The 49,833-nt window shown below is 58.4% G+C and carries 54 protein-coding genes and 3 tRNA genes; 9 read left to right on the top strand and 48 right to left on the bottom strand.

The annotated features are described in order from the left end of the window. Positions 1-420: 420 nt before the first annotated feature. The 3 genes from FJ398_03505 (at position 421) to FJ398_03495 (ending at position 5,983) form a co-directional block, all read left to right on the top strand. On the top strand, positions 421-1,569 hold the full coding sequence (locus tag FJ398_03505; GenBank protein MBM3837023.1) for a TolC family protein: 1,149 nt from the start codon (positions 421-423) through the stop codon (positions 1,567-1,569). Positions 1,570-1,910: 341 nt separating this feature from the next. Next, a complete protein-coding gene (locus FJ398_03500) occupies positions 1,911-3,782 on the top strand; it encodes a phosphate/phosphite/phosphonate ABC transporter substrate-binding protein (protein MBM3837022.1) in 1,872 nt (623 codons plus the stop codon). A gap of 386 nt (positions 3,783-4,168) precedes the next feature. Next, positions 4,169-5,983 (top strand): HAMP domain-containing protein, encoded by a 1,815-nt coding sequence (locus FJ398_03495; protein ID MBM3837021.1) that lies wholly within the window; start codon positions 4,169-4,171, stop codon positions 5,981-5,983. 122 nt (positions 5,984-6,105) lie between these two features. On the opposite strand, the gene FJ398_03490 is transcribed toward FJ398_03495, so the two are convergent. The 47 genes from FJ398_03490 to FJ398_03260 form a co-directional block, all read right to left on the bottom strand. Beyond that, on the bottom strand, positions 6,106-8,268 hold the full coding sequence (locus FJ398_03490) for a c-type cytochrome (GenBank protein ID MBM3837020.1): 2,163 nt from the start codon (positions 8,266-8,268) through the stop codon (positions 6,106-6,108). Between the two features lie 255 nt (positions 8,269-8,523). After that, a complete protein-coding gene (locus tag FJ398_03485) occupies positions 8,524-9,852 on the bottom strand; it encodes a serine/threonine protein kinase (GenBank protein ID MBM3837019.1) in 1,329 nt (442 codons plus the stop codon). A 162-nt stretch (positions 9,853-10,014) separates the two neighbouring features. Further along, positions 10,015-10,518, bottom strand: coding sequence for a 50S ribosomal protein L17 (locus tag FJ398_03480; protein MBM3837018.1), 504 nt, complete (start codon positions 10,516-10,518; stop codon positions 10,015-10,017). 12 nt (positions 10,519-10,530) lie between these two features. Further along, the gene (locus tag FJ398_03475) at positions 10,531-11,544 is read right to left on the bottom strand and encodes a DNA-directed RNA polymerase subunit alpha (GenBank protein MBM3837017.1); all 1,014 of its coding nucleotides are present in this window, start codon (positions 11,542-11,544) and stop codon (positions 10,531-10,533) included. Between the two features lie 163 nt (positions 11,545-11,707). Beyond that, positions 11,708-12,316 (bottom strand): 30S ribosomal protein S4, encoded by a 609-nt coding sequence (gene rpsD, locus FJ398_03470; GenBank protein MBM3837016.1) that lies wholly within the window; start codon positions 12,314-12,316, stop codon positions 11,708-11,710. A gap of 110 nt (positions 12,317-12,426) precedes the next feature. Continuing rightward, the gene (gene rpsK, locus FJ398_03465) at positions 12,427-13,077 is read right to left on the bottom strand and encodes a 30S ribosomal protein S11 (GenBank protein ID MBM3837015.1); all 651 of its coding nucleotides are present in this window, start codon (positions 13,075-13,077) and stop codon (positions 12,427-12,429) included. Positions 13,078-13,128: 51 nt separating this feature from the next. Then, positions 13,129-13,524, bottom strand: coding sequence for a 30S ribosomal protein S13 (rpsM, locus tag FJ398_03460; protein ID MBM3837014.1), 396 nt, complete (start codon positions 13,522-13,524; stop codon positions 13,129-13,131). An 18-nt stretch (positions 13,525-13,542) separates the two neighbouring features. After that, complete coding sequence (rpmJ, locus tag FJ398_03455) at positions 13,543-13,656, bottom strand: 50S ribosomal protein L36 (protein MBM3837013.1); 114 nt, start codon at positions 13,654-13,656, stop codon at positions 13,543-13,545. Continuing rightward, positions 13,653-13,883: a translation initiation factor IF-1 gene (gene infA, locus FJ398_03450; protein ID MBM3837012.1), complete on the bottom strand. Its 231-nt coding sequence runs from the start codon at positions 13,881-13,883 to the stop codon at positions 13,653-13,655. The genes rpmJ and infA overlap by 4 nt, the downstream gene beginning before the upstream one ends. After that, the gene (gene map / locus FJ398_03445) at positions 13,844-14,620 is read right to left on the bottom strand and encodes a type I methionyl aminopeptidase (GenBank protein MBM3837011.1); all 777 of its coding nucleotides are present in this window, start codon (positions 14,618-14,620) and stop codon (positions 13,844-13,846) included. Before map ends, infA begins: the two co-directional genes overlap by 40 nt. Position 14,621: 1 nt before the next feature. Then, positions 14,622-16,007 (bottom strand): preprotein translocase subunit SecY, encoded by a 1,386-nt coding sequence (secY, locus tag FJ398_03440; GenBank protein MBM3837010.1) that lies wholly within the window; start codon positions 16,005-16,007, stop codon positions 14,622-14,624. Positions 16,008-16,026: 19 nt separating this feature from the next. Beyond that, positions 16,027-16,503, bottom strand: coding sequence for a 50S ribosomal protein L15 (locus tag FJ398_03435; protein MBM3837009.1), 477 nt, complete (start codon positions 16,501-16,503; stop codon positions 16,027-16,029). A 10-nt stretch (positions 16,504-16,513) separates the two neighbouring features. Then, positions 16,514-17,086 carry a 30S ribosomal protein S5 gene (locus tag FJ398_03430; protein ID MBM3837008.1) on the bottom strand — a complete coding sequence of 191 codons (573 nt, stop codon included), beginning with the start codon at positions 17,084-17,086 and terminating at the stop codon, positions 16,514-16,516. Between the two features lie 97 nt (positions 17,087-17,183). Continuing rightward, on the bottom strand, positions 17,184-17,549 hold the full coding sequence (locus FJ398_03425) for a 50S ribosomal protein L18 (GenBank protein ID MBM3837007.1): 366 nt from the start codon (positions 17,547-17,549) through the stop codon (positions 17,184-17,186). A gap of 52 nt (positions 17,550-17,601) precedes the next feature. Next, positions 17,602-18,138 carry a 50S ribosomal protein L6 gene (locus tag FJ398_03420; GenBank protein ID MBM3837006.1) on the bottom strand — a complete coding sequence of 179 codons (537 nt, stop codon included), beginning with the start codon at positions 18,136-18,138 and terminating at the stop codon, positions 17,602-17,604. A 16-nt stretch (positions 18,139-18,154) separates the two neighbouring features. Continuing rightward, positions 18,155-18,541 carry a 30S ribosomal protein S8 gene (rpsH, locus tag FJ398_03415; GenBank protein MBM3837005.1) on the bottom strand — a complete coding sequence of 129 codons (387 nt, stop codon included), beginning with the start codon at positions 18,539-18,541 and terminating at the stop codon, positions 18,155-18,157. A gap of 5 nt (positions 18,542-18,546) precedes the next feature. Then, a complete protein-coding gene (rpsN, locus tag FJ398_03410; GenBank protein ID MBM3837004.1) occupies positions 18,547-18,816 on the bottom strand; it encodes a 30S ribosomal protein S14 in 270 nt (89 codons plus the stop codon). Position 18,817: 1 nt separating this feature from the next. Then, the gene (rplE, locus tag FJ398_03405) at positions 18,818-19,363 is read right to left on the bottom strand and encodes a 50S ribosomal protein L5 (GenBank protein ID MBM3837003.1); all 546 of its coding nucleotides are present in this window, start codon (positions 19,361-19,363) and stop codon (positions 18,818-18,820) included. A 13-nt stretch (positions 19,364-19,376) separates the two neighbouring features. After that, on the bottom strand, positions 19,377-19,649 hold the full coding sequence (locus tag FJ398_03400; GenBank protein MBM3837002.1) for a 50S ribosomal protein L24: 273 nt from the start codon (positions 19,647-19,649) through the stop codon (positions 19,377-19,379). Positions 19,650-19,651: 2 nt separating this feature from the next. Next, on the bottom strand, positions 19,652-20,017 hold the full coding sequence (rplN, locus tag FJ398_03395) for a 50S ribosomal protein L14 (GenBank protein ID MBM3837001.1): 366 nt from the start codon (positions 20,015-20,017) through the stop codon (positions 19,652-19,654). 14 nt (positions 20,018-20,031) lie between these two features. Next, a complete protein-coding gene (rpsQ, locus tag FJ398_03390) occupies positions 20,032-20,322 on the bottom strand; it encodes a 30S ribosomal protein S17 (GenBank protein ID MBM3837000.1) in 291 nt (96 codons plus the stop codon). Between the two features lie 11 nt (positions 20,323-20,333). Then, positions 20,334-20,531, bottom strand: a complete 198-nt coding sequence (locus tag FJ398_03385; protein ID MBM3836999.1) for a 50S ribosomal protein L29 — start codon at positions 20,529-20,531, stop codon at positions 20,334-20,336. A gap of 13 nt (positions 20,532-20,544) precedes the next feature. After that, positions 20,545-20,964: a 50S ribosomal protein L16 gene (gene rplP / locus FJ398_03380; protein ID MBM3836998.1), complete on the bottom strand. Its 420-nt coding sequence runs from the start codon at positions 20,962-20,964 to the stop codon at positions 20,545-20,547. Positions 20,965-20,982: 18 nt separating this feature from the next. Next, positions 20,983-21,642: a 30S ribosomal protein S3 gene (gene rpsC, locus FJ398_03375; protein ID MBM3836997.1), complete on the bottom strand. Its 660-nt coding sequence runs from the start codon at positions 21,640-21,642 to the stop codon at positions 20,983-20,985. Between the two features lie 133 nt (positions 21,643-21,775). Next, positions 21,776-22,129, bottom strand: a complete 354-nt coding sequence (locus FJ398_03370; protein ID MBM3836996.1) for a 50S ribosomal protein L22 — start codon at positions 22,127-22,129, stop codon at positions 21,776-21,778. 7 nt (positions 22,130-22,136) lie between these two features. Further along, entirely contained in the window at positions 22,137-22,418 is a 282-nt protein-coding gene (rpsS, locus tag FJ398_03365) for a 30S ribosomal protein S19 (GenBank protein ID MBM3836995.1), read from the bottom strand. 12 nt (positions 22,419-22,430) lie between these two features. After that, positions 22,431-23,276 carry a 50S ribosomal protein L2 gene (gene rplB, locus FJ398_03360; GenBank protein MBM3836994.1) on the bottom strand — a complete coding sequence of 282 codons (846 nt, stop codon included), beginning with the start codon at positions 23,274-23,276 and terminating at the stop codon, positions 22,431-22,433. Between the two features lie 13 nt (positions 23,277-23,289). Next, positions 23,290-23,571, bottom strand: a complete 282-nt coding sequence (locus tag FJ398_03355) for a 50S ribosomal protein L23 (protein MBM3836993.1) — start codon at positions 23,569-23,571, stop codon at positions 23,290-23,292. Beyond that, a complete protein-coding gene (rplD, locus tag FJ398_03350) occupies positions 23,568-24,203 on the bottom strand; it encodes a 50S ribosomal protein L4 (protein MBM3836992.1) in 636 nt (211 codons plus the stop codon). The genes FJ398_03355 and rplD overlap by 4 nt, the downstream gene beginning before the upstream one ends. 11 nt (positions 24,204-24,214) lie before the next feature. Continuing rightward, complete coding sequence (locus FJ398_03345) at positions 24,215-24,868, bottom strand: 50S ribosomal protein L3 (protein MBM3836991.1); 654 nt, start codon at positions 24,866-24,868, stop codon at positions 24,215-24,217. A gap of 4 nt (positions 24,869-24,872) precedes the next feature. After that, the gene (rpsJ, locus tag FJ398_03340; protein MBM3836990.1) at positions 24,873-25,181 is read right to left on the bottom strand and encodes a 30S ribosomal protein S10; all 309 of its coding nucleotides are present in this window, start codon (positions 25,179-25,181) and stop codon (positions 24,873-24,875) included. 30 nt (positions 25,182-25,211) lie between these two features. Beyond that, positions 25,212-27,389 (bottom strand): elongation factor G, encoded by a 2,178-nt coding sequence (gene fusA / locus FJ398_03335; protein ID MBM3836989.1) that lies wholly within the window; start codon positions 27,387-27,389, stop codon positions 25,212-25,214. Positions 27,390-27,453: 64 nt separating this feature from the next. After that, the gene (gene rpsG, locus FJ398_03330; GenBank protein ID MBM3836988.1) at positions 27,454-27,927 is read right to left on the bottom strand and encodes a 30S ribosomal protein S7; all 474 of its coding nucleotides are present in this window, start codon (positions 27,925-27,927) and stop codon (positions 27,454-27,456) included. 9 nt (positions 27,928-27,936) lie between these two features. Continuing rightward, positions 27,937-28,350 carry a 30S ribosomal protein S12 gene (locus FJ398_03325; protein ID MBM3836987.1) on the bottom strand — a complete coding sequence of 138 codons (414 nt, stop codon included), beginning with the start codon at positions 28,348-28,350 and terminating at the stop codon, positions 27,937-27,939. A 147-nt stretch (positions 28,351-28,497) separates the two neighbouring features. Then, on the bottom strand, positions 28,498-32,631 hold the full coding sequence (rpoC, locus tag FJ398_03320) for a DNA-directed RNA polymerase subunit beta' (GenBank protein ID MBM3836986.1): 4,134 nt from the start codon (positions 32,629-32,631) through the stop codon (positions 28,498-28,500). A 41-nt stretch (positions 32,632-32,672) separates the two neighbouring features. Beyond that, positions 32,673-36,491 carry a DNA-directed RNA polymerase subunit beta gene (rpoB, locus tag FJ398_03315; protein ID MBM3836985.1) on the bottom strand — a complete coding sequence of 1,273 codons (3,819 nt, stop codon included), beginning with the start codon at positions 36,489-36,491 and terminating at the stop codon, positions 32,673-32,675. Positions 36,492-36,705: 214 nt separating this feature from the next. After that, entirely contained in the window at positions 36,706-37,098 is a 393-nt protein-coding gene (locus FJ398_03310) for a 50S ribosomal protein L7/L12 (protein ID MBM3836984.1), read from the bottom strand. 196 nt (positions 37,099-37,294) lie between these two features. Then, complete coding sequence (locus tag FJ398_03305) at positions 37,295-37,804, bottom strand: 50S ribosomal protein L10 (protein MBM3836983.1); 510 nt, start codon at positions 37,802-37,804, stop codon at positions 37,295-37,297. Positions 37,805-37,831: 27 nt separating this feature from the next. Then, the gene (locus FJ398_03300) at positions 37,832-38,530 is read right to left on the bottom strand and encodes a 50S ribosomal protein L1 (protein ID MBM3836982.1); all 699 of its coding nucleotides are present in this window, start codon (positions 38,528-38,530) and stop codon (positions 37,832-37,834) included. A 46-nt stretch (positions 38,531-38,576) separates the two neighbouring features. Beyond that, complete coding sequence (gene rplK, locus FJ398_03295) at positions 38,577-39,002, bottom strand: 50S ribosomal protein L11 (GenBank protein MBM3836981.1); 426 nt, start codon at positions 39,000-39,002, stop codon at positions 38,577-38,579. 3 nt (positions 39,003-39,005) lie between these two features. After that, entirely contained in the window at positions 39,006-39,554 is a 549-nt protein-coding gene (nusG, locus tag FJ398_03290; GenBank protein ID MBM3836980.1) for a transcription termination/antitermination factor NusG, read from the bottom strand. A 19-nt stretch (positions 39,555-39,573) separates the two neighbouring features. Further along, a complete protein-coding gene (secE, locus tag FJ398_03285) occupies positions 39,574-39,747 on the bottom strand; it encodes a preprotein translocase subunit SecE (protein MBM3836979.1) in 174 nt (57 codons plus the stop codon). 97 nt (positions 39,748-39,844) lie between these two features. Beyond that, a tRNA-Ser gene (locus FJ398_03280) sits at positions 39,845-39,934 on the bottom strand. Between the two features lie 11 nt (positions 39,935-39,945). Next, positions 39,946-40,021: transfer RNA gene (locus FJ398_03275), tRNA-Trp, on the bottom strand. A 65-nt stretch (positions 40,022-40,086) separates the two neighbouring features. Continuing rightward, positions 40,087-41,277 carry an elongation factor Tu gene (gene tuf, locus FJ398_03270; GenBank protein MBM3836978.1) on the bottom strand — a complete coding sequence of 397 codons (1,191 nt, stop codon included), beginning with the start codon at positions 41,275-41,277 and terminating at the stop codon, positions 40,087-40,089. 50 nt (positions 41,278-41,327) lie between these two features. Further along, positions 41,328-41,403: transfer RNA gene (locus FJ398_03265), tRNA-Thr, on the bottom strand. Between the two features lie 286 nt (positions 41,404-41,689). Next, positions 41,690-42,646 carry a ribonuclease HIII gene (locus FJ398_03260; GenBank protein MBM3836977.1) on the bottom strand — a complete coding sequence of 319 codons (957 nt, stop codon included), beginning with the start codon at positions 42,644-42,646 and terminating at the stop codon, positions 41,690-41,692. Between the two features lie 400 nt (positions 42,647-43,046). On the opposite strand from FJ398_03260, the gene mutY reads away from it, so the two are divergent. After that, positions 43,047-44,147: an A/G-specific adenine glycosylase gene (gene mutY / locus FJ398_03255; GenBank protein MBM3836976.1), complete on the top strand. Its 1,101-nt coding sequence runs from the start codon at positions 43,047-43,049 to the stop codon at positions 44,145-44,147. A gap of 11 nt (positions 44,148-44,158) precedes the next feature. Here the strand turns inward: mutY and FJ398_03250 are convergent, their stop codons facing one another. After that, positions 44,159-45,055, bottom strand: a complete 897-nt coding sequence (locus tag FJ398_03250) for a dihydrodipicolinate synthase family protein (GenBank protein ID MBM3836975.1) — start codon at positions 45,053-45,055, stop codon at positions 44,159-44,161. 118 nt (positions 45,056-45,173) lie between these two features. Between FJ398_03250 and FJ398_03245 the strand changes: the two genes are divergently transcribed. The 5 genes from FJ398_03245 to FJ398_03225 form a co-directional block, all read left to right on the top strand. Further along, complete coding sequence (locus FJ398_03245) at positions 45,174-45,959, top strand: sigma-70 family RNA polymerase sigma factor (GenBank protein MBM3836974.1); 786 nt, start codon at positions 45,174-45,176, stop codon at positions 45,957-45,959. Between the two features lie 84 nt (positions 45,960-46,043). Then, on the top strand, positions 46,044-46,304 hold the full coding sequence (locus FJ398_03240) for a hypothetical protein (protein ID MBM3836973.1): 261 nt from the start codon (positions 46,044-46,046) through the stop codon (positions 46,302-46,304). Beyond that, positions 46,301-47,887, top strand: coding sequence for a hypothetical protein (locus FJ398_03235; GenBank protein ID MBM3836972.1), 1,587 nt, complete (start codon positions 46,301-46,303; stop codon positions 47,885-47,887). The genes FJ398_03240 and FJ398_03235 overlap by 4 nt, the downstream gene beginning before the upstream one ends. Then, positions 47,767-48,255: a hypothetical protein gene (locus FJ398_03230; GenBank protein ID MBM3836971.1), complete on the top strand. Its 489-nt coding sequence runs from the start codon at positions 47,767-47,769 to the stop codon at positions 48,253-48,255. Before FJ398_03235 ends, FJ398_03230 begins: the two co-directional genes overlap by 121 nt. 176 nt (positions 48,256-48,431) lie before the next feature. Beyond that, positions 48,432-49,833 (top strand): amidohydrolase family protein (locus FJ398_03225; GenBank protein ID MBM3836970.1); only part of this gene is annotated, 1,402 nt, incomplete at its 3' end.

Below are 49,833 nucleotides of genomic sequence, written 5' to 3'. Positions count from 1 at the left end.
TTTGCCTGGGGCTGCGTTGCTCCTCGGTCACAGCCCCACTGGCGGGGGATGCTCGCTCGTCGCGCCTTGCCCCAGGCCAAATTGGGCGCAACGAACGTGAGCGTATTTACGAAACGGACCACTAAGGAATGGATCTCTGGAAGCAAGGCTCGGCGGGAGCCTCGCCCCACCGCGCCGGTTCGTGATTGAAAGGACGCCCGTTTAGACTTGAGGCAGGCGCTCGCTCTCGACATAGTGCGACTGGATGAGGCAACCCGGTTGCCCTCCGACAGCGTTGAGCCTTCTATCCTCCTGGGTGCGGCTTTGTGACCTTGAACAACGCGCGAGCAATATGCACATCGAATCCACGGCGCCCCAAGAGGCTTCCCTGAAGGACCCGCTATGATTCCTCCCGCACGCCCGACGACCTTGCCAACGAAAATGCTTCTTTCACTGGTTGCAGTTCTGTCCCTGCAAACGCACGCGGCCGAAAGCACCCAGGCTCCCGTCGTAGTGTCCAGCCAGGAGAAGACGCTGGATCAATGTCTTGCCGAAGCTCTGCAAAACAACCGGCGCCGCCCCGCGTCGCGTTTCGCCGTGGCGATGGCGGAGGCGCAGCATCGACAGGCGCTCGCGGCGCATTGGCCCCAGATCACGCTGCGGGCGGCGGTCGAACGATTGGACGAGCGCCCCAATTTCATTTTCCCCGCCCGGGCTTTCCCCGTCCCGGCGCAGAACTTCACCATTCCGTTCGGCGGCTCGCTGCCGATTACCATCCCCGGGATCGGGACGATCCCACTCAGCACGTTTCAAATCCCGGAACAGACCATAACGGTTCCCGCGCAAGAGGTGATTCTCCAGGATCGGGATTCCGCCTACGGCTCGCTGGGCGCGACGTGGCTGCTCTACGATGGAGGAATGCGGAAAGGCTACCGGGAGCAAGGCAAAGGCTTGGTGGATTTGCGGAAGGAGGAAGCGCGCCGCACGGATCTGGAAATCGCGGACAGCGTGAAACGATTCTACTACGGCTCCGTCCTTGCGGCCCAGGTGCACCATGTGGGCAAGGAAACGCTGGCGCGAATGGAGGCCACGCTCAATCTCACGGAAACGATGTACAAGGAAGGCAGCGGCCGCGTGAAGAAGACGGACTGGTTGGAGACCAAAGTCGTGGTGGAATCGCTGCGCTCCATGGTGGCCTTGCTCGAAAAGAATGAGGCCATGGCGCAGGCGGCGCTGGCCAATACGATCGGCTTGTCCTGGAACGCCGTCGTCAAACCGGCCGACAAGTTCCTCCTCAAAGAGGGCATTGCGCTCCAGATCAAGGACGCGTTCCTGAGCTTGAACACGGCGCAGAAAGGGCATGACGCGACGCGGGAAGCGATGAATGCCGCCATCGAGAGCCGCGACCTCAACACACGCGCCTACCAGAATGACCTGGTGGACACCGAGAAAGTCATTCGCGCGCAGATCATGGAAGCGTTGATGTCGGCCACCCACTACAAAACGCGTTACGATCACCTTGCCCTCCAATCCCAAATTACGCTGTTGGTCGGCACAGAACTCATCAAACGAATCGAGGGCCGGCGCTGAGGCATGTGAAACGCGGGACAATCCTAAACAGTCTATCCGTCACCTGAAATCCCTGCAGGCTCGGCAACTCTGGAAACCCGAAATCCGAAGCTCGAATACGAAACAAATTCCAATATGGAAAACGGGCAAATCCCCAAACGAGCGGCGGAGCGCTCCTGTTTCGAGTTTTCTCGATTTGCTTTCGCTTTGTTTCGGATTTCGGATTTCGGATTTTCGCGCGTGATTCTGCCTCGTTGGTTTTGAAGACAAAGCGATGCGATCGTCCTCGATTTCACGCGGTTTGCGAGAAAGAGAACGAAGGACGAGGGCGAGCACGAGCCGTCACAAGGTGTTTCCAAGGCATGTTCTTCGCCGCGGTCATGGCGGGAATGGCGGCGGAGGTGCCCAGGGAAAACACCGGCAACTTGCTTCGTTTTGGGTTGACCACGCGGATGTTCAGAGGCCTCAACGAGAACGACGGTCGCGCCGCCTTGAAAGTCTATATCGAATCGGTCGGAAAAGAACGGGGGATCGTTCTGAAATCCATAGATACTTTTGACAACGTTCTGGAGGTCGGAAAAGCATTGCGCAACGGCCAGTTGGATGCCGCCAGCGTGACCACGGAGGAGTATCTGCGAATCAGCGACGAGGTGGCCAGCGTGCATGTGTTCGACGAACCCGGTCGGTCCGATCCCGGAGAGGAGTTCCTGCTCCTGGTTCACCGGGGCAGCGCGGTCACGAACCTGGCCGGGTTGCGAGGGGGATTGCTGACGGAATACGACAATTTGCGCACCAGCCTGGCGCGGATGTGGCTCGACGTGCTGCTGCTGGAGCAGGGCCTGCCCAGCGCAGAAGGTCTGTTCGCCAAAGTGACCTTGGAACGGAAACTGTCCACGGTGGTGTTGCCCGTATTCTTCGGCAACGCCCAGGCTTGCCTGGTGACGCGGCGCGGCTTCGACACGATGGTGGAACTGAACCCGCAGGTCGGGAAAAACCTGCGCGTGCTCGCAGCGTCCCCCGCGTTTGTCGTCACCGTGTTGTGCTTTGGGTCGATGGCGAACCCGGCGGATAAAGCGACGACCCTGGAGGGCATTCAGCGGCTCCACGAGCAACCACGAGGCCAGCAGCTTCTCACGGTTTTTCAAGGCGGCGAGCGATTGATCGCGTACCCGGTATCGGTCCTGGATCGCGCGAGGAAGCTCCGATTGAATTACTTACGACGAACTGCTCAAGAAAAACGGGCCGAGCCGAGTGCGAAGCGCCGGAAAGGAAGGCAAATGATCGCGAGGTTGATGGTGATGCTGGCGCTCGTCGCCAGATGTTTCGGTTCCGCCGATGAAACGAACCGGCCCCCGTTCCGCTTCGCCTTCTCGGCGCGCATGTTCAGCGGCGTGAACGAAAACGACGCGCAAGCGGCCGTCCGGGGCTGGGCTCAAGGCCTCGCCAAAGAACGCAACATCAACCTGGACGGCCAGCCGATCATCCATCCGAGCCGCGCCGCCATTGTCGAAGCACTCCGCAGCAAGCAAGTGGATTGCGTTTCGCTCACGACCGATGACTATCTCGCATTGGAGCCGAACCTTCAGAACACGAACCTGCTCGTCTCCTCCATCGCTGGAAAAACCTCCGAGCAGTACCTGCTGTTGGTGCATGTCAAATCCGGCATCTCAAGTCCTGGCGAACTGAAAGGGCGAAGTCTTGTGATACTGGACCACGTCCGCGCGTCCCTGGCAGGCATCTGGCTGGAGGTTCTCCTGGCGCAGCAAGGCCTGGCTTTGCCGTCCCAACACTTCAGCCAGGTCCGGAGCGCCCCGAAGCTGACCGGGGTAGTGTTGCCGGTGTTTTTCCGGCAGCAGGACGCTTGCGTCGTCACCCGGAGCGGGTTCGACACGATGAGCGAACTTAACCCGCAACTGCGGGTGCAGTTGAAACCGCTGGCGGCTTCGATGGAATTAGTGCCGGCCTTCACCTTCTTGCGCCCCGATTATCGCGGCGCACCGCAGGATGAGATTGTGGCGGAAGTTCTCAAGATGCACCTAACCGCTTCGGGCAAGCAGATCCTGACGCTCTTCCAAGCCGACCGGATCGAACGATGTCCCGCGCAGGTATTGGACACGGCGCGCGGTCTGATCGCGGTCCATCGGGAACTCAACCCCGCTTCCGGTTTAGCGCCCCGTGCCGGGGCTCGCTCGACTCCAACGACGCTCCTTGACGGCGTATGGCGACCGGAATGACTCGTCCTTGGAAGCGCATGGGCATCGGCCTGAAAATTGCCTTGCTGGCGTGGTCCGTCACACTCCTGGCCCTGCTGATCTTCGTCGCGGCGATTATTCCTGAGCAGCAGCGCATTTTCATCGAAAACCTCAATTCCAAAGGCCGCGGCAGCGCAGTTTCGTTGCAGGACGTGGCCGCTAGCGCGCTCGTGACTCAGGATTTCAGCACAGTGGTGGATCACTGCCTGCAACTGCTCAAAGGTGATCCGGCCCTGCGCTACCTGGTATTGGTCCGCATGGACGGGTACTCCCTCATCAGCGACCACTCCGGCTGGCGCCAGGGCAATCTGGACACAACCTGGCGTCCAGCCGAGCGCCGTGAGCGGAGCGGAATCGAATTCAAGCCGATGTTCGGAATGCGCGTCTTCAATTACTCGATCCCTTTCAACTATTCCGGCATCGAGTGGGGCTGGATTCACATTGGCCTTTCCCTGGATTCGTACGAAGGCAGCATCGCGAAGGTCTATTTTCGCACCGCAGTTCTTGCGATGATCTGCGTGGCCATCAGCGCGGCCGCTTCCATCGGGTACGCCCGGCGCTTGGTTCGGCCCATTGGCAGCTTGCACGAAGTCGTTCGCGCGGTCGCCCGGGGCCACCTGTTCGCGCGAGCAGACGTTCGGAGCGGCGATGAAATCGAAAGCCTGGCCCACTCTTTCAACCGCATGACGGCCGCGCTGCAACACCGCGATCGAATTCTGGAAAGTGTCCGTTTCGCCGCCCAGACGCTGTTGAGCACGGACGACTGGCGCACCGTGATCCGCGACGTGCTGGCCAAACTGGGGCAGTCCGCAGAAGTCGGCAGCGCCTACCTCTTCGAAAACCATCCTGGACCGGACGGCGCACTGCACTTCAGCCAACGCTACGCATGGATCGCCCCCGGCTGCGGTCCCAGCCAGGCTCCGGCCCGGTGGCGGAACTTGAGCTGGCACGCCGCCGGATTGGACTCTTGGGCGGACATCTTCCAACGCGGCGAATTTGCGTCCGCGCACGTGCGCGAGTTGGGCGATGCGGAGCGCGCGGTCATCGATCCGCAGGTCAAGTCGCTCATGCTGATGCCCATCATGATCGGTGGCGCCTGGTGGGGGCTAATCGGGTACGATCAATGGAACCAGGAGCGGGAGTGGAATGATGCGGAGCGCGACAGCCTCAAGGCCGCCGCGGACATGCTGAGGGCCGCCATCGAACGGAAACGCACGCAGGACGCGCTGCTGGAAGCCAAGCAAACCCTGGAGCAGCGGGTGCGGGAGCGCACGTGCGAGTTGCAGGAGCAGATGTCCGCCAAAGAACGCGCTCACGCCGCATTGGCGGAAGCACAACAAAACCTGGTGGAAATCTCCCGCCGGGCGGGGATGGCAGAAGTGGCCACCGGCGTGCTCCACAACGTCGGCAACGTGCTCAATAGCGTGAACGTCTCCGTCACCCTCGTCCATCATCGCCTGCGCCGTTCCGGGGCGCGCGATTTGGAACAAGTGCTCGCACTCCTCCGCGAGCACGAGGCCGACCTGCCTCGCTTTCTGGCTTCCGATCCCCGAGGCCAATCTTTTCCGAACTTCCTTTCGCAGTTGACCGAACATCTTGCCAAGGAGAACGACTGGGTGCGCAACGAAGTGAAGTCCGTCATGCGCCACGTCGAGCACATCAAGGAAATCGTGGCCATGCAGCAGAGCTACGCCCAGGTTTCCGGCCTCCGCGAAAGGCTGGCGGTCTCCCAGTTGATGGAGGACGCCCTGCAGATCAACGCCGCCGCTTTCCAACGCCACGGCATCGAACTGGAGCGCCACTACGAGACGCTTCCCTCGCTCTTGCTCGAGCGGCACAAGGTGCTGCAAGTCCTCGTCAACATCTTGCGCAATGCCAAGGAAGCGCTCGTCGAGGGCGGAGCCGCGAGTAAGATCATCCGAATCCGCATTGCCAACTCCCCCGATCAGACGCTGCAAATCTCGATTGCGGACAACGGGATCGGGATTGCTCCGGAAAACCTGACTCGCATCTTTCAACACGGCTTCACCACGCGCAAGACCGGGCACGGATTCGGCCTGCACAGCGGGGCTCTCGCCGCGAAGGAAATGGGAGGCAGCCTGAGCGTGCAGAGCGATGGACTCGGCCGAGGCGCCACGTTCGTGCTGGAGCTGCCCATCGCGGGACAGTGTGAAAGCGCATAGACGCCCTCGGGCATAAGGGTATCGAGGTATCGAGGTATCGGGGTGTCGGGGTGTCGGGGTGTCGGAGTAATCTGAGCGGTCCACTCCGTTACCCCGACACTCCGACACTCCGACACGCCGTATCAATGCCGGTGTTCGGATGATTCCGTCTTGCCGCCGGATTCCAGAAACGCCAGGAGATCGAGGATCTGATCTTTTGAACTCTGGTTGAGCAGGCCCATCGGCATCAGGGACGATGCCTGGGGTTTTCGCTCTTTGATGTCCGCCTTGCGCAAAGTCTGGATCAAAGCATCGGACGCTCCGGTTTGAACCGTCACACTGGCCGTGTCTTCCTTCACGATCAGGCCGATCACGCTGTCGCCGTTTTTCAATTCGAACTCGAAATTGCGATAGCGGTCGTTGATGACTTTGGAAGGCTCGATCAGTTCGCCCAGCACGCCAGCGCGGTCGCCTTTCCAGCGTTGAAACACCTCGGTCAAATCCGGTCCGAATGCGTATCCGTGGGTTCCAAGCTTGTGGCACTGAGCGCAGGCCAGCGCGGTGAACAATTGCTTTCCTTGCGCCAGATTTCGTCCGGATCGCGGTTTCTCGAGGTCGGGCGCCAGGTCGCTGACTTTCCATTCCGTCGTTTGCGGCGCGACCGGTTCGGTGTGAGTGGCCAGGTATTCCTCCAGGTCTTTCACGACTTTCAGGATGCCGACCATGCGCCGCCAGTGGCCTGGAAACGTGCAAACGTAGGAGTAGTCAGCGGGTTGCTGCGGCGCAGTGAAACTGAGCTTTTCCTTTTCGCCTGTCAGCAAGAGGCGCGTGGCGTGCAGAACCTTGGACGACGCAGGGAGGTAGAGCCGCCCTTGCGCGTCTGGCAGCGGCGGCATCGTTTCGCTGGCGAGGCCGATTTCCTCGACGGCGCCAGGCAGGACGACTACCAGGTTGTGGGGCATCGTGTCGTCATTCTCAAACAGGATTTCCACTGGCTTGCCCGCTTCGACCACGATCAACTGCTTATCGTAAAGCATCTGTTCGTGGAGCGTGCGAATGACGATCACTCGCACGCCGAGGCTGCGCAGCACCTTGTTCATGGCCTTCCCCTGCTCTGCCGGAAGCAGCGACGCGAGATCCGTCGCGAACTGCACGGCGTTGATGAACTCCGGCTGAGTCCGTTCCGGGGGCGGCACGTTTCCCAGGTGCTGGAGCACTCTTTCGGCGAGCGCCGGGACTGTGTCCGCGGGCCAAAGCTTCTTGGGAATGCGCGGAAGGCTGGCCAGCGCGGCTTTCACTTCGACTCCGGCTTGGATCATCGCGGCGAGTCTCTTGAAGATCTCCGCTTCACGTCCCGGAATCGCAGCCACCGCCGCGATGGCGGCGCGACGCAGTTCAGGTTGATCAGTCGTATCCAAGAGCGGCGTGATCTTCGGGCCGGCCTGAGCGCGAAGCGCCGCGTCGCGGACCAGCGCGGCAGCCTGGACAACATCCGTCAGTTTCGCTCTGCCGGCCTCCGCGCTTTTCCAGAGAGGCTCCAAGGATTTGTCGCCCGTGATGACTCCGGCGAACGCGATCTGCCGCGTTGGCGCGCCCTGCGCTTGAGTTGAGAGGTTTTCCAGGGCCGACCGCTTGGAAGAGATCTCCTCGGGCGATCGAGACAGCAACAAAACGGATAATTCCCGCAGGACCGGTTCGGACTCTTCGCCCTTCTTGTCCAGTTCGCCCAACGCCGAGATCAACTCGGTCACGGTGTCTGTGTTTCGCGCTTTGGCCAGTCCATCCAAGGCTTCCAACCGGTACTTCCTGTCCAGGTTTTTGCGTTGCAGCAGCGCGACATAGACGAACTCACTGCGGGGCGCTTCGATCAAGTCCTGGTTCGACAGGCGACCGAGGACGTAAGCGGCGGCGACCGGGTTCTTCGGGAGATAAAACGGTTTCTTGGCTGTGGAATCGTCTGGGGGTTGCTGCGCGTAGGAGGAAATCGGCACGGCCAGCGCAAGCACTAATACGAGTCTCGTGGCCAGTTTCCGGGTCGCTTCAATCGCGGCTTGCGGCCAGGAATCCCGGTCAACCCTCCATGGACCTTCGGGTAGGGCGAGCCGATTCGGACGTGTTCCGAGCACGTGGAGCGGCTCGCCGGGACGGACTCGCCCTACCGGTTCGGAAACCGTGGAAACTTCCCATGAATGTGCGCCGGTTTGTAATCCCGCCTTTAGGCGGCTCCGGCGCACCGGACCGGCTAATCCGACTTTCTCTACCGTCGAACTGCGCATGAGGAGATCAGCACTAGTGATGTGTCTCACAAATGGCTGGAGTTATGTTGCGCCCAAAACGGCCTGGGGCAAGGCGCGACGAGGGAGCATAGCCCCAGTGCTCTGCGACCCAGGAGCACGCAGCCCCAGACCGTTCTCGGCGCAACCCTTCGGGCCACAGGTCTTTTGGCCTCCTGCTTCGTTGCTCACGCCTTACAGACCCACGAGAGGTATGCGCGTCGCTCGCGCCTCGCGGGAGGCCAAAATCCCTTGCGGCATAACTCCAGCCATTTGTGAGACACATCACTAGCGAACCGCCGCCGCATCGCGAATGCAGTAAAGGTGTCGGGCCGTCCGAATGATGAGGCTGTCGGCGGCGATAGCCGGTGTGGCCATGCACATTTCATCGAGGCTGTTTTTTCGGAGCAGTTTGTAGTCTGGCCCTGCCTGGAAAACGAACGCGTCACCGTCTTCGCTCAGGCAAAAGATGCGGCCATTGTAGGCCCAAGGCGAGGCGGTGAAGCCGGAGGTTCCTGTGGTGTTGATGCGCTGTTTGCCGAACAACTCCCGGCCCGTCCGTGCGTCGTGGCAGGCGAGGAAACCGAAATCGAACAGCACGTAGAAATAATCGTTGTAAAGGAGTGGTGATGGATTATACGGCGCCGCCACGGGCTGGAACCAGGCGATGAACTCGTTGCTGGTCTCTCCCGGTTTGAGAGAGATATCTCCGGAAGCGCCGGGCCGAATAGCGAACACAGGCCGCGTCTTGTCCCCCACGTAGCCGGAGCAGACGTAGAGGAGCCCGAACTTAGAAAACGGCGTTGGAATCACGATGGAGGACATGCCGCCCAACTCCCACAGGAGTTGTCCCTCCAAATCATAGGACCGAACCCGGGTGCGTCCCGGCGTGACGATCTCGGTTCGTTTCTCGTTCTCCCAGATATAAGGAGTCGCCCAGTTGCTCTTCTCGTCGCGAGGGACGCGCCAGACTTCCTTTCCGGTCCGCTTGTCCAGCGCGAGCAGGAACGATTGCTCTTCGTTGTCGTTCACGAGGTAGAGCCTGTCGCCGTGCAACACCGGCGACGCGGCCGTCCCCCAGCCATTGCGGACTTTGCGGGCCGGGAGCTTGTGCGACCACAGTTCGTTCCCGGCGTAGTCCAGACAGAAGACGCCGACATTGCCGAAGCAGGCATACACGCGCTCGCCGTCCGTGACCGGCGTTTCCGACGCGTAGGTGTTCTTGACGTGAATAGAACTGGGCGGCGCGCTTTCATGAACCTGCTTTTCCCAAAGTATCTTGCCCGTGCGGCTGTCCACACAATACACCATCCAATGATGAAGATCCTTCGAGGGGGTGGGCCGTTCCCCGCCGAAATAGAGTCCTTTCTTGGGTGTTTCGACTTCGCCATCCTTGATCACCGAGGTCAGAAAGATCCGGTCGTTCCAGACGATGGGTGAGGACCACCCATAGCCCGGAATTTCGGTTTTCCACGCCACGTTCTGATCCTTGCTCCATGTCTCGGGAAGGTTTTTCCCTTCGGCGACGCCCATTGCTCCAGGACCGCGAAACTGCGGCCAGCGCGCTTCGCCCGCCGTGACCGAGGCCAAGAGCAGGAACGGAAGAAGTATTTTCATGAGAAGCTTCCTATCGCGGAACCCAAGAGATATCAATCCTTGGCGCGTCATTTGGCACCCCACGCACTAATGCCGTCCCTGCAAGCCGGAACGCCGCCGCCCCAAGACGCGCCTGAATTCACCGAGGCAAGAGCAGTCAACAAGCCGACAACTGACGGATGGTTATCTCTGTTCAGGAGTTGCGGGTGCCTCGGTGGAAGCGGGAGCCTGCGAAGCCGCTGCGGCCTCGGGTTTCGGGGCTTCTGTCGGCGCCGCCGCTGGCAACTCGACCCATTCCAGGATGGCAAGTTCCGCAGCGTCACCCTGGCGGCGATTCAGCTTCACGATGCGCGTGTAACCGCCATTACGATTCTTGAACGCCGGGGCGATCTCATCGAACAGAATATGGACGATGTCGTTCTTGCGGGCTTTGGCGCGCAGCGCTTTGCTCGGGAGAGCCCGCCGCGGGTTGTATTTCAACCGCGCCGCAGCCAGCCGCCGGGCATGAATGGACCCGGTTTTCCCCAGCGTCACCATCTTCTCGGCCACGGGCCGGGCGGCCTTGGCTTTTGCCAGCGTGGTGGTGACCCGTTTGTGGAGGATGAGGCTGCTAACCAGATTGGCGAGCATCGCGTTTCGATGCTCGCCGGTGCGGCCCAGTTTGGCCGTTCTCTTGAGATGTCGCATGGGGATTCCTCTCTAGGCCGTCTTGGGTTCTTCCTTGGGCGCTTCGAGCAGGGACGGGTCGATGTTCATTCCCAACGCCAGTCCCAGGGCCGCGAGTTTCTCTTTGATTTCGTTCAGAGATTTCTTGCCGAAGTTGCGATACTTGAGCATCTCCGCCTCGGTCTTCATGGCGAGCTGGCCGACGGTGGTGATGTTCGCGTTGTTCAAGCAGTTGGCCGCGCGCACGCTGAGTTCGATTTCATTGACGCTCATGTTGAGCACCTTGCGCTGGCGGGCTTTCTCGTCGTCCTGCTTATCCGGCTCTTGCTCGAATTCGACGGCATTCTTGTCGTAGCCCACGAAAACGTCCAGGTGATGCTGTAGAATCGCTGAAGCCTGGGTAAGCGCATCGTCCGGAGAAACACGTCCGTCGGTCCAGATCTCCAGAACCAGCCGGTCATAATCCGTACGCTGGCCGACGCGCGCGCTCTCGACGGAATAGCGGACGCGGGTAACCGGCGAAAATAGCGAATCGATTGCGATCACGCCGATGGGCTGATCGGGTTTCTTGTTCTCGTCCCCCGGGCAAAAGCCGCGCCCGACCTTGACCTCCATCTCCATCTCGAACTTCTTCTTTTTGTCGAGGGTGCAGATGATCTGCTTGGGATTCACCAGTTCCAGATTCTGGGTCAACTTGATGTCCCCGGCGAGGACGGGCCCCTCCTTCTGCACGGAGATCATCACAGTCTGCGGCTCACGGCTGCGGGCCTTGAACAACACTTTTTTCAGATTCAGAATGACGTCGGTGACATCCTCCACCACGCCGTCAATGGTGGTGAATTCGTGCATGGCGCCATCGAGCTTGATGGAGGTAATGGCCGCGCCTTCCAACGAGGACAGCAGGACCCGCCGGAGCGAGTTCCCGACGGTGTGGCCGTAACCGGTTTCAAACGGTTCGGCAATGAACTTGGCGTAGGTTTCAGTGGCGGTTGTGTCTTCTTTGACCAACCGTTTGGGCATTTCAAAACGACCGAGTCGTACTGGCATAGTCTTCTTTCAACAATTTTGATCTGACGGCCCCGGCTGTTTATTCCCGCGACCGAAGCCGTCCGTATAATTGTTTTGGGTTAATGGATCGGTGGATTTCTGGATCAATGGAGCTTGTCCAAATAACCCGGTCATCCAAACATCCAATAATCCGCTTTGTTGTTTAGCGGGAATAAAATTCTACCACTGCCTGCTCGTTGGCAATCGGCTGGATTTCATCGCGGGTTGGAACCCGCAGAACCGTTCCTTTGAAAGCGTCGCGATTCAAGGTAAGCCAGTCTGGCACGGCGCGGCTGGTGGCCGATTCGAGGTTGCGCGTGCCCATCTGGCGGGAAACGCTGGAGTCCTTCACTTCCACGGTGTCATTCACTTTCAGGCCGCAAGACGGAACGTTCACTTTCCGGCCATTGACCTTGATATGGCCGTGCGTGACCATCTGGCGGGCCGCGGCACGGGTATTGGCGAAGCCCAGGTGATAAACCACATTGTCGAGGCGCAGTTCGAGAATCTGAAGCATGGTTTCACCCGTGACGCCGCGCCGCTTGAGGGCCTTCTGGTAAACGCGCCTGAACTGACGTTCCATCAGACCATAATAGTATCGGAGCTTCTGTTTCTCGATCAGCCCCAGCGCGTAATCGGTGCTCTTGCGCCGGCTCCTGGGGCCATGCACGCCGGGACCATAGTTTTTCCGTTCGAGGTACTTTGAAGCGCCGTAGATCGGAATGCCAAATCGCCGGCTGATTCGAACGCGAGGACCAGTATATCGAGCCATAGGTTAATTGCGGAATGCGGAGTGCGGAGTGCGGAGTTGCGCCCAAACCTTCGGCGCTTCCTTTGGGAACTCGAAACTTGAAACTTGAAACTTGAAACTCATATCAAACCTCAAACGCGGCGCTTCTTGCGGGGCCGGCAGCCGTTGTGCGGGACGGGAGTCACATCCTTGATGCTGCTGATCTCCAGGCCAATTGCCTGAAGCGCTCGGATCGCCGATTCCCGGCCTGAACCCGGACCTCGGACGCGGATTTCAACTTCTTTCATGCCGTGTGACATGGCCTGGCGGGCAGCGTCCTGCGCGACTTGCTGAGCGGCAAACGCCGTGCTCTTGCGCGAACCTTTGAATCCAACCTTCCCGGAACTAGACCAGCCAATGACGTTGCCGTGCATGTCCGTGATCGACACCAGGGTATTGTTGAAGGTGGCCAGGATATTCGCGACGCCGACCGAGATGTTCTTGGCGCCTTTGGCCTTGATGATTTTCTTTGCGGCCTGGTCGTCCCCGAGGAGTTCCGCGGCCGTTGGAGCGACGCCCGCAGTGGGAACTGCTGGAGCAGCCGGAGCAGCGCCTCCAGCGGGTTTCTCCGCGGGCTTGGCGGCGTCCGCGCCTTCTGCCGCCAACGCTTTCTTTGCCGGCTTCGGAGGCTTGGCTTCGTCAGCTAGTCCTTTGGGAGCCGCCTGTTCTCGGGCCGCGGCAGGAGGGGCGGGTTTGCTCTCCTTTTTGGGAGCCGGTTTTTTCGGTTTAGGTTCGTCAGCCATGCGGAATCCGTTGCAGGAGTTGGGGGTTTGTGATTAGCGCGCGATTTGAGCCTAGTGGATGCCAGCTTTTGCTTGCGGGTTTCGTTGAACGCCGACGGTCTTCCGCGGGCCTTTTCGTGTGCGCGCATTGGTTTGCGTGCGCTGCCCGCGAACGGGCAGACTCCGAAGATGCCGGACGCCTCGATAGCATTTGATGCTCTGGAGCCGCTTGAGGTTCAACCCGATCTCCCGCCGCAGATCGCCTTCGATGACGTATTTGCCATCCTGAATGGCGTGAACGATCTGCGACAATTGCTGTTCCGTCAGATCTTTGGCGCGGATGCCCGGATTGATCTTGGCTTTGTCCAGAATCCACTTCGAGTTGGCCGGGCCGATGCCGTAAATGAAGCGAAGCGCGATATCAATCCGCTTCTGACCGGGAATGTCCACACCAAGTACGCGTGCCATAATTCAATTCAATCCAGGTTAACCTTGCCGCTGCTTGTGACGCGAGTTGCTGCAAATGACGCGGATCACGCCTTTGCGGCGCACAATCTTGCAGTGCTCGCACAGTTTTTTCACAGACGCTCGAACTTTCATAAATCGACTCTCGTTTCTTTAGACGCGATGCAGCCCCGGGACAAGTCGTAAGCCGACATCTGCACCGTGACCACGTCACCCGGCGCAAATCGGACGAATTCCAGCCGGAGCTTCCCGGACACATAAGCGAGCAGGCGATGGCCATTGGCCAACTCCACTCGGTACCGGCTGTTCGGCAATACTTCCACTACCTTGCCTTCGGCTTCAATAGGTGCTTCGCTGGCCACGTTAAAATCTCCGGCTCAGACTCGGTGATCAGAACCGTGTGTTCAAAATGGGCGGAAGGCTGGCCGTCCTTCGTGACCACCGTCCAGCCGTCGCGCAGAATCTGCACCGCCGGACCGCCCGCATTCACCATCGGCTCAATCGCCAACGTCATGCCCGGACGCAATCTTGGCGACGGTTTGCCATCTACGTAATTCGGCACCTGCGGATCTTCGTGCATTGAGCGGCCCACGCCATGCCCTACAAATTCACGCACGATGCTGAACCCATTGCGTTCCACGTAGGTCTGGATCGCACGCGAGATATCCGACACTTGCTTCCCGGCCCGCGCTTGTGCGATCCCTTCATACAGCGCCTTTTCCGTCACATCAATCAGTTTCTGGGCCAGTACGTCGCATCCGCCCACGGCGACCGTTCGCGCCGTATCACCAATGTAGCCCTTGAAAAGAACACCGACATCAATCCCGACAATATCGCCAAAATGAACGCGCCGGTCACTCGCCAATCCATGCACAACTTCCTCATTCACAGAGAGGCAGACGTAGCATGGATATTTTCGATATCCCAAAAAGGCGCTCTTGGCGCCGTGGCTCTTTATGCTGCCAGCCGCGTACTGATCAATCTCTTTAGTCGTGACACCCGGTGTGATCCACGCACAAATCTCGTCGAGCACCGTGCTGGCCACTGCCCCGGCCGCACGCATTGCCTCGATATCCCGATCATTTTTCAGAATGATCACGTCAAAAACGGCCTCGGATCCGTCCCTTCTTCAGGAATCCGTCATAGTGCCGCATCAACAAGTGAGACTCCATCTGCCTCATCGTATCCAGCATCACACCTACGGTGATCAACATACTGGTGCCACCGAAGAACTGCGAGACCCGGTAGTTGATCCCAAAGAGATCGGCCATGAGCATCGGGATGACCGCAATGACGGTGAGAAAGACTGCTCCCGCCAGAGTGATCCGGCTCATGGTTCGGTGCAAAAAATCGCTGGTGGCCGGGCCGGGCCGAACGCCGGGGATGTATCCGCCGTATTTCTTCAGATCGTCAGAAATCTGCAATTCATTGAACTGGGTCGCGACCCAGAAGTAGGAGAAAAACAGGATCATCGCCGTGTACAGGCAATAATAGAGCAACTCGCCGCGGGTCAAATCATTCCCAATATCCTTGAAGAACTGGATGTGGGAGATATCCCCCAGCTTCGAAAGGGCCATCGCCGGGAAGACCAAAACAGCCTGAGCAAAAATGATGGGCATCACCCCGGCATAATTCACGCGCAAGGGCATGAAGGAGCTGCCCCCCGCGTACACCTTGCGTCCCACGGCCCGTTGGGCGTATTGCACGGGGATTTTTCGCTGGGCCTGTGTTACGGCAACGACGGCAGCCACCACGGCGGCTAAGAGCAGAACGAGCGCAATCGCATGGAACACGTTGTATTTCCGGTCTCCCAGCCCTGCAGCCTCCGGGAAGAACATGTAGTAAAGCTGCTGCCCCGCGATCGGCAGATCCGCCACAATGCCGATCGTGATGATCAACGAGACCCCGTTCCCTATCCCTCGCTCTGTGATTTGCTCCCCCATCCACATGAGCAACAACGTCCCCGTCGTGAGCGCCAGAATTGTCTGAATCCGGTACCACCAGATATTGTCCACCACGACAAGTTTCCCTTCGAATCCCGGGAAAATCTGGCCTGGGTTTTCCCACCCTATGGCCATAAGCGTGCCGTGGCCCAGGCACAATAAGACCGTCAGGTAGCGCGAATACTGGATGATTTTCGCCCGACCGCCCTCTTCGCGCGCCAATTTGCTCAGGGTTGGCACCACGGCCGTCAAAAGCTGGATGATAATCGTCGCCGTGATGTAGGGCATGATGCCGAGCGCGCCGATGGCGCAGTTCTGCAAGGCGCCGCCCGTGAAAAGGCTGTACATCTGGAGCAGGGAATTGCCCTCCATCTGACCCGGCTTCTGCAGGTAATCCCTCAGTTCGGTCGCATTGAGGCCCGGAGTCGGAACCCACGCGATGATGCGGCAAATCGCCAAAACCAGGAGGGTAAAAACAATCCGGGACTTCAGCTCCGGAATCTTGAAACAATTGGCGAACGTATTCCAGATCGTTTTGAACATGCGAATTCCTCAGCGAAACTTACGCGCTCTTGGCTGGAGCGGCCGTGGTGGAACCCACCGTTTCGCAGACGCCGCCGGCTTTCTCGATCTTGGCGCGCGCCGAGCCGCTGAAGGCATGCGCACAGACCGTCAGTTTCCGGGTCAATTCACCCCCGCCCAGAATCTTGATCCCGTCCGCGCGCCCGCTGGCCAGCCCGGCGGAACGCAGAACCGCCTCGTCCACTCTGCCCCCATCCTCGAACCGGTTCAGAGCCTCCAGATTGACCGGGATGTAACGCACCGTGTGGCGGGCGTTGTTAAAACCGCGCTTTGGCATCCTCCGGATGAGCGGCATCTGGCCGCCTTCAAACCCGATCCGGATGGAGCTTCCGGAGCGGGCCGTCTGGCCTTTCCCGCCACGCCCGCTGGATTTTCCGTGCCCGCTGGATTCACCCTGCCCGAGACGCTTCCGGCGGTGCTTGGCGCCCGGACGAGGTTTGAGATCGTGTAATCGCATAAAGAGAAGTTCAGGCGGAGACGTTACCTGGAGCCGGCGGTGGCGGTGGCGGTTCGCTCTGGGCCGCCACTCTCAGCGACAGACCACGGCTGCGGAAAATCTCGTCGCGCAATCGCAAGGTGCGGAGCGCCTCGAGTGTGGCTTTGGCCACGTTCGCGGCATTCTTGGAACCCAGCGACTTGCTCAAGATGTCCTTCACTCCGGCCGACTCGACGACGGCACGAACCGTTTTCCCCGCGATAATTCCAGTCCCAGGCGACGCAGGCCGCAACAACACGCGCGCGCCTCCGAACGTGGAAATAACCTCGTGCGGGATCGTCGCGTTGCGCAAGGAGACCTTCAACATCCGCTGCCGCGCCTCCTCGCCGCCTTTGCGGATGGCATCGGCCACCTCGCCCGCTTTCCCCAGGCCAAGGCCAACGCGTCCTTGTTTGTCCCCGACGACCACCAGCGCGCTGAAGCTGAAGCGGCGTCCGCCTTTGACGACTTTGGAGGAGCGATTGATGAAGACGACTTTCTCGCTGAGCTCGGTCGAATCTTTTCCTTCAACCTGCTGTTCCGTGCCTTCCGCTCCGCCGCGCATTCGCCGGCCGCCGCGGCCGGGTCCGCGTCCGCCGCCGCGGCCGGGTTCCGAATTACTTCTGGGTTGTTCCGCCACGATAGTGATCTCCTGGTTCGATTTAGAATTTCAAGCCGGCTTCCCGGGCCGCATCGGCGAGCGCCTTGACTTTTCCGTGATAGCGCGCTCCGCGGCGGTCAAAGACGACGGCCTGGATGCCTTTGTTCTTGGCCGCTTCGGCTGCGGCTTGCCCGATCCGCTTTGCGCTCGTGACGTTGGCTTTGAGCTTCTCCCGGTCCGGAATGGATTTGTCCAGTGTCGAGGTGGAAGCCAGCGTCTTGCCGGCGGTATCGTCGATAAACTGCACGTAAATGTTCTTGCCTGTGAAACAGACGCTCATTCGGGGCCGCGCGCTCGTGCCGGCGACCTTCTTGCGGATGCGCCAGCGCCGCAGTTGCCTGAGCTGATTTTTCTTTTCGGTTCTCATGTCGGTTGCGCCACGGATTTTGCCGTGACGCGCAATTCATGCCGCGAGGCAATTATTGAACGGTCTTGCCCTCCTTGCGTTTGACCTTCTCGCCCAGATAGCGAACGCCTTTGCCCTTATACGGCTCGGGGGGATAAAACCCGCGCAATTCCGCCGCGACACGGCCCACAACTTCCTTGTTGGGCCCTTCGATCGTCAGTTTCGTGTTTTCCTCGACGGTGACTTTGATCTGATCCGGGATGGGATAGTTGATCGGGTGGGAATAGCCCAGGATCAAATTGACGTTCTTGCCTTGCACGGCCGCTTTGAAACCCACGCCTTGAATTTCCAGCTTCTTAACGAAGCCGTCCGTGACACCCTTGACCATGTTGTTGACGATGGCTCGGCTCAATCCGTGCAGCGCCTTGGCCTGGGCGTCGTCGCCGTCCCGGCTCAACACAAGCTTGTCGCCGTTCAGCGCGATGGAGGTTCGCCGGGGCAACTCGAAGTCCAATTTGCCCTTGGGGCCTTCAACAAAGACCTTGCGGGCTTTGATTTCGACTTTGACCTTCGGAGGAACCTGGACCGGTATTTTTCCAATTCTGGACATATGATTCTTTCCGCGCCTACCAAACAAAACAGAGCAACTCGCCGCCCACGTTCTGTTTTTGGGCCTCGGATCCCGTCATCACCCCTTTGGAGGTGGAAATGATCGCCGTGCCCATTCCGCCAAGCACGCGCGGGATTTCATCCGCCCCGACATAGCGGCGCAATCCGGGCGTGCTGACGCGCCGCAGGCCGGCGATGACGCTTTGCCGTCCCTGATACTTCAGTTTGAGTTTCAGTTTCTTCGCGGTCTTGCCTTCGACGCTGCAATCGGCGATGTAGCCCTCGCGCTTCAAGAGCTGGGCAATGCTCTCTTTCAGTTTGGAATGCGCCATCACGACGTCCGGCATCAGCGCCTGGTGAGCGTTGCGCAAACGTGTGAGCAAGTCAGAAATGGGATCGGTCATAACGGTTACCAGCTTGCTTTGACGACGCCCGGGATCAGTCCGCTCAGCGCCGATTCGCGAAACACCAGGCGCGAGCAGGCGAACTTGCGCAAATAGCCATGGCGGCGGCCGGAAATCTTGCAACGGTTGACCGCGCGCACGGGGCTCGCGTTCCGCGGCAACTTGGCCAGTCCCGCGTAATCGCGTTTGGCTTTCAACTCGGCGCGCAGCGCGGCGTACTTGGCCGCCACCTGGCGCTTTTTCTTGTCGCGTTCAATCCATGCTTTCTTGGCCATATTATCGTCCTTCGGCAAACGGCATGCCCATCATCTTCAACAGATCCAGGGCTTCCGCGTCGGTTTTCGCTGTCGTCACAATCGTAATGTCCATGCCTTGCTGGCGCTTGATCTTGTCCAGATCGATCTCCGGAAAAATGGTCTGGTCGGCAATGCCCATCGAGTAATTGCCCCGTCCGTCAAACGAGCGCGTGGAAAGGCCGCGGAAATCGCGGATGCGAGGCAGCGCCGCCGCCACCAGGCGATCCAGGAATTCATACATCGCTTCCCGGCGCAAGGTGACGTGACACCCGATCGGCTGGCCCTGCCGCAGTTTGAAATTGGCAACGCTCTTTCGCGATTTGCTGACGACCGCTTTGCGTCCGGTGATCAATCCGAGATCCTTCGCCGCGTCGTCGATCGCCACCTTCTCCAGCGAGGCGCTGACGCCCATGTTCAAAACGATTTTCTCGATCTTCGGAACTTCGTGGACGTTCCTGTAATTGCGCTTTTCCTTCAGCGCTTGCCGAACCTTCTCGACGTATGCCTGATAGAGCCTGGGTTTCATTGCGCTTCAACGGTTAGCTGGCCTGGGGCGCTCCGCGTCTGGCGGCACGCGCGTCAAATCGCGACGCCAGCACGACATTCGAAAGATGAATCGTGCCTTCGCGCTCGATAATCGCGCCCTGCGGATTCTGCCGGTTCTTGCGGACGTGTTTCTTGATCATTTTCACGCCCTCAACGATGACCCGCTGCGACGTCGGAAACACCGAGATGATCTTGCCGCGCTTGCCCCGTTCCGTGCCGGCAATCACAACCACTTCGTCGCCTTTCTTCACGTGTGCTTTGGCCATACCTAAATCACCTCCGGAGCCAGCGAAATAATCTTCATGAATTTCTTGTCGCGGAGTTCGCGGGCGACCGGTCCGAAAATGCGCGTCCCGCGCGGGTTGTTTTCCTTGTCGATGATCACGATCGCATTCGTATCGAAGCGAAGGTAGGAACCATCGTTTCGGCGGATAGGCCGCCGGGTCCGGACCACCACCGCGTCCACGACTTCGCCCTTCTTTACGGTCCCGTCCGGCGTCGCCTCTTTGATATGGGCCTTGATGATGTCGCCCACGCGGGCGTAGCGCTGGTTGCGGCCCAGCACGCCGATCGCCGCCGCCCGCTTGGCTCCGGTGTTATCGGCGACATCCAATATGGAACGAACTTGCAACATAAGATCTCCGATGGCTAATGCACCGCGGGCGCTTCGGCGCTCCGGGACACCACTTCAACCAACCGCCAGCATTTCAATTTGGAGAGCGGCCGCGTTTCTTCGATTCGGACACGGTCGCCTACTTTCGCTTCGCCCTTTTCGTCGTGCGCGTAAAACTTCCGGTAGCGTGTCACGACCTTTTTGAATTTGGGATGCTGAAAGCGGCGTTCGACCCGCACGACGATGGTCTTGGCCATTTTGCTGGGAATGACTTCGCCGAGCCGCTGTTTGCGATGGCCTCGGTTAATCGTAGAATTCTCGGACATAAAAACGGAAATCAAGCGGCTTTCTTGCGCAGAACCGTGAGTTGGGTCTCAATCCGGGCGATATCGCGGCGCAGAATCCTGAGCCGTCCGGTCTTCTCCAGTTGGCTGGTCGCCTGCTGCAACCGCAGATTGAACAACTCCTGCCGCAAGTCGCGGCTTTTGGCCTGCAACTCGGCGAACGTTAAATCTCTGATCTCAGAACTCTTCATAAAGCCGGTCGAATCAACTCATGTGGTGGCGCGAAACAAACTTGGTGCGGATGGGCAGCTTGTCCGCGGCCAGGCGCATGGCTTCGCGCGCCAGCGCTTCCGGAACGCCGTCCACCTCAAACAAGACGTTGGCCGGGCGAACGACTGCCACCCAGGATTCCACGGGGCCTTTACCCTTGCCCATGCGCGTTTCGAGCGGTTTTTTGGTGAACGATTTGTCGGGAAAAATGCGAATCCAGATCTTGCCGCGCCGCTTCATAAAGCGGGTCAGGGCCACGCGCGCCGCTTCGATTTGCTTGGTATCGAGCCAGCAGCGCTCCAGCGCCTTCAATCCGTACTCGCCGAACGCGACCGTGGCGCCGCGGTAAGCCAATCCCGCACGGTTCCCGCGGTGCATTTTCCGATACTTCACTCTGGCCGGCATCAATGGCATAGCAATTCCTCTCGATAACTAAACAGAAGCGGCTGCCGGCAGCGCTTTTTCCGGTTTGGTCTCGCCCTTGCAAATCCAGCACTTGATACCGAGCTTGCCGTACAGCGTGTGGGCTTCGGCAAATCCGTATTCAATATTCGCGCGCAAGGTGTGCAGCGGCACGCTGCCCTCGTGGTACGATTCGACGCGCGCCAGTTCCGCGCCGCCCAACCGGCCAGCGCAACGGACCTTGATGCCGACGGCGCCGAAGTCCATGGCCGTTTGCACCGCCTTCTTCATGGCGCGCCGGAAAGAAATGCGGCGCTCGAGTTGCAAGGCGATGTTTTCCGCGACGAGCTGCGCATCGAGTTCGGGCGTCTTGATCTCTTGAATGTCCACGTAAACCTCTTTGCCGGTCATCCGGCTGAGCTCCTCCTTGAGCTTGTCGATCTCCGCGCCTTTCCGGCCGATAACCACTCCGGGGCGGGCTGTGAAAATCGTGATGCGGCACCGCGTCGCGGCGCGTTCGATCTGAATCTTTGGCACGGACGCCGATTCGAGCTTCTTCTTCAGGATGTCGCGAATCTTCCGGTCCTCGGACAACAATTTGCCAAAGTCTCGTTTCTCGGCGAACCACTTGGAGCGCCAATCTTTGTTGACGGCAACGCGCAGGCCGACCGGATTTGTCTTTTGTCCCATACGTCAGAACTGGAGTAATGGAGCGATGGAGTCATGGAGTGGCGGGAAAAAGCGCAGTCGGAGCGTCGCGATCGAACGCTCAAGCACTCCAACACTCCAACACTCCAACACTCGAACCCTTTGGCTTTTCATATTAGTCATCCGAGAGAACGATCTTGATGTGGCAGTTCCGCTTCAGGATCGGCCCGGCCGAGCCTCGCGCCTTGGGGATAAACCGCTTCATGGTTGTGGCCGTCTGAGCCAGCGCTTCCTTCACAACCAGATTCGCCGTGTCCAGGCTGTTGTACTCCGTCTTGTGAGTTTTCAAGTCCTCCGCATTGGCCAGTGCGGATTTCAGCGTTTTGGACACGAGCCGCGCGGATTTCCTGGGAACGACGGCCAGAACGGCGACCGCTTGCTGGGCGGGCAGGCCTTGAATCTGGCGAACGACCTCGCGCATCTTTTGCGCGGACATCCGGACATTCCGGGTGATGGCTTGAACTTCCATAAACGAATTACTTGGCTTCGGCCTTGGCGGTGTGCGCGCCGTGTTTCTTGAAGGTGCGCGTCAACGAGAACTCGCCCAGTCGATGCCCGACCATGTTCTCGGTGACAAAGACCGGATTGAACACTTTGCCGTTATGCACGTTGAACGTGTGGCCGACGAATTCCGGGGTGATCATGGAGCGCCGCGACCACGTCTTGATCGGCTTCTTCGTGTTCGTCGCGTTTAACTTCGAGATTTTTTCCAACAAATGTCCGTCCACGAACGGACCTTTCTTAATGGATCGTCCCATAGGCCGCTGCGATTACTTCTGTTTCACCGGCCGCCCGTCACGGCGCACCACGATGAAACGGTTCGAATGTTTGAATTGCTTTCGAGTCTTGTAACCCTTGGTGATCACGCCCCACGGCGTCACCGGGTGCCCGCCGCCCGAAGTCTTGCCCGCTCCTCCGCCCATCGGGTGATCGACCGGATTCTTGGCCACGCCGCGGCTCAGGGGGCGAATGCCGCGGTGCCGGCTTCTCCCGGCTTTTCCGAGGACCACGTTCTCATGCTCCGCATTCCCGACCTGTCCAATCGTGGCTGTGCAGTCGAGGTTGAACCTTCGGATTTCTCCAGAAGGCAAACGCACCTGGGCATATTCCTCGTCGCGAGACATCAGGATCGCTGAAGCGCCCGCGGTCCGGACCATCTGGCCGCCGCGTCCCGGCGTGATTTCGAGGTTATGAATCGGCAAACCGATCGGGATGGTTTTGAGGGGAAGCGCATTGCCAACTTCAGGTGGAGCGGAGGAACCGCTCATCAAAGTGGCGCCAACCTTCAAACCGTCCGGGGCGATGATGTAGCGCTTTTCTCCATCCTTGTATTCGAGCAACGCCAGCCGCGCCGTGCGGATCGGGTCGTACTCGATGGCGACTACTTTGGCTTCGACTCCGCGCTTGTTGCGTTTGAAATCCACTTCGCGGATTTTCTGTTTGTGACCCTGGCCCCGCCCCCGGCTGGTTACACGGCCGTAGGAATTCCGCCCGCCGGTCTTCTTGCGGATGAACACCAGGCTTTTTTCCGGCTTTGACTTGGTGATCTCAGCAAACGACGCGATCGTGATATAACGCGTCGATGGCGTGAGCGGGCGAAAGGTTTTGACTGGCATAAGGAAAATCCGGTTACGTCAGGGTGATCTTGTCTCCCTTCTTCAGAGTCAGAATGGCTTTCTTCCAGTCCGGCGCTTTGCCTGCCTGCATCGTGCGCTGCCGCCGGAGTTTGCCGGAGACATTCATCGTGCGCACGTCGAGGACCTTCACTTTGAAAAGCTCTTCAACCGCCCGCCGAATCTGGACCTTGTTGGCGCGCCGGTCCGCCACCACCGTGTAGTGGTTGAATTTCTCGCTCTGGAGCGAACCCTTCTCGGTGACGCGCACCGTTTTGATAACCTCAAAAGTATTCATGCCTGCTGGTCCTTCTGAAGACGCTGTTCCACCTTTTCAAAAGCGTCCCGCGTGAACACCAATTTGGCGAACCGCAGAACCTGGTAGGTGTTCAAATCCTCGCTCGTGGTCACCTCGACATCCGGCACATTGCGCGAGGCCAGCAACAGATTCCGATCTGCCTCCGGAGCCACGATCAATGTCGTTCCTTCCAACTGAAGCGCAGACCGCACGCCCAGGAATTCTTTGGTCTTCGGTGAATTCAATTTGAGGTCGCTCAGGATGACGACATCGCCGGCCTTCAGCCGCTCGCTCAGCGCCTTCTGAAAGGCGAGGCGCCGCGTCGCTTTGGTCACTTTGACGCGCCAATCCCGCGGCTTGGGGCCGAAGACCACTCCGCCGCCACGCCAGAGAGGCGATGCGAATGAGCCGGCCCGTGCGCGCCCGGTGCCCTTCTGACGCCACGGCTTCTTGCCGGATCCAGCGACCTCGCCCATGGTCTTCGTGCAGGCCGTGCCGCTTCGTTGCGCCGCCAGATAAGCCACAACCACGTCGTGGACCGCCTGGGTTCCTTTGCCATCCTGGATGACAGGAAACTTCACTTCCAACTCACCCTGCGGATTGCCTTGTGTATCTTTGACAGCGAGTTTCATGGAACTTCAAATTACTTTGCAGGCGCCGCGGCCTTCTTGGGCAGTTTCTTGGATTCTCGAATGACCACGTAGTCGCCTTTTGCTCCAGGAACGGCGCCTTTGATCAAGAGAATGTTCTCGCTTTCGCGCACCTGGACGACCTGGAGGTTCTGGACAGTGCGGCGCGCGTGGCCCATGTGTCCCGGCATGCGCATCCCGCGGCGAACGGTTCCGGGAAACAAGCGTTGCCCAATCGCGCCCGAACGCCGATGCCAGCCCTTCGCGCCGTGTGTGGAATCACCGCCGCGAAAATGATGGCGCTTGACCACGCCTTCAAACCCGCGGCCTTTGGTCACGCCTATCGCATCGACGAAGTCGCCCTGCGCGAAAATGCCGGGGCCAATCACGTCGCCGGGCTTCACGCTCAGAGAAAAATTCCGGAACTCGCGGATGCGCTTGACGGGAGTGGTTTTGAACTTTTGAAAATGGCCGTTGAGCGGCTTGGCAGTGCGATGTTCCTTCTGATCGTCGAATCCCAGTTGAACCGCGCTGTAGCCATCCGTCTCCACGGTTTTGCACTGCAGGACGCGGTTTGGCCCGGCCAGAATGACCGTGACCGGAATGACATTTCCGGCCGCATCGTAAACCTGCGTCTGCCCTAGTTTCTTTCCGAGCAATCCGATCATAGCCTTAGATCTTAATCGTGATGTCAACGCCGGCCGGGAGATTCAGTTTTTTGAGTTCGTCCACGGTTTTCGCTGTGGGATCGATGATATCCAACAAGCGCTTGTGGGTGCGCTGCTCGAAAGTCTCTTGCGACTTCTTGTCGGCGTGAGGGGAACGCTGAACCGTGAATCGTTCGATCCGCGTCGGAAGGGGAATCGGTCCTGCGACTCGGGCTCCGGTTCGTTTGACCGTCTCCACGATATCGTGTGCAGACTGGTCAATGACCCGATGGTCATAGGCTTTCAGTCGGATACGAATGCGTTGGCCTGCCATAACAAAGAACAGTAAGTTTGCGCAGCGCGTTTATGTGCGTGCCGGTTTTGGTTTTGCCAAGTCTAAAATGCTCGCGGCGATTCCCGAAGGCACCTGCTCGAATCGGAGCGGTTCCATCGAATAATTCGCGCGCCCTTTGGACAGTGATCGAATGGCGGTCGCGTAGCCAAACATTTCGGCGAGCGGCACTTCCGCGTAAAGCACGACCGCGCCGCTTTTGACTTCGATCGTCTGAATCTTGCCCCGCCGCCGATTCAGGTCGCCCAGGAGATCGCCTTGATATTCCTCCGGCGTGGTCACTTCGACTTTCATGATCGGTTCCAGAAGGACGGGGTTGGCCTTCTTCGCCGCATCTTTGAACGCAAAAATCCCGGCCATCTTGAACGCCAGTTCGCTGGAGTCCACCTCGTGGAACGTGCCTTCGATAATGCTGACCTTCACGTCCACGATGGGATAGTTCGCCAGGACTCCGCCCTGAATCGCTTCCTCTAAACCGTCGATCACCGCCGGGATGTACTCCTTCGGGATCGTTCCGCCGACCACCTTGTTTTCAATCTCAACGCCCTTGCCGGCTTCGTTCGGCTCGACCGTGATGATAGCGTGCCCGTATTGGCCGCGGCCGCCCGATTGGCGGATGAATTTGCCTTCGCCCTCGGCGGGCCTGGTGATCGTCTCGCGGTAGGCGATCTGCGGAGCGCCGGCCGTCGCATCGACCTTGAACTCGCGCAGGAGCCGGTCGCGGATGATCTCCAGGTGCAACTCGCCCATGCCGGCAATGATTAACTGGCTCGTTTCCTCGTCGGTAAAACAGCGGAATGTCGGATCTTCTTCCGCCAGCCGCTGCAACCCTTCGCTCAGTTTGTCGCGATCTGCCTTGGTCTTCGGTTCCACCGCCATCGAGATCACAGGTTCGGGGAAGGTCGGCGGCTCCAACAGAATCGAGAAATCCTCGTCGCTGAGTGTATCGCCCGTTGTGATGTTCTTGAGGCCCACGAGGGCCGCGATATCTCCGGCGTAAACCGTGTCCACTTCGATCCGTTTGTCCGCTTGAATCATCATCACGCGGCTTACGCGGTCGCGCCTGCGCGTGCGTGGATTGTAAATCATGTCGCCCTTTCTCAGCGTGCCGCTGTACACGCGGAAGAAGACGAGTTTGCCGACGTAGGGATCACTCCAGAGTTTGAAGGCCAGCGAGCAAAACTTCCCGCTGTCATCGGGGGTCACTTCGATCCGGGTTTGGGCATCGTCCGCGTCTTGTCCCACGGCCGGCGGGATGTCCAAGGGCGACGGAAGGTAATCGATCACCGCATCAACCAGCGGTTGGACGGCCTTCTTTTTGAACGCGGAGCCGCACATCACGGGCACGAGCTCAATCTTGCAGGTCAAACGCCGGATCGCTTGCTTCAAAACAAACGAATCGATCGGCTTGTCCTCAATGACCAATTCGGCGATTTCGTCATCTTTGTTCGCCACGCCGTCGATCAGTTCCGCCAGAGCAAATCGAGCCCGGTCTTTGTCTTCTTCGGGAATGTCCGTGACCTGGTACTTGAGGCCCATTTCGTCGGATGGATCATAAATGATCGCTTTCTGGCTCACGACGTCGATGATCCCCCGGAAGGATTCTTCTTTACCGATGGGGATGGCGATGGGGTAGGCGTAAGCTCCGAGTTTCTTGCGCATCTCGGACACGGCGTTTTCAAAGTTGGCGCCCGTCCGATCCATCTTGTTCACGAAGGCGATTCGAGGAACCCGGTATTTGGTGGCCTGCCGCCAGACGGTCTCCGACTGCGGCTGCACTCCGGCCACGCCGCAGAACACGGCCACGGCTCCGTCCAGCACGCGCATGGAGCGCTCGACTTCCGCGGTGAAATCAACGTGGCCCGGGGTATCGATGATGTTGATGCGATGGGGAATTCCCACGAAACTCTTGTGCAGCCCGTCCTCTTTCTGCGTCCAATAACATGTCGTGGCCGCCGAGGTAATGGTGATGCCGCGCTCGCGCTCCTGCTCCATCCAGTCTGTGACGGTGTTGCCGTCATCCACGTCACCCATCTTGTGGATGAGGCCGGTATAAAACAGAATTCTCTCCGTCGTCGTGGTTTTCCCAGCGTCGATGTGCGCCGCGATGCCAATGTTGCGCGTGCGCTCCATCGAATACTTTCGATTCGGCGAGTTCACCGATTTCGTTTTTTCCATTACAACTTCCATCTGTCAGAGAATAAAAATGCCCCGATTGATTCCAGCCGTCGGGGCAATTCCAGCAACTAAAGTGCTACCAGCGAAAATGGGCGAAGGCCTTGTTCGCCTGGGCCATCTTATGAACTTCATCGCGCTTGCGGATGGCGTTGCCTTGGCCTTGATAGGCGTCCATGATTTCCGCCGCCAGGGCGTCTTTCATCGGAACGCCCTTCCGCGCATCGGCCAGGTCCACCAGCCACCGAAACGCCAGGGCCAACTGCCGGTCCGGTGCGACTTCCACCGGAACCTGGTAAGTGGCGCCGCCGACGCGACGAGCCTTGACTTCCAGCCTGGGCTTTGCGTTGTCCACCGCTCGCTGCAAGATCTCCAAAGCGTTCGTGTTTGGGTTCTTTTCCACGATCCGATCGAACGTGCCGTAAACGATGCGCTGCGCCAGGCTCTTTTTGCCGCGTTGCATCACCACGTTCACCAAACGAGACACCAGCGTGCTGTGGTATTTGGGATCTTCCACCGCGGGTCTCTTGATTGCTCGACGCCTTCTGGACATATAAGAAAATTAACTCGCGGCTGCGGGTGCGGCGGCTGCCGCAGGCTTGCCCGCTTTGGGCCGTTTCACGCCGTACTTCGACCGGCTGACGCGCCGCTTTTCCACTCCGGCTGCGTCCAGCGTGCCGCGCACAATGTGGTAGCGCACGCCCGGCAGATCCTTTACGCGCCCGCCGCGCACGAGCACGATCGAGTGCTCCTGGAGATTGTGGCCTTCATCCGGAATGTAAGCGATCACTTCGTAGCCGTTGGTCAGGCGGACCTTGGCGACCTTGCGCATCGCTGAGTTGGGTTTCTTCGGCGTCCGAGTCATGACCTGAACACACACGCCGCGGCGGTAGGGCGCGCCTTCCAAGGCAGGTGACTTGGACTTATACTTCAACTTGTTTCGTCCTTTTCGGACGAGTTGATTGATCGTCGGCATCGAGATTTGCTAAATCGTTCCAGATTTGGCCGGTTTTTGGGCCATTTTTCCCAGACCCTTGGGAAAACGGAGCGCGAATATTAACAAAGGACTTCTTCGTTGCAACAAGTATTTGAGATTTTTTTGATCCCGTTGCCCGCGTCCGGTTTAGCTCGCAATGGCTTCGTCCGGCGCCGGAGCGGGTTCTTCCTCTACCGGCAACTCTTCGACCAACGGCTTGAGCTGGACCTTTCGGTGATAAGTGAAACCCGTTCCAGCCGGAATAATGTGCCCCATGATCACGTTTTCCTTGAAGCCGCGGAGGCGATCAACTTTACCCATGGTCGCGGCCTCGGTGAGCACGCGCGTTGTGTCCTGGAAGGAAGCCGCGCTCAGGAAACTGTCGGTCTCCAGCGAGGCTTTGGTGATACCGAGCAGGACCGGTTGGGCCTCGGCGGGCTTGCCACCCATTTTTTCCACGCGCGAGTTTTCGTTTTCAAAGTGGAGCTTGTCCACTTGCTCGCCCCACAAGAAGGTCGTGTCACCCGGCTCAGTAATTCGGACCTTGCGCAGCATTTGCCGCACGATGATCTCGATGTGCTTGTCGTTAATGGTCACGCCTTGCAACCGGTACACTTCCTGAACTTCGTTCACCAGATGCTCCTGCAATTCCTGCGGACCGCACACATCCAGAATCTCGTGCGGAACCACCGGGCCTTCGGTCAACTGCTGTCCTTTCTTCACGAAGTCGCCTTTGAACACGATGACATGTTTGCCGATGGGAATGAGATGCTCTTCTTCGAGGCCCGTCTGAGTGTCCTTGATCAGGATCGTGCGTTTGCCGCGCACGCTCGGACCGAAATCCACAATTCCGTCGATCTTGGAAATCTCAGCCGCATCTTTCGGACGCCGCGCTTCGAAGAGCTCGGCCACACGCGGCAAACCGCCTGTGATGTCTTTGGTTTTTGAAGTTTTGCGCGGCGTCTTGGCCATGAGCGTTCCGGCCACAATCTTGACGCCTTCGTTGACCACGATGTGAGCGCCCGAAGGAATCGGATAGTTTGCCACGCCTTCGCCCTTGTCGTCGCTGATGATGATTTGCGGATGCAAATCTTCCTTGTGTTCGATAATGACTTTGGCCTCCTGGCCGGTGGTTTCATCCACTTCCTGTTTCATCGTCACGCCCTCGATGATGTCGTGGAATTGCACGCGGCCCGCTCTCTCGGAAAGAATCGGCACGTTGTACGGATCCCACTGCACGAACGTTTCGCCGCGTTTGACGGGGCCGCCGTTCGGCACGGAGATCACGGCGCCAATGACAACGTTGTGTGTTTCGAGTTCGCGGCCGTCTTCCGCCAAAACGGAGATGGAACCGTTCTTGTTCAGAACGATGTTGCTGCCGTCATCCAGCTCGACGAGCCGCAGGTCGTTGTAGCGCACCAGACCGTCGTGCTTGGCTTTGATCTGAGGTTGCTTGAACACCTGGGACGCCGTGCCGCCGATGTGGAACGTCCGCATCGTGAGTTGCGTGCCCGGTTCACCGATCGATTGCGCGGCGATGATTCCCACGGCCTCGCCGAGCTTGACTAATCCGCCCGTGGCCAAGTTGCGCCCGTAGCACGCGACACAAAGGCCGTGCTTGCTCTCACAAGTCAGCACCGAACGGATGCGCACCTTTTCCACCCCCGACACTTCGGTCCGCTTGGCTTTAACTTCGTCGATCTCCTCATTGGCGCTGATCAGTTTCTTCTTCGAGTCCCGCAGATCGAAAATGTCATCGGCGCTGAACCGGCCCAAGATGCGTTCGCTGAGTTTGACGACTTCGTCCTCGCCCTCGTAGATCGCCTGCACCCAGATGCCATTGGTCGTGCCGCAGTCGTCTTCCCGAATGATCACATCCTGCGCGACGTCCACGAGCTTCCGGGTCATGTAACCTGAATCCGCGGTCTTCAGCGCGGTATCCGCCAAACCCTTTCGTGCGCCGTGCGTGGAAATGAAATACTCCAGCACCGTCAGGCCTTCGCGGAAGTTCGAAAGGATCGGTTTTTCGATGATGTCGCCGGAAGGCTTGGCCATCAGCCCGCGCACACCGGCAAGCTGGCGAACTTGCTGGCGGTTTCCGCGCGCGCCCGAATCCACCATCAGCCAGACGGGATTGTACTCGCGCTTGCCATGGTTGTGCTCCAAGGTCCGCAGCATCACGTTCGCGATCTGGTCCGTGCAATGCGTCCAGATGTCGATGACTTTGTTGTAGCGTTCGCCGGGAGTGATCAGGCCCTTGCGGTACTGTTTCTCGACGTCGCTGATTTGTTTCTGAGCGGACTCGATCTCCTGCGTTTTCTCCTTGGGAATGATCATATCGTCGATGCCGATGGAGACGCCGGCGCGCGTGGCCTCGTAGAAGCCCAACTCTTTCAGGCGATCGAGCGTGGCGACAGTTTTCTCGTGCCCGCAGTTCTTGTAGCAATTCCAGATCAACTCCCCGAGTTGGGACTTGCCGATGACTTTGTTCGGGAATCCGAGTTCAGGCGGCCAGATTTCGCTGAAAATGACGCGACCGACCGTCGTTTCGACGACCTTCTTCTCGGCATCGCCGTAGATCGTCTTTCGTCCAAAATCGGGATTGGCCAACTGAATTTTCTCATGAGTGCGGACCGCTCCGTCCATGAGCGCGAAGACGACTTCGTCCTTCGATCCAAAAAGCTTCGGACGACTCGACGCACCGGACATACCCAGCGCGCGCGGATTGGCTGTCAAATAATAGCAACCAAGCGTGATGTCCTGCGTCGGTGTCATGATCGGTTTGCCGCTGGAGGGACTGAATATGTTATTCGGCGCCATCATCAGCAGCCGCGCTTCCATCTGCGCTTCGACCGAGAGCGGCACGTGGACGGCCATTTGATCGCCGTCGAAGTCAGCATTGTACGCGGTGCAAACCAGCGGATGGATGCGAATGGCTTCGCCTTCGATCAACGCCGGCTCGAACGCTTGAATCGACAAACGGTGCAGCGTCGGCGCGCGGTTCAACAGGACCGGGTGGCCCTTGGTGACTTCTTCCAAAATGTCCCAGACCTCCGGGGATTGGCGTTCGATCATCTTCTTGGCGGAACGGACCGTGTGCACGTAATTGAGCTCCTTGAGGCGCCGGATAATGAACGGTTCGAACAACACCAACGCCATCTTCTTGGGCAGGCCGCACTGGTTGAGGCGCAACTCCGGCCCGATGACAATGACTGATCGGCCCGAGTAATCGACGCGCTTCCCAAGCAGGTTTTGGCGAAAACGCCCGCTCTTGCCCTTGAGCATGTCGCTGAGCGATTTGAGCGGACGGTTGCCCGCGCCGGTGACGGCGCGTCCGTGCCGACCGTTGTCAAACAGCGCATCCACGGCTTCTTGGAGCATGCGCTTTTCGTTGCGAATGATGACTTCCGGCGTCTTGAGTTGGAGGAGGTTCTTCAGCCGGTTATTCCGGTTGATGACGCGGCGGTACAAATCGTTGAGATCCGACGTCGCGAAACGCCCGCCTTCCAGCGGCACGAGCGGACGCAGGTCGGGCGGAATCACCGGGAGCACGGTCAGGATCATCCATTCCGGGCGGCTCCTGGAATTGAGGAAGCCTTGAAAGAGTTTGATCCGTTTGGCGAGCTTCTTCCGAATCTGCTTGCTCTTGGTCTCGGTCATTGCGATCTGCAACTGGTCGATCTGCTTCGCCAGATCGACCTTCGTGAGTGCCTCGCGCACGGCCTCGGCGCCCATCTTCGCGACGAACGCGTCAGCCCCGTAGGTCTCTTTGGCTTCGCGAAACTCCAACTCGCTCAGCAACTGGTGTTGTTTCAGCGGAGTCGAACCGGGGTCGATGACCAGGTAATCCTCGTAGTAAATGACCCGCTCCAGATTTCGGGCCGTCATGTCGAGCATCAACCCGATCCGCGACGGCATGCACTTGAAGAACCAGATGTGCGAGACAGGAACAGCCAGTTCAATATGGCCCATGCGTTCGCGGCGCACTCGCGAAAGGGTGACTTCGACACCGCAACGGTCGCAGACGACGCCGCGATGTTTGATGCGTTTATACTTGCCGCAGGAACATTCCCAATCCTTCACCGGCCCGAAGATGCGCTCGCAAAACAAACCGCCTTTCTCCGGTTTGAAGGTGCGGTAGTTGATCGTCTCCGGGTTCTTCACTTCTCCCTTCGACCAGGATCGAATCGCCTCCGGCGAGGCCACCGAGATCGCGACGTAATCAACCAAATTGACCTTATCCAGGCCGAGCAATTCACGGGCTGTTTCTTTCGTGTTCATGGTTGTTAAAAAGCGGTTGAATCGATGTTATTCGGCCGAACTTAGCCGAGCGCGGTCAGTGTTGCGGGCTGCGCCGGCTGATCGAGCGGATTGGAGTAACCCACTTTGACATCCAGCCCCAGAGATTGCATTTCTTTGACCAACACGTTGAACGACTCCGGCACCCCGGCTTCGAGCGCATTGTCGCCTTTCACAATGCTTTCATAGATGCGGGTTCGGCCTTGCACGTCGTCCGATTTCACCGTCAGCAACTCCTGCAAGGTGTACGCGGCGCCGTAGGCTTCCATGGCCCAGACTTCCATTTCGCCAAATCGCTGCCCGCCGTACTGAGCTTTGCCGCCAAGCGGTTGCTGCGTGACCAGCGAATAGGGGCCGACAGCGCGGGCATGAATCTTGTCCGCCACCAGGTGCCCCAACTTCATCATGTAGATGTAGCCCACCACGATTTCCTGATCGAACGGTTCGCCCGTGCGGCCGTCGTAGAGCAAAGTCTTGCCGTGGTCCGGCAGGCTCGCTTGCTTGAGATAGCCGCGAATTTCCTTTTCCTTGATCCCATCGAAAACAGGCGTGGCGAATTTCAAGCCGAGCAGTCGGGCCGCCCAGCCCAGGTGTGTTTCGAGCACCTGTCCGACATTCATGCGCGAAGGAACGCCGAGCGGATTCAAAACGATATCGACCGGCGTGCCGTCCGCGAGGAACGGCATGTCTTCCTCCGGAACGATCTTGGCTACGACGCCTTTGTTGCCGTGGCGTCCGGCCATCTTGTCCCCCACCGAAAGCTTGCGCTTGGAGGCGATATAGACCTTGACCGATTTGATGATGCCGGGATCGACACCGTCACCCGCTTCGACGCGCTCCATCTCTTCGTCGTGCTGCATCTGCAAATCGTCGAATCGCTTTTTGAAGCTGCCGATGATCTCGTTGATCTTGTTGCGAATCGGCGACGGGTCGATCTCGATGCGATCATACACGCTGGCCAGCTTGCGCAAGAGCGTCTTGGTTATCTTGCGGTTGGCCGGAATGATAATCTCGCCGGTCTCCGAATTGACGACATCCAGCGGAATCTTTTCCCCCAGGAGGATATTGCTGAGCGCTTCCGTCAGTTGCTCGCGCAATTCATCCATCTTGGCCTTGAACTCTTCGTCAACCTGTTTCGCGTGTTTCTTGGCCTCCGTGGGAGTCACCCGGTTGCTTCGGTCCACGTCTTTTTTGGAGGAAACCTTGACATCCATCACGATGCCGTAAGTCCCAGAAGGAACTTTCAGAGACGTGTCCTTCACGTCTGCGGCCTTCTCACCGAAAATAGCCCGCAGTAATCGCTCTTCCGGCGCCAGTTCGGTCTCGCTCTTCGGCGTGATCTTTCCGACCAGGATGTCTCCGGGTTTCACTTCCGCGCCAATCCGAATCACGCCGTCCGGGCCGAGATTCTTCAGGGCTTCTTCTCCGAGATTCGGGATGTCTCGTGTGATTTCTTCCGGACCCAGTTTGGTATCCCGAGCGCCGACTTCAAACTCATCGATGTGTATGGAAGTGAAAACATCGTCCTTGACGATCCGTTCGCTGATCAGGATCGCGTCCTCGAAATTGTAGCCATTCCATGGCATGAACGCGCAAAGCACGTTGCGTCCGAGCGCGAGATCTCCGCCGAACGTGCAGGGCCCGTCGGCGATCACCTGGGTTTTCTTGACCGCATCGCCTTTCGTCACGAGCACCTTCTGGTTAATGCAGGTCGCCGCGTTTGAGCGCATGAACTTGCGCACGCTGTAAACGTAGATGCCTTCGGCCGGGTCGTGCTTAATCCGCTTCTTGCCTTCAGGCAGTTTCCCATCCGCGGTGATGATAATCTGGTTTGCGGTCACGGAGGCGACCTTGCCCGCCTCGTCAGAAACGATGACCGCCCGAGAATCGCGAGCGACGCGCTCTTCCAGGCCCGTGGCCACCAGCGGCGCTTCGGTAACCAACAGCGGCACCGCCTGGCGTTGCATGTTGGAACCCATCAACGCGCGGTTCGCGTCGTCGTGCTCAAGGAACGGAATCAGGCCCGCGGCGACGGACACCAATTGTTTGGGAGAAACGTCCATGTAATCGACGCGATTGGGATCGACGTCGATGAAATCGCCTTTGCACCGGCACATGACCTTGTCGGTCTGGAAGCGGCCTTTATCGTCGATGACGGCGTTGGCTTGAGCGACGATGAATTGCTCTTCGCGATCTGCCGTGAGGTAATCGACATGGTTGGTGACCCGGCCCTTCTCGACCTTGCGGTAAGGTGTCTCGATGAAACCAAACTCGTTGACGCGGGCAAATGTTGCCAGCGACGCGATCAGACCGATGTTCGGGCCTTCCGGCGTCTCAATCGGGCAAATCCGTCCGTAATGCGAGGGATGCACGTCACGGACTTCGAATCCCGCACGGTCCCGGGAAAGTCCGCCAGGCCCCAACGCTGAGAGCCGCCGTTTATGCGTCAACTCCGCCAGCGGATTGATCTGATCCATGAACTGGGAAAGCTGGCTGCGGCCAAAGAAATCGCGGACCACGGCAGAAAGCGCCTTGGGATTGATCAGCTTCTGCGGCGTCATGGTGTCCATGCCCTGGTCAAACAACGTCATTCGCTCCTTGACCAGCCGTTCTGTCCGGGCGAGACCCACGCGGCACTGGTTGGCGAGCAATTCGCCGACCGTCCGGATTCGGCGGCTGCCGAGGTGATCGATATCATCCAGCGTGCCCTCCCCCTTCTTCAGGCGAAGCAAATACTTGGTGGCAGCGACCAAATCCTCTTTGGTGAGGATGCGCGTGTCTTCCGGGGCCTTCAAGCCCAGCTTCTGCATGATCTTGTACCGCCCGACTCGGCCGAGATCGTAGCGCTTGGGATCAAAGAAGAGCCGCTTGATCAAAGCCCGCGCGTTCGCTGCCGTCGGCGGATCGCCCGGGCGCAGTCTCCGATAAATATCCTTGAGAGCTTCCTCTTCATTCTTGGTGGGATCTTTCTTGAGACATTTGATGATGATGCCGTCATCCACTGAGGTATCGACTACCTTGATTTTCGAGATCCCCAACTCCGCGATCTGCTTGAGCACCGCTTTGGAAATGGGTTCGAAGGCTCGAGCGACAACGATATTCTTTTCCGCGTCAACCGCGTCCTCAATGAGAACCTTGTTCTGGATGTCATCCAGGCCTTCGGCTTCTTTCAGGCTCAGATCTTCGATGTCGTAAAAGAGCTTCAGGATGTCCGCGTTCGAGCTGTAACCCAACGCTCGGAAGAAAGTTGTCGTGAGGAATTTTCGCCGACGCTTCTTTCGATCCAGATAGACGTAGAGCAAATCGCTCGTGTCAAACTGCGCTTCGTACCAGGAGCCGCGGTCGGGAATGATCCGGAACGAATGCAAAGTCTTGCCGTTTGGATGCTGCGTGGCCTCAAACGCCAGGCCCGGCGACCGGTGCAGTTGGCTGACAATGACACGCTCGGCGCCGTTGATCACGAACGTTCCTTGCGGGGTCATGAGCGGGAGTTCGCCCATGAACACCTTTTCCTCTTTGGTGCCCTTTTCCTCTTTCAACAAGAAAGTGACGTGAAGAGGCGCTCCGTACGTAATTCCTTCGCGCAGGCACTCCAGCCAGTCCAGTTTCGGATCGCCGATTTCGTAGCTGTGATAATCCAGCACGCACTTGCCGTCGTAGCTTTCAATCGGGAAGACCTCGGTGAACACGGCCTGCAACCCGACGTTCTTCCTTTTGGATGGAGCAACTTCGGCCTGGAGGAATTCGTTGTAGGAGTTGATCTGGATTTCGATCAGATTGGGAGGAGCGATAATCTCCTTAATCTTACCGAAATTGATTCGCTCAGACGCTCTGGATGGCATGGTGACCTCTAATGCTTTCTTCTGGTCTGGACCAGACAGTTGTTACCGACGACAACACAATACCGGCGCCTGCCGCCGCCAGGCGAAAGGTTGGCCGGCAAATCCCTTTTCATGGCCCAAAGATGAGCCGTTTCTTTCGAAGAATCAGTTTGGCTCGTTCGCACCAATCAGGAGTGGGCGGTGGCACAAGGCCACCGCCCACAATAAGCTATTTCTACTTGAGTTCAACTTTCGCGCCTGCGTCCTCAAGCTTCTTCTTGGCGGCCTCGGCATCGGCCTTGTTGGCCCCCTCCAGGACAGGTTTCGGCGCTTCTTCCACCAGTTTCTTCGCTTCCGCCAGCCCCAGTCCGGCTTTGACCTCCCGAACGGCTTTGATGACCGCGATCTTCTTGTCGCCCGGCACGCTGGCCAGGATGACATCGAAAGCGGTTTTGGCTTCCGCAGCAGGCGCGGCAGCCGCTCCACCTGCAGCGGCTCCAGCCGCTGCGACCGCTACCGGCGCGGCGGCGCTGACACCCCAGGTGGTTTCGAGCTGTTTCACTAACTCAGCGGTCTCAATGACCGTCAACTTGCTTAACTGTTCAATTATTCCGGCTATGTCTGCCATATGTGACCTTTCAGTTTCGTCGTCATCCGAGGCTACGGATGGTTTGAGCCCACAGCCCGTGGGCCGACGATTTACTTTGTTCGTGTTGTTTGTTCCGTCGCCTTGACATTTGTGGCGACGAAATTCACCAAATCCGTTGCGAGAAGTGGGAGGATGTCCGGCACCAAAGTGGTTCGGGTTCAGGATTGAAAATACTTCAGCCCTTCTCGGCTTTCGCTTGCAGCACCCGCGTCAACTGAGTCGCAGGAGTATTCAGCAATCGAACGAGCTTCGCCGCAGGCGCCTGGAGCACTCCCAGAAGCTGGCTGCGGAGCACTTCGATGGAGGGAAGGTCCGCCAGGGACACCAGATCCGCCGCCTCCAGACGCTGGCTGTTGAGATATCCGAACTTTAGTTTGGGCCTATCGAACTCCGAACGAAATGTTTTGACGGTCTTGGCCGTGGATGAAATGTCGCGCTGGCCTGTGATGACCGCGAGCTGGCCGGTCAACACTCCTCCCAAATCGACCAAGCCCGCTTCTTTGGCCGCGACTCGGAAAAGTGAATTCTTGACCACGTGGACCTCCGCTCCCACCTTGGCCAGCCGCTTACGGAGCTCGGTGAAGTGAGCAACCCGGAGCCCCTGATAATCCACCACAATGAAGAAGGGCGACCCATTCAGACGTCCCAGATACTCTTTGCTGATAAAGTGTTTTTCTTGGCGCATTGTTTTTTGAGGGAAAAGAGTTTTAGTTCAAGCAGCAGCTTGCAGTTCCCGCAAATCTAGACGCACCGGCGGACTCATGGTCGCCGTCAACGTGCAACTTGCGATGAACTGCCCTTTGACGCTGGCAGGCCGCGCTTTTTGAACCGCTTCGATGACCGACCTTGCGTTTTCCAGAATCTGATCCGCCTTGAAAGAAAGTTTACCGATGGGGACATGGACGTTGCCCGCTTTGTCGATTTTGAACTCCACCCGCCCCGCCTTCACTTCCTTGACGGCCTTGGCTGTATCCTCAGTCACGGTGCCGGTCTTGGGGTTCGGCATCAATCCTCGTGGTCCAAGCACCTTGCCTAACTTGCGGACTTCGACCATCGCGTCCGGTGTGGCGACAGCCACGTCGAAATCCGCCCAGCCTTCCTGGCACTTCTTCACGAGATCTTCAAAGCCCACAAAATCAGCGCCGGCTGCCCTTGCGGCGTCCGCGGCGGCCCCGGCCTTGGCAAACACCAAGACTCTGACTTTCTTTCCGGTCCCGTGGGGCAACGGCACTGTGCCTCGGACCATCTGGTCTGATTGCTTGGGATCAACCCCGAGCCGGAAAGCGAGTTCGACTGTCTCGTCGAACTTGGCTTTGGGGAATTTGGCCAAAACTTCCACGGCCGACTTGAGTGGATAGGTCTTGTTTGAGTCCACTAATTCCAGTGCTTTTTTGAAACGTTTGCTTGGCATTTTGAGATTGCGGTGCAAGCGAGCGGCAAGCTCTCCCGCGTTTGGGTTATCCTTGAACCTCAATTCCCATACTCCGTGCTGTTCCAGCGATGATCCGGAAAGCGGCTTCTTCGTTTGAAGCATTGAGGTCCTTCAACTTGAGTTTCACGATTTCCATCACTTGTTGCCTCGTGACTTTGCCCACTTTTTCCTTGTTGGGCTCCTTTGAGCCTGAAGCGATGCCGGCTGCTTTCTTCAAAAGGATCGAAGCCGGCGGCGACTTGGTGATAAAGGTGAAAGACTTGTCCTGATAGACCGTGATCACAACCGGAATAACCAGGCCGGCTTGTTCTTTGGTCGCAGCGTTGAATTCCTTGCAGAAGGCCATAATGTTCACGCCTTGCTGGCCAAGCGCCGGCCCCACAGGCGGCGCCGGATTGGCCTGGCCGGCAGGAATCTGCAACTTGATTTGTCCAACGATCTTCTTTGCCATAAATTACGCCTTCTCCACTTGCCAGTATTCCAACTCGACCGGGGTATTCCGGCCGAAGATATTCACGGTCACTTTCAGTTTGCCACGATCCGGTTCAATTTCCTCTATAACTCCGCTGAAGTTCAAAAACGGACCGTCATTAATCTTCACCGTCTCGCCCACTTCAAAGGTGACTTTCGGGCGTTCCCGATCCTCCGAGTCAGAGATTTGGGCTTTTATCGACTCGATCTCTTCTCGAGACGTGGGGGTCGGGCGATCTCCGCCGACGAAACCGATGATCCCTTGAGTTTCTCGAATGAAATACCAGGGTTTCTCGATTACGCGCTTGTTGTCATCCAGCAAGACCATTTCAACGAAAACGTAGCCTGGATAAAGCTTGCGCGTCGTAACGGTTTTGCGTCCACTCCGAACTTCGGCAACCTTTTCCATGGGCACCAGGACTTCTTTGATGTAGTCACCCATTTCCTCGGTCTTGACGCGCTTTTCGATGCTCTCTTTGACCTTGTGCTCCTGTCCCGACAAGGTATGGATGACGAACCACTGAGTTTGCATAGGCTTGCGGCAGAAGCGACTACCTCATGACCAGGCCGATCACCTGAGAAATGACCGCATCAGCTCCGATAGTGAAGGCGCCAAGGATGGCGGTCGCAACAAGGACAACGATGGTTGACCCTTTGAGTTCGTCATATGTTGGCCAAGTGCATTTTCTCAATTCTTCTCGCGTCTCCATGACGTAATTCGCCATCCGAAGCAAAAGCCCTTTGCGCCACGCGAAGGCAAAAACGCCTCCGATGATGACCGCCCAAATCAGTAATCCGATATAATCTTTCACAGGTTTTTCTTGGCGGAGGGGGAGGGATTCGAACCCCCGAAGGCTGTTACACCTTAACGGTTTTCAAGACCGTCGCGATAGACCACTCTGCCACCCCTCCGGCTTTTTCATTGGCAGGGCGGGAGGGACTCGAACCCCCAACCAACGGTTTTGGAGACCGCTACTCTACCAATTGAGCTACCGCCCTAAAATACATACGGTTTTCGGGAGAATGATCTTACCCTGATTGTTTTTCTGCTTGGGTTAAGTTTGTTACTCGATGACCTCGGTAATTCTTCCCGCGCCAATGGTCCGCCCACCCTCGCGGATAGCAAAGCGCTGGCCCTTTTCCATCGCCACCGGTGCAATCACCTTCACGACCACCGAGACGTTATCCCCGGGCATCACCATCTCAACACCTTGAGGGAGCGCAACCGTCCCGGTTACGTCAGTGGTTCGGAAGTAGAATTGGGGCCGGTAGTTTGAGAAGAATGGCGTGTGGCGACCACCTTCATCCTTCGACAACACATATACCTCGGCCTTAAAGTGCGTATGAGGCGTGATGCTCGCCGGTTTCGCCAGGACCATGCCGCGTTCGACTTCCTCCTTCTTGACACCGCGAAGTAAGACACCCACGTTGTCGCCCGCCGTGGCCGAGTCCAGTAACTTGCGGAACATTTCAATGTCGGTCGCGACGGTTTTGCGCGTTTCTCGAAGCCCGACGATTTCCACTTCTTCCATCCGTTTGAGTGTGCCGCGTTCGACTCTCCCGGTGACTACGGTTCCTCGACCTTCAATATTGAAGACGTCTTCCACGCACATCAGGAATGGCTTGTCCACTTCACGAACAGGAAGCGGAATGAAAGAATCAACTGCGTCCAGCAACTCCTGAATGGCTTTGTTGCCTTCCGGCGTTCCTGCCAAAGCCGCTTTTGAACTCCCTCGAATCACGGGCGTCTTGTCCCCAGGGAAACCATATTTCGTCAACAAATCGCGAACTTCCATATCCACCAGATCGAGAAGTTCCGGATCATCGACCAAATCCACCTTGTTTAGGAATACGACGATAGCCGGCACGCCCACTTGACGAGCCAGGAGGATGTGCTCCCGGGTTTGTGGCATCGGTCCCTCCGATGCGTCCACGACCAGAATGGCTCCGTCCATCTGCGCCGCGCCTGTGATCATGTTTTTGATGTAGTCGGCGTGGCCGGGGCAATCGACGTGCGCATAATGCCGCTTGTCGCTTTCATACTCCGTGTGGGAGACCGCGATTGTGACAGTTTTTGTTTCGTCGCGCACGGTGCCGCCCTTGGTAATTTCTGCGTAGGAGATGAGTTTGGCCATGTTTTTGCGGGCCTGCACTTGAACGATAGCGGCCGTCAAAGTGGATTTCCCGTGGTCAATGTGCCCGATGGTCCCAACGTTTACGTGGGGTTTGTTTCTCTGAAATGCTTCTTTTGCCATTGCGAGTTCCTGGTATTGTTTATCGTTCTTTTTGCTCTCGAGTCAGAGACTGGAGCCCATGATCAGGATTGAACTGATGACCTCGTCCTTACCAAGGACGCGCTCTGCCGGCTGAGCTACATGGGCAACGTCAACTTTTCCATCCTGACCCCCGAAAAAGGACAAAAAGCCTATCTTAACCCCGACTTCTCTTCAGGAAAAGCATCCGGGATTAATGGCTTTCTAACTGTCTGACGGCGTTTTTAATTTTCGACGGAATATAGAAGCGCCCGTTCGAGTGTCAATGGTTTTTTAGATAATTTTCACACGAAACTACTCTGTTTCTCCATCCTCCGCAATTGTCGGAGCTTAGCCCTAGTTTCGGCGGACGCATTAGCCAAGTCGATTATAGCCCCAGATTAACCACTCTACGCTACCCAGACTTCTCTGAATTCGAGTTCGCAACTCCCAACACGCGAGCCGAGGTCCGAAAGTGCATCTTTGCCACGTCTGAAAGCCTTTCTGGCCCATGTTTCGCAACGAACTCCTTTCCGGCCGACTCCACGAGTTGAGAGGCTCCCTTCGGAAAATGCATGCCCCATTTCTTGCCCATGGCGGCCAGGCGAGTCAAAAACTCGTGCCTGGCCAGTATTGAGGCGGCGGCGACCGCAACGTCGGCCTCCGCTTTATGGCGTTGGATCAACTCAATCTCGCGCCCCAAGCTCATCAGGGCCCCAGCCACGACCTCCTTCTTCGCCGCAAACTGATCGCTAATCGCACGAACGGGCGGGGGATTCATCCGATGCTTCTGAAGCATCAGGTTCTCGATCGCTCGCGCGTGGCCCCAGGCCAGCATGGTGTTGACGCTGTGCAATCTTCTGAAGAGCCGATTGTACGCCTCGTTTCCGATCGGAACGACTCGCGTAATGCACCCTGGCGTCCGGTTTATTAGATCCGCAAAGTCCGCGATAGCTTTGTCGCTGGAGATCTTTTTCGAGTCCCTGATGCCCGATCCTTCCCAGGATTTGATGGCTTGCGCATTGACGTAAACTCCCGCGACACACAGCGGCCCGAAGAAATCGCCTTTCCCGCTTTCGTCCACGCCTATGCGCGGGAGCAGCAGATCGGGATTCAAAATCGCTTCGTAACCCAGCCGTGCCTCGCGCAGGATCTGGGGTTCAAGAACGAACTCGACGAAGTCCTGTGTTCCCTTTCCCTGGACCACGAGTTTCCGACTCTCGTAGGCCACGATGTTCACGTCTTCTTTCGCGGCCGCGAATACAGCATACGGAACGTCCCGAAACTCGTAATCCTGTGCGCGCAGCCAGGCCAGCAGAGCCTTCGATTGCGCGTCGGTCAGTTTGCAGGTGTAAGTCGTGAGCGGTTTCACAACGCGATCTTAAGAGGCGCAGAAGCATCCGCCAATTCTCTTTCGGATTGTTAAGACGCCTTCGTGCTTACTGATCAGACCGTGGGATAGAATACACTTTGTTGCGTCGCATTTGGGCTCAGGCGCGACGAAGGAGAATATCCCTGGTGGATCTTCGACTGAGGCGCAACAAAGCCAGATCCCAAATGCGGCGCAACCCGCAGGGCCGGGGGTCTTTTGGCCCGCCGCTTCGTCGCTCGCTCGTTGTGGATCGCAAGGATCCACCGCCTCGCGCGCTCCTCGCGGCTGGCCAAAATCCCTCCTGGCAAAGTGTATCCTATCCCACGGTCTGATCAGTAAATGCGGTTGACAGGTATGGGCGGCGCAACCTTCCATTCGCCAGCCCGAAACTGAAAGCCGTATGTCCGCGCCCCAATGCCTTGTCCGTCCTTTGCTTGGTTGGTACCGGCAAAATGCTCGCGACCTCCCATGGCGTCGGACCTCTGATCCTTACGGTATTTGGATCTCGGAAATCATGCTCCAACAAACTCAGGTTAAAACAGTCATTCCGTACTGGGAATGGTGGATGCGGCGATTCCCTACCGTCCGCGCGCTCGCCCGCGCCAAGGTCTCCGACGTCCTGCGATGTTGGGCGGGCCTCGGTTACTACACTCGAGCGCGGAATCTCCAGCGAGCCGCTTGCCTGATCGTTTCAAACCACGCCGGAAACTTTCCGAGAACTTTCGGCGAGATCATCACGCTCCCCGGCATCGGACGTTACACGGCGGGCGCAATTTGCAGCATTGCATTCAACCAACCAGCCCCCATCCTCGACGGCAACGTCACTCGCGTCCTGACACGCATTTTCGGCATCGCAACCCATCCCGCGAAATCCCGGACCCAACGCCGGCTCTGGTCTCTGGCTCAGGCCCTGGTGAGTTTCGCCGCTGAGAACCCGAAACCCCAGCAACGAAGCTGCGCCGATCTGAATCAAGCGCTCATGGAGCTTGGCGCTACGGTCTGCGCTCCGCGTCAGCCGAAATGCGAGCGATGTCCTTGCCGACAATTCTGCCGCGCTTTTAGGGAAGGTCGAGTTGAGCAATACCCCGTCAAGTTGTCCCGGCCCAAAACTGCACTGCGCCGGCTCGTGGCTTTCGCAGTTCGTCATCGCGGGCGTTTCCTGGTCCGGCAGCGGCCGCCAGACGGCGTCAACGCCGATCTTTGGGAATTTCCCAACCTGGAAACAAACGGTCGTGCTGAGAGCGTTCAAAGCCAAGCTCGCCGATGTCTCGGCTTCCGCGCCCGCGACGTTCAAGCGCTCTGCGTCGTCAATCACACGATCACTCGTTACCGCATTCAGTTGGAAGTATTCACCGCGACCACAGATGTCCGGCTTCAGGAGAGGGTCCCAAGAACACGCTGGTGCACCGCGCGTCAATTGCGTGACCTCGCATTTCCCGGCGCCCATCAACGAATCGTCGTGGCTCTGCGCGAAAAGGCCGGGCCTCGGAAACCACACTGAACGCCGATCCATCAGATCAACCTCCATTCCTGGAAAAGTTGCCGCACCTCGCTTTTCAGTTTTTGGTACCGCTGCTCAGTTTCTGTTGAAACCACGGACTTCGGATGGCCCGGAGAAAGATTTCGCGCCTCGATGACGGCCGCGACGTTCAGTGGAAATTCCAGCCGATCGACCAGCTCGCCAAGCTGACGCATTCGCTCGGCTGCTCGGCTTTGCGTCGAACCAGGTCCGCGCCGGGCGCCCGCGAAAACCTCCAACATCACTTCCGGGACAGCGTTGGCAAGCCCGCTGACGCATCCGTTCACGCCCATCGCCATGGCCTCCGGAAGACGAGTATCAGAGCCTGTGAACACGACGAAACTCCTGCGGCGCCCCAATTCAACCAGCGGTTGATGATACGCGAATTCAGCGCCGCTTTGCTTCACTCCCGCAAGTTGGATTCGATCCGCAACTGCCGCGACCGTCTCCAGCGCAATCCGATTCCCAGTGCGTTCGGGAAAATTATAGAGAAACAGCGGAAGCTTCGCCGCTTCTCCGGCGCGGACGAAAAACTCTGCCAGATCAGCCTGGGCGAGCGGGAAGAAATATGGCGGCAACACCGCGACCGCGGCCGCGCCGTGCTCGCGGGCGACTCGGCCCAACTCGGCCACCACACTGGGCCGGATGTCGCTGATGTTCGCGATGACCGGCAAGCCGCCCGACCAGGCCAGCACTTTCTTCAGAAAATCTTTCCGAGCGGACACCTCCAGTTGGAGAAACTCGCCCGTGCTTCCCAGCGCAAGCAAGCCCTGGACGGCTTTGCTCGTCACGAACTCAAGGTTCGTTTTCAGCGTCTTTTCGAGGATCGCGCCGTTTTCATCGGTCGGGGTCCACAACGCGCAAAAAATCCCTTCCCAGTGTGTCGGCATAAATTACAGGCATTACGATTGAACTTTTAGCGGTTTCGTTTCTACAGGAAAGAAATCCTCAGAGCAAACACTCGGAGCGCGGCGCGCTTCCGCGCTTCTTCACCATCGTTCATTGGGCGTGCATATCCACGCAGATATGTTTTATGCTGGCCCGGTGCAGCGCCGCTCCGAAACTTCCGATGTTCACCTCCGCGACGCCGTTTTCGGGACGACTCATTGGAGTGTGGTGTTAGCCGCCGGGCGCAAGATCTCGCCGCAATCTCGCGGAGCGCTCGAAGCACTTTGCCGCGCTTATTGGTATTCGCTTTATGCCTTTGTGCGCCGGCGAGGTTTCGCTCCAGAGGATGCGCGGGATCTCACGCAAGAATTCTTTTATCGCCTGCTCGCGAGCGACTGGATCACCCGGGCGGACCAGGCCAAAGGCCGCTTCCGCACATTTCTGCTTTGCGGAATGCAAAACTTCCTGGCCAACGAATGGCAAAAGTCCAACCGGATCAAGCGAGGGGCGGGCCTCGAACTCGTTCCCCTCGACGCGCTCGAGGCAGAAGGGCGCTACAAAGTGGAACCGGCGGATCTCGCCCGCGCAGACAAACTCTTTGAGCGGCGCTGGGCGCTGACGCTGCTGGATCGCGTGCTTGCGCGGCTCCAGGCAGAGCAAGAGGAACTCGGGACGATCGAACGCTTCGAGGCGCTCCAAGGCGCGTTACTGGGCGAACCGAGCGGTGAAGGCTACGCCGCGCTTGCTCCTCGATTCGGCGTGACGGAATCAACCGTGAAATCGTGGGTCCACCGACTCCGCCAACGCTATCGGGAACTTTTGCGCGAGGAAGTGGCGCAGACGGTTTCCGGTCCCGATGAAGTTCAGGACGAATTGCGGCATCTGTTCCGCGTGCTCGCATCGTAACTGCCGCTTCACCGCGATTGCTCCTGGGCTGCTCGACACGGCAAAAACTTTGCAACCTTTCGACCTGAACACAATAGAACCGGTGTGAAAGGTCCGAATGTCATGAGCGATTTCAAGTTCGCCTGTCCGCATTGCGCGCAGCGGTTGCGGGTCGATGAACGCCACGCCGGCCGACAGATTCTCTGCCCCAAGTGCCAGCACCTGATCGTCATCCCAGCGCCACCCACGCAGTCGATGGCAGCACGCTCTCAGGCGCCGGAGGAGGAGCACACAGGCGTCACCCTCTCGCCGCTGAACACCTTGCCTCCGGCATCCCCTTCAGCCCCCACTTCAAGCAAATCATGACCAAGAGTATCGCTTCCTGCCCCCAATGCGGCCAACCCGTGCCCGCGGACGCCCCTGCCGGCCTTTGCCCAAGCTGTCTGGTGGCCGGCGGTCTCTCCGCCGCTGAGATTCCGTTAGTCACTCCGACCGAATCCGACTCTAAAGCTACGCTTCACATCGTTATCCCGGAAGATTCCGCCCTGCCGCCCAGCGCGCCGAGACGACTCGGCAAATACGAACTGCTGGAAGAGATCGCCCGCGGCGGCATGGGCATCGTTTATAAAGCCCGCCACACGAGCCTTGATGCCATCGTCGCGGTGAAATTGATCCGCGCCGGCGTGTTGGCCACGCCGACGGATGTGGAGCGCTTCCAACGCGAAGCCCGCGCGGCGGCGAAGCTCCAACATCCGAACATCGTCAGCGTGCACGACATCGGCGAACAGGATGGGCAGCATTACTTCTCGATGGACTATGTGCCGGGGGCGAACCTGGCCGAGTTGGCGCGCACGCGGCCCTTCTCGCCCAAGCAAGCGGCGGAGATCACCGCGGCTGTGGCGTCGGCGATTCATTATGCGCATCAGCAAGGGGTGCTGCACCGGGATGTCAAGCCCGCCAACGTGATCCTGACGCCGGAACAACAACCGCGCGTGCTGGATTTCGGCCTGGCGCGGCTGGTGCATGACGACTCTCAGCTTACGCAATCAGGCGCGCCGATGGGTTCACCGTGCTATATGCCGCCGGAGCAATGCGGAGTGTGGCACGCGGAGCGCGGAGTCCAGACTGAAAGCCACCGTTCAGTCAACGTGCCGACGTCGAGCGAAAATCAGAAATCAGAAATCAGAAATCACAAATCCCAGATCGGTCCCTGGAGCGACGTTTATGGGTTGGGCGCGCTGCTCTATGAGTTGCTCACGGGCCGCCCACCTTTCCAAGCTCCGACTGCAGTAGAAACGTTGCGGCTGATGCTGGAGAGCGATCCGGTCTTGCCTCATTTGTTCAATCGCACCTTGCCCATCGACCTCGAAATGATCTGCCTCAAATGCCTGGAGAAGGAGCCGGCCAAACGCTACGCCACCGCGCAAGAACTGGCCGAGGAATTAGGCCGTTTCCTCGCCGACAAACCAATTCTTGCGCGTCGCGTGACCCAGACTGAACGCGCCTGGCGCTGGTGCCGACGCAATCCGCGTGTTGCAAGCCTCAGTGCAGCCATGGCGCTCCTCCTCCTCGCCGTCGCTATTGGCTCGCCCATCGCGGCGTTTCAAATCGACCAGGCCCGGAAAGCCGAATATGACGAAAGGTTGCGGGCCGATCAAAACCTCCAGCGCGCTGAACAGAACGCGCGGGAGCTACGCCTCAGCTTGTATGTCGCCGACATGAAACTGGCCAGTGTCGCCCTGGACGAGTCTCACCTTGGCCGCGCGGTGAGCTTGCTGAAAAAATACCATTCCCCCAAGCCCGGCGAGGACGACCTGCGCGGGTTTGAGTGGCGCTACCTGTGGCAGCGTTGCCAGGGCGACGAAATCTTCACCTGGCGCGGTCACACGCACCGTGTGGGCGATTCTCGGCGGATGGAAAAATCCTGGCCACGGCCGGCCACGATCTGACCGTCAAAATCTGGGATGTGGCCTCGAAGGAACTCCTCACGACACTTTCCGGGTCCACCGAGCGGTTCATGGGTTCGCTGTCCTTTTCGCCAGATGGTCGCTTCCTGGCGGCCAACGCCATCACTGAGATCATCGTTTGGGAAACCGCCTCATGGCGGGAAGTGAAAAAAATCCAGCTTGGCACTCAATGGCAGAGCGGCGCTTTTTCTCCGGATGGACAAACCTACGCCAACTGCGTCAAAGGGGGAGTGGGTTTTTGGGACACGGAGCAATCGTTTCGAGGATCGATACTTCATAGCGAACAGTCCGGATGTGAAATGGCTTCGGGAACGAGCGAGCAGAAGAAAGTGAGCTGCCAAGGAGCATGACTGAGCAAATCATGCTGTGAACGGGTCGATTCTTGACTTGTTGATTCTTCTGTCAGACAGCTCGTACGATTTACATGCGCTGGCCCAACTGCCACGCGGTACGATGAGGCAAGATTGATCTCTTTGATCTCTTGTCCGGTGTCGCCTTTTTTCGCGACACCCGTTAGAAACGTCCGATGCGAGTCAGCCACCGTACGCTTTGCCTCTGCGTTTTCCTCTTCTTCAGTTCGCGCGCCAGGTCTGAAACCTTCGACTTAGTTATCCGCCACGGTCGAATCGTGGACGGGCTGGGAAATCCGGCTTACTTCGCGGATGTCGGCATCAAGAACGGGAGAATCGCGGCTCTGGGAAAACATCTCGGCGCCGGGGAGAAGGAAATCAACGCCACAGGCTTGATCGTGGCGCCCGGATTCATCGACGTTCACACGCATGCGGAGGACATCCGTGAAATGCCGTTGGCCGAGAATTTCGCGCGCATGGGAGTGACCACGCTGGTGCTGGGCAATTGCGGTTCGTCCATGCGGGACATCGCTGAGTTGTGGCGTCAGATCGAATCGACCGGCGCCTCCGTGAACGTCGCAACGCTAATCGGCCACGGCACAATTCGATCCGCGGCAATGGGCGGTTCCTTCATGCGTCCTCCCAACGACGAGGAGCTGTCGAGAATGAAAACCTCCGTCGAGCAAGCGATGACAGAAGGCGCGCTGGGGATTTCAACCGGCTTGATTTACCTGCCAGGTACCTTCGCCAAAACGGAGGAACTCGTCGAACTCGCCAAAGTCGTGGCGCGTTACGACGGAATTTACGCCAGCCACATGCGTGACGAAGGGCCGCGGATTTTCGACGCGCTCAACGAGCTCTTCCAAATCGCCCGGGAGGCCGGCGTCCGCGCCCACGTCTCTCACATCAAGCTCTCCGGTCCGAGCGCGTGGGGACAAGCAGACAAAGTGCTGGCCGCGATCGCGCGCGCGCGCGCGGAGGGACTGGACATCACGCAGGACCAATACGCTTACACGGCATCCAGCACGGGTCTCAGCCAACTCGTGCCGTCCGAGGCGCGCGAAGGCGGCAACGAAAAGTTCACGGAACGCCTCAATGATCCCGCTCAGAAGGCGAAGATCGTGCAACAGATGAAGGACAGTCTGAGGAAAAGCCAGCGCGAAAACTACGCCTATGCCGTCATCGCCAATTACAAGAAGGACACGAGCCTGAATGGAAAAAGTGTCGTCGAAGCCGCCCAATCCGCGCGCGGCTCCGATTCGCTGGAGGACCAGATCGAATTGATTCTGGAAATTCACAAGAACGGCGGCGCATCCGGCGTCTTCCACGGCATCAACGAAGACGACCTTCGAAAGTTTCTGAGTCATCCAAACACGATGATTGCTTCCGATAGCGGCGTCCGGCGATTTAACGAGGGCGTTCCGCATCCGCGCGGCTATGGAAACAACGCGCGCATCCTCTCGCGCTACGTTCGCGAGCTGAAAGTCCTGCGGTTGGAGGACGCGATCCGCCGAATGACTTCGCTTCCCGCGACTGCTTTCAAACTCCGCGAGCGCGGCGTGCTGCGCGAAGGCAGTT

It is taken from the genome of Verrucomicrobiota bacterium, from assembly GCA_016871535.1.
Lineage (GTDB): Bacteria > Verrucomicrobiota > Verrucomicrobiia > Limisphaerales > SIBE01 > VHCZ01.
The sequence above is the reverse complement of the archived record's forward strand: the minus strand, read 5'-3'. Positions and strand labels throughout refer to the sequence as shown.

Coding starts and splice junctions, on each gene's coding strand:
- FJ398_03505 (MBM3837023.1), top strand. CDS start 421: ATGCTTCTTTCACTGGTTGCAGTTCTGTCCCTGCAAACGCACGCGGCC.
- FJ398_03500 (MBM3837022.1), top strand. CDS start 1,911: ATGTTCTTCGCCGCGGTCATGGCGGGAATGGCGGCGGAGGTGCCCAGG.
- FJ398_03495 (MBM3837021.1), top strand. CDS start 4,169: ATGTTCGGAATGCGCGTCTTCAATTACTCGATCCCTTTCAACTATTCC.
- FJ398_03485 (MBM3837019.1), bottom strand. CDS start 9,852: ATGAAAATACTTCTTCCGTTCCTGCTCTTGGCCTCGGTCACGGCGGGC.
- FJ398_03480 (MBM3837018.1), bottom strand. CDS start 10,518: ATGCGACATCTCAAGAGAACGGCCAAACTGGGCCGCACCGGCGAGCAT.
- FJ398_03475 (MBM3837017.1), bottom strand. CDS start 11,544: ATGCCAGTACGACTCGGTCGTTTTGAAATGCCCAAACGGTTGGTCAAA.
- rpsD (MBM3837016.1), bottom strand. CDS start 12,316: ATGGCTCGATATACTGGTCCTCGCGTTCGAATCAGCCGGCGATTTGGC.
- rpsK (MBM3837015.1), bottom strand. CDS start 13,077: ATGGCTGACGAACCTAAACCGAAAAAACCGGCTCCCAAAAAGGAGAGC.
- rpsM (MBM3837014.1), bottom strand. CDS start 13,524: ATGGCACGCGTACTTGGTGTGGACATTCCCGGTCAGAAGCGGATTGAT.
- rpmJ (MBM3837013.1), bottom strand. CDS start 13,656: ATGAAAGTTCGAGCGTCTGTGAAAAAACTGTGCGAGCACTGCAAGATT.
- secY (MBM3837010.1), bottom strand. CDS start 16,007: ATGTTCAAAACGATCTGGAATACGTTCGCCAATTGTTTCAAGATTCCG.
- FJ398_03435 (MBM3837009.1), bottom strand. CDS start 16,503: ATGCGATTACACGATCTCAAACCTCGTCCGGGCGCCAAGCACCGCCGG.
- FJ398_03430 (MBM3837008.1), bottom strand. CDS start 17,086: ATGCGCGGCGGAGCGGAAGGCACGGAACAGCAGGTTGAAGGAAAAGAT.
- FJ398_03425 (MBM3837007.1), bottom strand. CDS start 17,549: ATGAGAACCGAAAAGAAAAATCAGCTCAGGCAACTGCGGCGCTGGCGC.
- FJ398_03420 (MBM3837006.1), bottom strand. CDS start 18,138: ATGTCCAGAATTGGAAAAATACCGGTCCAGGTTCCTCCGAAGGTCAAA.
- rpsH (MBM3837005.1), bottom strand. CDS start 18,541: ATGACCGATCCCATTTCTGACTTGCTCACACGTTTGCGCAACGCTCAC.
- rpsN (MBM3837004.1), bottom strand. CDS start 18,816: ATGGCCAAGAAAGCATGGATTGAACGCGACAAGAAAAAGCGCCAGGTG.
- rplE (MBM3837003.1), bottom strand. CDS start 19,363: ATGAAACCCAGGCTCTATCAGGCATACGTCGAGAAGGTTCGGCAAGCG.
- FJ398_03400 (MBM3837002.1), bottom strand. CDS start 19,649: ATGGCCAAAGCACACGTGAAGAAAGGCGACGAAGTGGTTGTGATTGCC.
- rplN (MBM3837001.1), bottom strand. CDS start 20,017: ATGTTGCAAGTTCGTTCCATATTGGATGTCGCCGATAACACCGGAGCC.
- rpsQ (MBM3837000.1), bottom strand. CDS start 20,322: ATGTCCGAGAATTCTACGATTAACCGAGGCCATCGCAAACAGCGGCTC.
- FJ398_03385 (MBM3836999.1), bottom strand. CDS start 20,531: ATGAAGAGTTCTGAGATCAGAGATTTAACGTTCGCCGAGTTGCAGGCC.
- rplP (MBM3836998.1), bottom strand. CDS start 20,964: ATGCCATTGATGCCGGCCAGAGTGAAGTATCGGAAAATGCACCGCGGG.
- rpsC (MBM3836997.1), bottom strand. CDS start 21,642: ATGGGACAAAAGACAAATCCGGTCGGCCTGCGCGTTGCCGTCAACAAA.
- FJ398_03370 (MBM3836996.1), bottom strand. CDS start 22,129: ATGGAAGTTCAAGCCATCACCCGGAATGTCCGGATGTCCGCGCAAAAG.
- rpsS (MBM3836995.1), bottom strand. CDS start 22,418: ATGGGACGATCCATTAAGAAAGGTCCGTTCGTGGACGGACATTTGTTG.
- rplB (MBM3836994.1), bottom strand. CDS start 23,276: ATGCCAGTCAAAACCTTTCGCCCGCTCACGCCATCGACGCGTTATATC.
- FJ398_03355 (MBM3836993.1), bottom strand. CDS start 23,571: ATGAATACTTTTGAGGTTATCAAAACGGTGCGCGTCACCGAGAAGGGT.
- rplD (MBM3836992.1), bottom strand. CDS start 24,203: ATGAAACTCGCTGTCAAAGATACACAAGGCAATCCGCAGGGTGAGTTG.
- FJ398_03345 (MBM3836991.1), bottom strand. CDS start 24,868: ATGATCGGATTGCTCGGAAAGAAACTAGGGCAGACGCAGGTTTACGAT.
- rpsJ (MBM3836990.1), bottom strand. CDS start 25,181: ATGGCAGGCCAACGCATTCGTATCCGACTGAAAGCCTATGACCATCGG.
- fusA (MBM3836989.1), bottom strand. CDS start 27,389: ATGGAAGTTGTAATGGAAAAAACGAAATCGGTGAACTCGCCGAATCGA.
- rpsG (MBM3836988.1), bottom strand. CDS start 27,927: ATGTCCAGAAGGCGTCGAGCAATCAAGAGACCCGCGGTGGAAGATCCC.
- FJ398_03325 (MBM3836987.1), bottom strand. CDS start 28,350: ATGCCGACGATCAATCAACTCGTCCGAAAAGGACGAAACAAGTTGAAG.
- rpoC (MBM3836986.1), bottom strand. CDS start 32,631: ATGAACACGAAAGAAACAGCCCGTGAATTGCTCGGCCTGGATAAGGTC.
- rpoB (MBM3836985.1), bottom strand. CDS start 36,491: ATGCCATCCAGAGCGTCTGAGCGAATCAATTTCGGTAAGATTAAGGAG.
- FJ398_03310 (MBM3836984.1), bottom strand. CDS start 37,098: ATGGCAGACATAGCCGGAATAATTGAACAGTTAAGCAAGTTGACGGTC.
- FJ398_03305 (MBM3836983.1), bottom strand. CDS start 37,804: ATGCGCCAAGAAAAACACTTTATCAGCAAAGAGTATCTGGGACGTCTG.
- FJ398_03300 (MBM3836982.1), bottom strand. CDS start 38,530: ATGCCAAGCAAACGTTTCAAAAAAGCACTGGAATTAGTGGACTCAAAC.
- rplK (MBM3836981.1), bottom strand. CDS start 39,002: ATGGCAAAGAAGATCGTTGGACAAATCAAGTTGCAGATTCCTGCCGGC.
- nusG (MBM3836980.1), bottom strand. CDS start 39,554: ATGCAAACTCAGTGGTTCGTCATCCATACCTTGTCGGGACAGGAGCAC.
- secE (MBM3836979.1), bottom strand. CDS start 39,747: ATGGCGAATTACGTCATGGAGACGCGAGAAGAATTGAGAAAATGCACT.
- tuf (MBM3836978.1), bottom strand. CDS start 41,277: ATGGCAAAAGAAGCATTTCAGAGAAACAAACCCCACGTAAACGTTGGG.
- mutY (MBM3836976.1), top strand. CDS start 43,047: ATGTCCGCGCCCCAATGCCTTGTCCGTCCTTTGCTTGGTTGGTACCGG.
- FJ398_03250 (MBM3836975.1), bottom strand. CDS start 45,055: ATGCCGACACACTGGGAAGGGATTTTTTGCGCGTTGTGGACCCCGACC.
- FJ398_03235 (MBM3836972.1), top strand. CDS start 46,301: ATGACCAAGAGTATCGCTTCCTGCCCCCAATGCGGCCAACCCGTGCCC.